Origin of the sequence: Nocardia sp. NPDC046473 (assembly GCF_040645995.1) — a bacterium.
GTDB lineage: Bacteria > Actinomycetota > Actinomycetes > Mycobacteriales > Mycobacteriaceae > Nocardia.
The window spans coordinates 1-57,160 of record NZ_JBEYZJ010000014.1 but is presented as its reverse complement, the minus strand read 5'-3'; the positions used below and the strand labels follow the sequence as shown (position 1 = coordinate 57,160).

Here is a 57,160-nt window from a genome sequence, read left to right as displayed (position 1 = left end):
GCAGCCCGACGATCGCCCACAGCGCGTCGGCACCGAACACCACCGCGAGCGCACCGTCGACGACCGCGGTGATCTGCATGTTCGCCCCGAACCAGAGCGTGAACTGACTGAACGGCGTGCCATGCCGTTCCGCGTCGGGAATCACCTCGATGGTGCGGCGCTCGATGGAACCGCCCGCATCGATCAGCTCATCCGTCATGGGCCCGCCTTCCGTCATCCGAGTACAGCTATGGAAGTGCGAGTTGTGCCCGTCGAGCTGTCACTGTGTCCGATCAGCAGTATGGCGCACGAAACACGCGGCGGCGCGTCACATTCGGTGCGGGGCGGACAATTCTCTGGTCGGTTCCGTCGAGGGTTCGGACCGGAGGCGGCGGGCGAGGCGGTAGGCCGGTTCCGCGAGGAAGCTCGCGAGCCGGGTGTAGGGCCAGATCGCGATGAACAGCATCAGGACCAGGCCACGGACTTGGTAGATGATCGGGGCGCGCTGCATCGCGTCGGGGTTCGGATGCAGCGTGAACAGGGAGCGGAACCAGGTGAACAGCGTTTCGGCGGTCCGATATCCGTTCTCTGAGGAGTTCGGGTCGAACTTGATCGCCACCCAGGTCAGCAAGCCGGCGACCAGGACCGGGAAGGTGACGCGGTCCAACGGGCTGACCGTGGACCGGGCCGGGCTGTCGATCATGTCCGGCACGAACAGCAGCACCGCGCCGATCGTCGCGATTGCCAAGGCGGACATCTCGACAACGGTGAGGGTGAGGTAGAGCGCGCCATCGGGGCGCGAGTGTGGCCCGGATACGAAGAAGTCGATGATCCGAGCGAGGATCACGCCGCTCAACCCGATGCGAAACGCGGTCGCCCCGATCCGCTGCGCCCGGTCCAGCTCCAGACCGGAGCCATACCACCCGAACCGGTCGTGCCGGTAGCGCCACAGGTGGCCGACGATAAAGGACAGAAACGCGCTGTAAGGCAGGATGATCCACAGCACCGACATCATCTGTCGACCCGCCTTCTCCATCAAATTGATAGAAATCGAAACTATCTGAGGTATCCACCTTTGCAGACACCAGGCCTGCAAACAAGGACCCAAACAAACCGGAAGATTTCGACCTCCCGCAACGGCCAGTCATAGAACGATAACGCATACAACGGCAGAACCCATTACGCAGAATTGTCAATCAATGCCATAAATAAATAGGTACGCCTGTACCACGGCATCGATGCACCCCACTACTGGTCCGGACCAGGACGGACAGCGGAAATCGCAAGCGCCCGGGCTGAACTGGGGGCTTGCCTCGGGCGAGGCCGACGGGTTTGATCGCTCGGATGGTCAACGAGCGGATAGCGACGCAGCCTGCGGTCACCGGTCTCGGCCGGGACTTCGAGCGACTCTGGCGTGGGTTCGCGGTCAGCACGTTGGGCACATACCTTGCGCTGGACGCGTTTTCGCTGGTCGCCATCCTGGCGTTGGATGTCGGGCCGCTGCAGGTGTCGTTGATCGCGGCCGCCGGTGGCGCGGTGGGCGCGGTGCTCGCAGTTCCGCTGGGCGGCTGGATCGAGTTCCGGCCCAAGCGCAGGCTGATGGTCCGAGCCGATCTGCTTAGGTTCCTGGTGCTGCTCACCGTGCCCGTCGCGTACTTCGCCGGCGCGCTGAGCTATCCGCAGTTGCTCATTGTCGCCGTGCTGGTCGCGGCGGCCGACATCGTCTTCCTCGGTGCCAGCAGCGCACATCTGAAAGGTCTTGTCGCCCAGGATGATTTGCTGGCGGCCAACGGCCGCTTCGAGTCCGCGACCTGGGTCTCGGCGGCGGCGGGTCCACCGCTGGGTGGTGTCCTGATCGGCGCGCTCGGCCCCGTCGTCACCGTGCTGCTCAACGCGGCCAGTTTCGTGTTGTCCGCCTTGTGCATTCGCTCGATCGAGGTCCCCGAGCCTGCCCCGCCACCCCGGCCCGTCGCGACGTCGCGCCTGGTCGAGATCACCGAGGGCTGGCGCACGATCGCCGCGAATCCCCTGCCATGACTGCTGGGGCTACCCTTCGTGCACGCCGGCGCGCCGGGACTGCTGCTGATGCTCTGGCCACGCCCGCACTGCTGCCCTGGCGCCGGACCGGCGAATAACGCTCAGGCGGAGGCGATGGCGGTGATCAGGGTCTGCGACGCGAGGGTGCGGGTGGTGATGAGCTGGGTGAACGTCTTGGGTTGTTCGCCGGGGTACTGCTGGGTGAGCATGACTTGCCAGTGCGCGAGGCCGTCGTCGCCGTCGCGAGACGGCGTGATCTGCACGCAGTAGCGGGTGCCGACGGGGATCTGGTTGATGCCGCGCTGGATTTGCTCGGCGGGCGAGACGATGGCGTTGTCGGCGACCACCGCGCGGGCCCGATAGCCGGAACGTTCCACGTAGTAGGCGTATTCGAAGGCGAGGATGGCGTCCGGGCCGTTGGCGGTGCCGCCGGGATCGGTGCCGGAAACGGCATCCGGGGTGCGCTTCTGTTCGCAGCCCTGGGTCGCGATGGCCCCGGGCGACGCGGGCACCGGAGTCGTTGTCGCGGCGGCGGTTCCGGTGGGATGCTGCGCGGGCGCGGTGGCGGGCACGACGCCGGTCGCGGTGGCGGCGGTCGATGGACTGCGCTTACCGAACCCGTGCACGGCGGCGAGCAGGATCGAGACGACCGCGATCCCGATGCCGAGCACGATCAGGACCGCGAGCACCTTGTTGCCGCGCTGCGGATCGCGCCGCTTGGTGGGATGGCGCAGCGGAACACCGGGGTGGATGCCGGACCGATTGATGATCGCGGGCGCCGGGTTCACGTCCTCGTCGTAGCCGTCATTGGCGTACTCCTCGGCACGAATCCGCCGCCGGTCCTGCTCGATCGGCGGTTCCGCTTGCGGCTCGGCCGCTGGCGGCGGGTCGAGCCATTGTGCCCAGTCCCCGGTCGGCCGCGGCCGAGCCGCGCGGTCCGGGGTTGGTTGCTCGGACACGGCGACCTCCGGATCTCGGCGACGCACCGGCGCGCGGCGACCGGATGCGCGCCGCCGCTTCTTGGCCTTGCCGGTGGGTGTGCGGAGCATGGGCAGACCCATATCGAATGGATTGTCCTGCCCCTCTTGCCGACCCGGAGAGTTCGGGTCAGAGGGTGTCATCGTCGTAGTCGCCGAGGACCGGGGTCACCGCGACCGCCGCGGTCGGCACGGTGACGCCGAGCTGACCATCCTTGGGCTTGTGCTCCGGATCGTCGGCCCGCGGCGGCGGTGGCATCGCCACGCCGCCACCGGTTCCGGGATGGCTCTGCTGGTCCGGGCTGGCGGACTTCGACGGGGTATCCGACGGCTGTTCCGGCACGTCCGGGGCGGGCGCGGGCACGGACACTGGTGGTGCCGGTGTGTCCACCGGCGCCGTCGGCGCGGATCCGTGCTGCGACGGCGGAATCACCGTGCCGGGACCGGTCGAGGTGGACGGCGTGGACGGGCGGGTGCCCGCACCACCACCGAAGTCGAACAGCTTGGGCGAGGTACTCGAGTTCGAGGTGCCGGTCGACTGATCGCCGGTAGTGCTGCCGGGCCGGATCGCCTCGGTCACCGCCTTGTCCGCGCCCGCAGCGACCGTGTCGATGGCGTGCGTGCCGACGTCGGCCACCTTGTCGATGATGTGCGTGCCGACTTCGGCGATCTTGTCGATGATGTTGGTGCCGATATCGACGCCCGCGTTGATGGCGGCGGTGCCGACCTGCACGCCCGCGGAGATGAGCTGCTGCTGGAGCTGGAGTTGGGCGGCCAGCGCCGGGTCCACCGGCTGCCCGGTGCCGCCGATGCCGGGGGCCGTGCTGCCGGGATAGTACTGGCCGGGGTTGTACTGGCCGGTGCCGTCCGTGCTGTATTGGCTTGTGCCGCTTGGCATGAACTGCGCCGTCGTGCCGGGCTGCGCGGTGGTGACGCCGGAGGGCTGGGTGACCGTCAGCGGTCCCATCTCGTCCAGTCGCCTGCTGTGGCTGTTCATCTCGGTTTGCGCGGTATCGACCGTGGTGAGCGCGTCGCGCAGGGCCTGGCTGGCCCGTGCGATCACCGCGTCGGTATCCGGGGCCGCGGTGGCGTTGCCGAGGATCTCGCGCGCGTCGCGCCGGAAGTCGGCGATGATCCGGTCCACCGTCTGCGCGGCGCGGGCGCTGGTGGCGTGCGCGTCGCCGAGCACGCTGAGGTATGCCGGTCCCCGGTCGGAGATTTCGCCGATCTCGGTTTGCGTGGTGCGCAGCGCGGGCACCGCGGCGTCGGCGCCGCGGGAGGTCCAGGTCGATTCCAGCGCGTGCAGGCCGTCGCGATGCGGGGCTTCCACATCGGCGGCCTGGGTGGACGCGGACGACAGCGCGCTGGTCGCGGTCTGGTTCGGCACGCCGACGCCGGTGCCGAGGGTGGATCGCAACTGCAGCAGCGGGCGGACCAGCGCGGCGACGATCGGCGGATCCACGTTCGGATCGAGATGAGTGGTGGTCGGCGCGGCGGTGTCGGTACGCGCCGGGGCGGTCCGCCTGCGCAGTCCGGTAAGGCTTCTCATGTCAGCGTCTCCCCGGTCCGGGTGATGGCGCCGGCGGTATCGACGTCGACACCCTGCATGTTCGCGCTGTAGTCGCGCAGCACCTGGCCGTAGGTGCCGACGAGTTGCCCTGCCGTGGATAACGCTTGGGCGTGTTCGGCAACCGCCGTGGTGAATCGGGCCGCGAAATCCGCGCCGATCAGGCCGAGGTCGGTGGTCAGCTGGTCTTGATTCACCGCCCCGGAGGCGACCGCGGCCGCCGAGGCCAACTGTTGGGATACCGCGTCCGCGATCGCGGTGTAAGCGGCCACCGCCGCCGGATCCAGCTTCAGCGTGTCCACCGTTCCCCTCCCGGGTTCCCAGTCTTTCGCTACCGCGACATGATTCGATGACAAGACTACTGCGCGACCTGGACACATCGTGTCCGATCCTCGCGACTCCCTGCCGCCCGAGTATGACAACCATCGCGCGCTATGTCATGCGCTGGCCATCGCGAAACGTCCGCGGGCGCGGGGGCAGCAGCAGACGGCGGGGACCGCGGGACGCAGACGGCGGGGACCGCGGCGGCCAGGCCGGTCAGTTCCCGCTCGAGCCGCGCGCCTTTGGCCAGCGTGGCGCACTCGAGCCGCGCGTCGGACCAGTAGTGCTCCAACGCGACCCGCGCGGTGACGAAGGCCGCGTTGTTGCCGCGGAAGGTGCCGTTGTGCTCGCCGGGCGCCCACTGGTCGAATTCGAGCTTGAAAAGCACCAGCGCCATGGGCAATCCGTAGCCGCCGATGGACTTCGACAGCGTGACGATATCGGGGCGGATCCCCGCGGCCTCGAAGGAGAAGAACGGACCGGCGATCCTTCTCAGCGCTGTGTAGCACTTTTCCAAAAACCGTCCGCAGGGGTTTCGCACCTCATTCCATTGGTATTAGGCTTGACTGTTTGTGCGCGACAGAGGAGGCGGGGACGGGCAGCTCGTCGCGACCAGGCAGCCGTGGCGCGTCTTCGCGGTCTATGCACAGCTCGCGCGCGCGGGTTTTCGACGACAGTCCCAGTACAAGCTGGCCATGTTCGCGGGCCTGTTCACCAATTGTGTTTTCGGGTTCGTGCGCGCGTCGGTGATGCTCGCCGCGGTGCGGGCCACCGGCGACTTCGGCGGCTACAACGAGGGCTCTATCGGCGCGTATGTATGGCTGTCGCAGGGCCTGCTCGGCGCGATGCAGTTCATGGGACCACCGTTGGACCTGGCCGACCGGGTGAAGAACGGCGACATCGCGATCGACTTCCTGCGTCCGGTCGACGTCCAATTCGGTTACCTCGCCGGTGATCTCGGCCGCGCGGCGTGCACCATCCTGCCGCGCGGGGTGCCGAGCGTCTTGATCGGCGTGTTCACCTTCGGGCTCGTCATGCCGAACACCCCACTCCCCTATCTACTCGGCGCCGTGAGTGTGCTTCTCGCCGTTGCTATTTCGTTCCTCTGTCTGTTCGCCGTCGCGCTCATCGGCTTCTGGGTGGTCGAGACCCGCGGCCTCCGGGTGCTGTATCAGGTCAGCGGCACCTTCCTCGCCGGACTGTTTGTGCCAGTGCACATGTTCCCCGGCTGGCTGCGCACCATCGCGCAGGCGACACCGTTCCCCTCGATCCTGCAATCACCGATCGATGTGCTGTCCGGTCGGATCACCGGAACGGCTGCGGTGAGTGTGGTTGCCGTCCAGGTCTGCTGGGTACTCGTGGTCGGCGGCATCGGCCGGGTGCTGCTGGCGGCCGGACGGCGCAAGCTGGAGGTGCAGGGTGGTTGAGCCGGGCGCCGCGCGGGCGGGGACCTGGTTCACCCCGTATGCGGCGGTGTTGCGCTCCCGGATCCGCGCCCAGCAGGCCTACCGATTGTCGTTCGTCAGCGAGGTTTTCAGCGCGTTCCTGATCGGCCTGGTGGAGTTCGCCGAAGTGTGGGTGATCTTCCACAACGTCCGGGTGCTCGGCGGCCTCGATCTCAATGCCGCCCTGCTGCTCTTCGGGTTCGGCCAGTCGACCTTCGCGCTGGCCCAGGTGTTGTTCGGCCACCTCGACACGCTGCCGACGCTGATCCGAATGGGCCAGCTCGACGCGTATCATCTACGCCCACAGCCGCTGCTGCTCCAGCTCATCACCAGCGATATCTCGCTGCGCCGTTTCGCCCGCGCCGCCGTCGCCATCGCCGTGCTCGGTGTCGGCTTCCTGCGCAACGACATCGACTGGAGTCCGGCCGCCGTCACGCTGGTAGCGCTCACGCTGATCAGCGGAATCGCCCTGTTCGGTGGCGTTTTCGTGTGCGCGGCCGGACTGCAGTTCTATCTCATCGACGGCGCCGAGCTCACCAACAGCTTCACCTATGGCGGCTCGTTCGCCGCGGTGCAACCCGCCACAGTCTTCCCGACACCGCTGAAACTGTTGTTCGGCTTAGCGATCCCGGTCTGCTTCACCGCGTATCTGCCGACCATCGCCTTGCTCGGGCTGCCGGGTCCGGCGCTGCTACCGGGGTGGCTGGCCTGGCTGGCTCCGCTGGCGGTGCTGTGGGTGTGGTTTCTCGCGCTGTGTTTCTGGCGATTCGGTACTCGGCACTATCAGGGAGGCGGCGGCTAACGTGGCGAATTCCGGCTCATCGGACGCGATCATCGACATCGAGGATCTGACCAGGCAATTCATCCTGTCCCGCAAGGTCGGCCGCCGCTGGCGCCGGCACCGCCGGACGCTCACCGCGGTGGATCGGATGTCGTTCCGGATCGAACGCGGTACGGCGGTCGGCTACATCGGCGCCAACGGCGCGGGCAAGTCCACCACCATCAAGATGCTCACCGGCATTCTGGTGCCGACCTCGGGCAGCGTGCGCACCTGCGGGCTCGAACCGGTCCGGCAGCGGCGCGAACTGGCCGCGCGAATCGGCGTGGTGTTCGGGCAGCGCTCCCAGCTCTGGTGGGACCTGCCGCTGCGTGAATCGTTTTCGATTCTGGCGGCCATCCATCGGCTGGCCCCGGACGCCGCGCGCAAGCGCAAACACGAGCTGATCGAGCAGTTGGAGATGACCGACACGCTGGACACCCCGGTGCGCCAGCTCTCGCTCGGCCAGCGGATGCGCGCGGAAGTGGCTGCGGCGCTGCTGCATTCCCCCGAGTTGGTGATCCTCGACGAGCCGACCATCGGTCTCGACGTGCTGTCGAAGCAGCGGCTGCGCGAGTTCCTGCGCGCCGAACGCGCCGAGCGCGGCACCACGCTCCTGCTCACCACGCACGACATGGGTGACATCGAAAGATTGTGTGGCCGGGTGCTGGTGGTGGATCACGGGCGGCTGGTCTACGACGGGTCGTTGACGGGGCTGGCGGCCACCGTGGGCGCCAGGCGGGTGCTCGTCGTCGATCTGGCCGAGCCGACGCCGGACATCGACGACCTACCCTGCGCGAAGCTGCTGGCGTCCGAGGCCGGTGGGATGCGGCAGCGGCTGGCCTTCGATCCGGAAAGGACCACGGCGGCACAGCTGCTCGCGCAGGTCTCCGATCGCGCCGAGGTGCGGGATCTGTCCATCGAGGAGCCAGAGATCGAGGACGTGGTCCGCCGGATATACGAATCCGCCCGCTGAGGCAGCGGGCGGATTCGGTGCTGTAGTGCGACTCAACGGTTTTCGGGTTCGCGCGCACCCTGGTCGAGCCGGAACGGCGGGTACTCGTCGCGCATCAGCGTGGCGTAGGCCTGCACGCGAATGGACCACCGGCTGATGCCGAGGACGAAGTCGTACACGCCCTGTGGATACCTGGCGGTGAACAGCAGCCCGATCAGCGCGACGAGCAGCAGGATGCTGATCAGCGGAATGCTGCCCGCGCCGGACCATTCGTCGTTGTCGTACATGTAGAACGTCGTGCCGCCGGTCATCATCGCGCCGAGGATGAGGTAGTGCGGAATGGCGAGCAGCCACCACTTCACCAGCACCAGGCCGCGATGCAGGCGCTCCGGATAGTCGATCTCGAGATCGGCCGGATACTCCGCGCTCGACTGCAGGCTGAACGGCGGATACTTGTCGGTGCCGAGCACCCCCAGCGCGTAGAACTCGACCCGCCAGGTCCACCGCATCACCCCGACATTGAAGTCGAACATCGCCCTCGGGTATTTACCGGTGATCAAAATCGCGAAGAACGCGATCACCGTGAGCACGAAGTACGCGATGTGCAAAAAGAAAAGCACGATGTAATGCGGAATGGCCAGAATCCACTTGACCAGCCACATCCATCGGGACAGTGCGGGATCCAGATCGCCTCGGACACGAATCGGATTGACCGAATCGACCAGCTGCGCGGTGAAGTCAGGGTTTTCGGGTTCCATGATCGACGCTCCTTTCGGGTGCTTTCGATCCACGCCACAAACCAGGTGCGGAATAACGTGATTCTCGCGCATTCGGCGTGCGTCGACGCCACGATCGGGTACCGACACGCCAACAAATAGAGACGTATTCGCTTGGTGTGTCGCAAACTCCGCCGTAATCGCCCGGTAGGCTCGACCCCAGCCTGGAAGGGGATGCCCTATGCAGACCGGGGAACCGAGCCGCACCGCGCTCGGCGCTGCCGTCTACCGCGCACATCACCAAGTGTCCGACGCGGGCCGGATCTTCCACGACCCGCTCGCCGTGCCGATCATCGGCGGCATGCCCGCGCTCACCGACTCCTTCTTCGACCGGGACACCGACGGCCGGATCCGGCTATTGGTCGCCGCCCGATCGCGATTCGCCGAGGACGCACTCGCCGAGGCGGTCGCCGCGGGCACCGAGCAGGCGGTGATCCTCGGCGCCGGGCTGGACACCTTCGCCTACCGGAATCCACACCCGCGACTGCGGGTCTTCGAGATCGACCACCCCGACACCCAGGCGTGGAAGCGGAAAAGGTTGCACGAGGCCGACATTCCGGTGCCACCCTCGATCACCTACGTGCCGATCGACTTCGAACACCAAACCCTCGACGAGGTCGTCGCCGCAACGGATTTCGATCCGGCCCGGCCCGCCTTCGTGACCTGGCTCGGCGTCACCGTCTACCTCACCCGCCCCGCCATCACCTCGACGCTGCGCTACCTCGGTAGCATGACCGCGGGCAGCCAGCTGGTCCTCGACTACGCCGAGCCGGTGATCCCCGCCACGCCCGAGGAACACGCCGCCGCGGAGTTCCGCAAGCAGCGCCTCTCGCAGATCAACGAACGCTGGCGCAGTTTCTTCACCCCGCCGGAGATGGCCGCCGAACTGCAGCACGACGGGTTCGACGTGGTCGAGGATCTCGGCCTCGCCGCCGCCACGATCCGCTACACGGGCGCTCCGGCGAAAACTCCGGAGCGCCCCGGCCCGCACGTGCTCCGGGCCGTCGTGCGCGGTTAACCCAGCGGCCTGCTCAGCGGCACGTTCACGAAGCTGGGCGCCGACGGGTCGAGCACAAGGTGTTGCGGGGCAACCGAATTCAGGATGCCGCCGTCGAAGAGCAGCGGCGGCGGCAGGAAGCCGCGCGGGAAGTTGCTCGCGAAGACGTTCACCCGCAGCCGATGTCCCGGCTGCAGCACCGCGTCGACCGGGTTGACCGCGACGTCGAGCGTGGTCGGCCGGCCGGGCACCAGCGGCTGCCGATCGGCGAGGGTCAGCCTGTACACGGTGTGCGTGTAGTCGCCGTCGGCGTCCTTCGTGCTCTTGTCCTCGTCCACCGCGCGCATCGAGGCGGCGAGCTGACCGCTGGCCAGCACCGTCGACTGCCCGTTGGGCGCAACATCATTCACGGTCACCGCCCAGTAGCCCTCGATGTTGTCGTACTTCGTGTTGAGGTGCACGTTGATCGGGCCGGACAGCACCGTCGGCTCGCCGACCGGCGCACCGGTGAAGGTGAGGCCGCCGAGCTCGTGGATACGGTCGTCCCGGCCGCAGAAATTGGCCAGGCTGATGGCGCCTGCGGATTCGACCGCGGCGTCGCGTGAGCACAGCGAGGTGAGGCCCTGCACCGGCGAGACCGTCAATTGTGCTGCGCCCTCGGGGGTTTGCGCGGTGAGCGAGCCGTCGTAAACGCTGGTCGCGGTGCCGCTGATGGCGGGCGAGAGATACATGCGCTGGTAATCCACGTCCGGGCGCGGGAACGACGACGTGGTGGTCCAGCCGCCGCCCTGCTGCCGGAGCGCGACCGGCCCGTACTGGTCGATGCCGTTGTCGATGCCCTTGAGCCACTTGTCGTACCAGGCCATTTGGAGCACGTCCAGTCGCGGCGGCTTGCCGGGATCACCCAGGCCGGAGCCGGGATTGAAGTGATAGGTGTCGCCCATGATCAGTTTTTTGCGCTCGGGCGGCAGCGGAATGTCGGAGAACGAGCGGGCAGTGGACGAGGCGAAGATGTCCTGCCAGCCGCCATAGGCGAAGGTGGGCACCTGAATCCGCTCCGGATGTCCGTCGGTGAACGCCGACCGCAGCGAGCTGCCGGGCAGCAGCTGGTCCTGCAACGGCTGCGGCACCGAATCCACGTTGAGCGACAACGCCATCAGGATGTAATCGAAGAATTCCAGCGGCGTGGCCACCCGGTCCAGCAGCCATTGGTAGTCCAGGTGGCCCAGCGCGATGCCGACCGGGTCCGGGAAGTTCGAGATGAGGTCGACCCCCGCGATGTACAGCGGGCCGAACAAACCGAGTCCGGCGCCGGGGAAGGCGACATCGGTGAGTGTGTCTGTGCTGCCCTCGATCGGAAAAATCGCCTTCAAAGCGGGCGGATTCTGTTCGGCCGCCTTGAATTGGTTGATACCGGAGTAGGAGATACCGGACATGCCGATATTGCCGTCCGACCACGGCTGCTTGCTCGCCCAGTCGATCATTTCCAGGGTGTCCTGGTTCTCCCTGCTCTGGAAGAATTGCCAGGAGCCCTGCGAATATCCGGTGCCGCGCACGTCGGCCACGATGTAGGTGTAGCCATGCTGCACCAGCGTGCGATCCGCGCCGAACGCGCGCGGCGCGCCGCCCGCCAGCGCCTTGGTCAGATCGGTGATCGAGTCGAACGGTGTGCCGCTGAAGTCGAACCGGTTGACCAGCTGGATCAACGCGTCCGACAGCACGGGAATGTTGAGGGCGATGTCCGCGATCAGCGACACGAATTTCGTGTAGGGCGTCAGGTTGATGATGGTGGGCAGCGGCTCGTCCACGATCCGGCCCGCGGCGTCGACCGGCCGATAGATGTTGGCCTTCAAGACCGTTCCATCGCTCATGGTGATCGGCACGTCGAAGTCGATATGCACCGGGCCGGGGTACTTCGCCGGGCCGTCGTGCGCGGCGGTCCACGCCCGGCCCAGGTCGCCGCCGTCCGGCGGCGACTCGGCGGTGGCCGTGCTCGGCACCACCCATAGCGCGGTCATGGCGGTCGCAATCGCCAGGATCCCGACCCTGCTCAACGCGCGGCGAACTGTCCTCATCGACCTCGACCCCTTGCTACGTACTTAGAAACACTGGCGTACCTATCGTGGATGTGAGAGTAACGGGGACCACATCGAATGGGCAAGTATGACCCCGGTCACTGTCCGCGAGCGACTATTGTCAAAAGATGGGATTGGAAGCCGGCGTCGATCGCGGCCGTCTGCCACGCGGCACACACGGCATGACGCCGGAGGCGGTGGCGCACTCGCAGCGCATGCGGATGTACCTCGGCGTGCTGGAGGCCGTCGCCGAAAGAGGTTACGGCGAAACGACTGTCGGCGATATCGTGGCCCGCGCGAACGTCTCGCGGCGCACCTTCTACCAGTTGTTCCGCGGCCGGGACGACTGTTTCACCGAGGCCTTCGAGGCCGCGGTCGAGCTGGTACTGGGCGAGCTCGACAAGAGCGTGCAGGCGATGCCGCGCTCGGAATGGCGCGCACTCATCCACACCACGCTGGAGACCTATCTGCATGTCCTGGCCGAGAACGGCATCTACGCCCGCGCGCTGCACATCGAATGCCTGGTCGCCGGGCCGATCGTCGCCGAGCAGCGCCGTCAGATGAAAACGCTGCTCGCCCACCGCATGCGCGCGGCCTTCCGGATCGGCCGCGGCGAGGGCGATATCCCGGTGGACATTCCGACGGATATCTTCGACGCCCTCATCGGCGCGGTCGACGATCGCATTCGCGATTGCCTGGAAGGCCCTGGCCCGCAGGCACTACCGGCGCTCGGTGCACACCTGTACCAGATCACCATGGCGCTGTTCGGCGTTCCGGAATGGGACGCTTAGCCGGGACCGGTCCCCTGCGCCGAATACAAACTCACTTCGCCATCCTCACTAAGGAATGCGTTGACGAGCATGATGCCTTGCGCCTGTAGTTCATCGGGTTCCGGCGCCGCGGTGGTGATCGAAATCTGCGGTATGACGGCCCAGTTCACCACATAACGCTCCGGCGGTCCGTCGTCGTCGGAGAGCCGGGCCAGACGGAAGACCGATATGGTCTTGCGAACGATGAGCGTGCGCACGACCTCACCGATTCGCTCGGGGTCTTCCAGCGCGAACATGAACCCGAATGTCAGCTCGGGCGATGACACGTAGGCGGGCACGAACGTCGAGGCTAGTCGATCGAACGACCCCGCGCAGCCGCCGCGCCGAACCGGTAGCTACTCGTGCGCCCACTTGACCTTGTCGGTAATACCGACGGTGCACGCACGTGACCTACCCGTAACGGATCATAACGATTTACCAGCTGCGCACAGATTTGTACACCATACTATTGCGCCGATTCGGCAACCGCGCTTTCCTGAAAGGGTCCCGATTTCTCGGGACGTCTTCCTCATCGCATCGTCGCGGATTTCCCGGTTACTTTGCCGTGCTGGTGGACTGTGGGGGTGGCGTCCGAGCGCGGGGCTGCGCCGGAGCCGAGGGGTGCCCCTCCCCGAAATCCCCCTCGGCCCTGGCGCATCCAGAATGTAATCGTTACCGCAGGGGTGTACGCACATGCCGACCGAATACGTAGCTGTCCGTATCGGAACCGAAGAGTTACCACCGCCTGCCGAACTATTGCGCGCGTTCCGCGAACCCGACGACCCGAACCGCAACCGGCACAGCGTGCTCAGTGCCGCGCGGCAACTCGTCGAATGTCACGAGCGAAGAAACAAGGCGATCGAAGCGGCGCACGCGCCGGACGCCGCCGAGGGGCGGGTCGCGGCGTGCAGCCTGCTGGTCGAGGACATCGACGGGCATCGGGCCGAACTGGTCGGGCGCATCGACACCTGGGTGGCCGACAATGTCGAGCACCGCGGCGGCGCCTCGTTGCATACCGAGACGCTCGGCGCGGTGATCGATCGACTAGCGGCGAAATGGATTGCGGCACAACGAGCTTTGCGGCGAACCCCGCAGCAGCGGGCGCACCCGGTGCAGGTGGACGGGGAAGCCCACCTGCAGTGGTGCAGGCTCGCCGAACTGACCGACGGCTATCGGGATCTGATCACCGACGTCACCGAGCACCGGCGCAGGCTGCCGGTGTGGTGATCAGCGGTTCTCGTCGACTCCCGGCTCGACCACCTCGGCGTCGACGAACGGCGCCTCGGTGCTCACCGTCGGCTTCGGCGCCGGGGGTGCCGGATCATCGTCACGATCGAGATCCAGGTCCTGCTGCGCCGCGGCGTCGCGCCGGGCGGCGTCGGCGGCTTCCTTCATCTCGATCGCGTCGGTGAACCACTCACCGATCTCCTTGGTGACCTCCGCGACGGTGCCCGCGATGATGCCGGCGATATTGCCGACATGCTTCGCACCCGAGGACGTCAATTCTTGAATGAGATCCTTGTTGCTTTCGAATTTCCCGATCATTCACACGCCCACTTCGCTTGCCTTTCGCTGACGCATCACGATAACACCGGGAGACGATTCGCTCTTGACCAAGCTGGGCGGCAACGCGAGCTTGCAAATCTTCCACCAGACCGAGCCGATCTGCTTGCTGAACGAACCCGTGTTGTACGGGAGTCCGTACTTTTCGCACAATGCGCGAACCTCCGGCGCGATCTCCGGATAGCGCGCGGCCGGGATGTCCGGGAACAGGTGGTGTTCGATCTGGTGCGACAAATTGCCGGACATGATGTGGAACAGCTTGCCGCCGGTGATGTTGGCCGAGCCGAGCATCTGCCGGATGTACCACTCGCCGCGGGTCTCCTCGGCGGTCTCCTCTTCGGTGAACGTCTGTACGCCGGTGGGGAAGTGACCGCAGAAGATGATCGAGTAGGCCCACACGTTGCGGACCAGGTTCGCGGTCACGTTGCCCGCGAGCGTACTGACGAACAGCGGGCCGGTCAGCGCCGGGAAGATCAGGTAATCCTTGAGCGCCTGCTTGCTCGCCTTCTTCACCTGGCCGAGCACGGTGCGCTTGATATCGGCCCAAGATCGCTTGCCGCGCACCACATTCTCGACCTCCAGGTCGTGCGCCATCACGCCCCACTCGAACAGCATCATCAGCGCAAACGCGTACAGCGGCTGACCCAGGCGCAGCGGGTTCCACGACTGGCTCTCGTCCATCCGCAGGATGGAGTAGCCGATGTCGCGGTCCTTGTTGTGGATGTTGGTGAAGGTGTGGTGGATGTAGTTGTGCGAGTGCTTCCACTGGTCCGCCGGGCAGACCGTATCCCATTCGAAGACACGGGAATTCAGGCCTGGCTCACGCATCCAGTCGTACTGGCCGTGCATGACGTTGTGGCCGATCTCCATGTTGTCCAGGATCTTCGACACGCTCAGCGCGGCGACCGCGGCCAGCCAGACCGGCGGCAGGAAGCCGAGGTACATCAGGCCGCGCCCGGCGATCTCGAAGCCCCGCTGCGCCTTGATGATCGAGTACAGGTATTCGCGGTCGCGATCGCCGAGGTCGGCGACGACCTTGGCGCGCAGCTCGTCGAGCGCCTTGCCGAGTTCTTCGATCTGGTCCGGGCTCAATACCAGCGGGCCGTCTTCGGTTTCGGTCAGGATTGTCATTGCGATGAATCCTTTGTTAGTCAGATGTCGATGTCGACGTCGCCCACGGGGGCGTTGATGCAGAGCTGGATGGGCTGATCCGGGTCACTGTCGGTTTCGCCGGTGCGCAGGTTGCGGGTGCAACCGGTGCGGCGAACCGCGGTGCAGGAGAAGCAAATTCCCATCCGGCAGCCGTATGCCGGGCTGAGACCGGCGGATTCGGCCTGCTCCAGCAGGGGCGCGCCGTTGTTGTCCGCGGCGATGCCGCTGGCCGAGAAGCTCACGGTGCCGAAGACGTCGTCGGCGTTGATCGGCGTGAGCGAAAGCGTGAATTCCTCGGTGTGCAGCCGATCTTCCAACTGCTCGGCCGCATAGATCTTGCGCACCGCGTCCATCAGCGACTGCGGGCCGCAGACGTAGGTGTGCGCGTCGGCGAACCACGGCGCCACCCGCTCCAGCTCGTCGTAGTCGAAGTACCCGCTGGATTGCACGAGCGCCACATCGACCCACGGCGCCGTCGCGTCAGCCCTGGCGGTATCGGACCGCCACGGATGCCGCAGCTCGATGCGGAAGTTCTGATGCCGCCGCGCGATCGCGTCGAGTTCCGCGCGGTGCGGCACCACCTCGGGCGATTTCGCGTAGTGCAGGAAGACGACCTCACCCGGGTAGCCCTCGTCGGCCAGGGTGCGCAGCATCGACAGCACCGGCGTGATGCCGCTGCCGCCGCTGATCAGCAGCACCCGGTCCGGGCGCAGGTCGGGCAGCCGGAAGGCGCCGGCGGCCGGTGCCAGATCGACCACCATGCCCGGCGCGGCGTTGCGCGCGAGGAACAGCGATACCAGGCCGTCGGGATGCGCCTTGACGGTGAGCTGGATATACCTGCTCCGGCCGCTCGCCGGATCGACCGGCGAATAGCAGCGGGCGTGGCGGACACCGTTGATCACCACGCCGATCTGGACGTACTGCCCGGCGGCGTGGCCTTTCCATTGCCGGGTCGGGCGCAGGGTGAGCGTCACCGAACCGGGGACCGAGCGGTCCACCTGGGTGATCTCGGCGCGCATCTCCCGCGCGGTGAGCGTGGGGCGCACGAGTTCCAGGTACCGGTCCAGCGGATGTGGCGTGGTCAGGGTCTGCACCAGGTTGATGAGATCCACCATCTGTTCTCCGTGCCTCGTGTCGGGGTGCCTCAGGTCGGGGCTGTTCGACTGGCGGAGGACCCGCGACGTTGCGTTCCAATTTCAGTGCACGTCTGTACACTCAACTAGTGTGACCGATGACCAGGGTCCGGTGTCAACCGGCAAAACATGTGACACGAACTACATTTTGGGATCGGCGAAATGGTGAACGGATGTATGCTCACCGTGATGAGCGAGCAGGCAGCAACTCGAGGCGAGCGCAAGGAGCGCACGCGACAGGCCCTACTGGACGGCACCCTGGCGCTGGCCGCCGACCGTGGGTTCGCCGCGCTGAGCCTGCGCGAGATCGCCCGCTCGGCGGGCATCGTGCCGACCGCCTTCTACCGGCACTTCGCGTCACTGGACGACCTGGGCGCACAACTGGTCGACGACGGCATCACCGCGTTGCGGCTCGCGCTGCGCGAGGTGCGTCGCAAACCCGACGCAAGCCTGTCCGACACAGTGCGATTCGTGTTCACGCAGGTCGACCCGAAGCGGGAACTGTTCGGCTTCCTGACCCGCGAACGCCACGGCGGATCCGCCGCACTACGCAAATCCATTGCGCTGGAACTCCAGTTGATCGTCCGCGAACTGGTCGCCGACCTCTCCCGCATCCCCGCCCTCGACTCGTGGGCGCCCGCGGACTTGGAGATCGCCGCCGATCTGCTGGTCGCGACGGTCACCGACGGCATCGTCGCCTACATCTCGGCGCCACCGCGTGAACAAGACAGCATCATCGACCGCACCGTGCAGCAGATGCGATTGATCTCGCTGGGCATGGGCGCATGGTGGCCACCGAAGGAGCGGTAGCGCTCAGCGGGCCTCGGGATCGAGCGCCAGCACCGAGCGACCGCCGTCCACCGGCAGCACCGCACCATTGACGAAACTCGCGTCCGCCGAAAGCAGATACGCCACGGCCGCCGCCACCTCATCGATGGTCGCCACCCGGCCGATCGGATGCAGTTCCGCCATCTGTCGTTCCACCTTGGCCGCCACCGAAGGATCAAGGGCCGCAAGGAATTCAGCATAGCGCTCGGTCGCGACCGAGCCGGGTGCCACGGCGTTAACCCGAATCCCCTTCGAGCCGTACTCGACTGCCAGCGCGCGGGTGAGTCCCTCGATCGCGGCCTTCGCGGTGCTGTACGGCAGCGCGCCCGGCACGGCTCGTTGCGCCTGATGCGAGGTGATATTCACGATCGCACCGGGGGTTTCGGCGTTCAGGAACCGGCGAACGGCGGTGGCGCAGCCGACGACCGCAGGCGCCAGGTTGGCGGTGATCAGATCGACGACACCTTCGGCGGAGTCGGAATGCACTGAGGCATCACGGAATACGGCCGCATTGTTCACCCAGCCGGTCAACGTGCCCGCCTGCTGCGCGATATCGGCGGCCTGCTCGGCGACGGCCTCGGACGAGGCATCACCGAGCACCGGAATCACCCGGCCCCCAGCCCATTCCAGTGCCTCGGCGTCACGTTCGACGGCGACCACGACGTTGTCCCGGCCGAGCAGCCGGGCCACGATTCCCCGTCCGATCCCCCGCCCGCCACCGGTCACCACGTACGAAAGTGCCATACGCCCGATGCTAGCCAGTCGTGCCGGTCGAGGTTCGGGACGCGAGGCGTGATCCGCCGCGCCGTGGTGGTCAGCGCCGATTCGGTTGACCGAAGATCATCTGGTGGCCGCGGGCGGTGTCCAGGTATTCGCGGACGCGATTGATCAGCCCGTCGCGGAGTTCGAAGACGAAGCTCGGCGGGCGACCCGCCATCGCGGGCACTAGGGTTGGGGAGGTGCGGATTCGGCGGTGGCGGCGCGGGTATCTGACCGCGGAGTACGCGGCGCTGTTCTTCGGTGGCGCAACGGTTTACAACCGCTATCTGCGCGGTACCAGTCCCATCCCGGCGCTGGCGGCGGGGGCGGCGCTCGCGACCGGTTATCTGCGACGATCGCCCGACTTCGACCGGGCGGCGTTGTGGCGGCCGCAGGCGTTTCCCGCGCAAACACGATCGATGGCGACGCTGGCGGGTTCGAGCGCGCTCGCGCTCACCGCGGCGGTGGCGCTGCTGCGGCGCAAGAACCTCTTCGATCTGCCGCGCAACAATCCGGTGCTGTGGCTGGCGGTGATGGTGTTGTATCCCGCGCTGAGCGTGTATCCGCAGGAGTTGATCTTCCGGTCGTTCCTGTTCCACCGGTACGCGCCCGCCTTCGGGGACGGCACCGGGATAGTGGTCGCGAGTGCGGCCGCCTTCGCCTACGTGCACATCGTGTTCGGCAGTTGGATCTCGGTGCTGTTGAGCGGGCTCGGTGGCGCGATCTTCGCGGTCCGGTATCAGCAGACGCAGTCGCTGTTCACCGCGTCCGTCGAGCATTCGGTCTACGGAATCCTGGTCTTCACCGTGGGTTTGGGCACGTACTTCTATCACGGCGCGGCCGCTGAGATGCGAGCGAAGGACAACTGAACCCGAAACGAGCATGGCGGCGCTGCCAAGCCCGAATCGGTATCGGTCTCAGTTCACCGGCTGCCGATCGACTGCGCCAGGAACGGCCAGGACGTGCGCAGATCGTCCTCCCAGTAACCCCACGAATGAGTACCGACCGGCCGATCGTCGAAGGTCACCGGGATATTCAACTCGTGCAACCGGTTCGTCAGGTTCACCGTGCAGAAATGGATGGCCGCCTCGATCGGCCCGCCGAACGCGATCTGCACCGGCAGCGGAATCCGGCCCTCCTGCACGCGCCGATCGAAGGGCGTGTCGTGCGGTGCGGCCGCAATGCCGCTGCCCGCACTCAAATAGACAGAGGTTCCGCGCAGGCGTTCGGCGTTGACCAACGGATCGTTGTCGCGCCAGAGGGGGCCGTTGGCCGGGCCCCACATGTTCTCGACGCTTTGCCCGCCGCCCCAATTCTCGACAGTCAGCCGGACGAATTCGTGCCCGATGGGATCCGAGGTCTGCGCGCAACCGCTGTAGGACGCCACGCTGTTCCAGAAGCCGGGCTTCGCGATGGCCAGGTTCAGCACCGAGGTGCCGCTCATGGATACACCCGCCAGCGCGCGATTGCCGTTGGCACCGAGAAACCCCTCGATGACCGGCGGCAACTCGTCGTTGAGGAACGTCTGCCACTTGTTGTAGCCGAGCACGGCATCCGGGCGAATCCAGTCGGTGTAATACGAATTGGCGCCACCGAACGGAGTCACCACGTTGATGTCTTTGCCGCTCAAGAAGTTCACGGCGTCGGTCTGCACGTCCCAGCCGCTCTCATTCGGACCGCCGCCCGAGCCGTTGAGCAGATAGAGCGTCGGACGGGATGTTGCCCGGTCCGCGGCGCGGATGATCTGCACCGGGATCGGCCGGTTCATCGCGGGTGAAAAGACCGTGACAACCTGTTGCCGGTCGTTCACGTCCTGCACCGAAACCACGCTGGGTTCCGCGGTGGCGGCGCCTGCCGCGCCGACCAGCCCCGCGGCGGCCAGCGCACCGGCGAGCACCCAGTGCAGCGTTCTCCTTCGTGTCGATCGCCGTGTTCTCAAGTCGCAGCCCCTCTCGCTTGCTTACGGTCGGCCACGGTGGCCGATGACACACCGGGACGTCGCTGTCCTAGCGCGGCATGGCGATGACGTGCCGGGACGCCGATGTCCCGGAACGGCATTGCAAGGGGGATTCGCGTGGCCATCGTCGGCGGTTTGGTCCCGCCGCCGATTGTTTTCGGCGGATCAGCGCGGCGGTTGGCTCATGTCCCGGTTCAGCTGCGGGATCTCGATGCTGATCGGCAGCCGCAGTTCGGCCAGGTAGATCAGCGCCGCCTGGCGGAGGAACTCGTCGAACAGCCAGTAGGCGTCCGGCGCCAGCGGGACCACCGGCAGCAGGCCCTCGCGCACCGCGATGAACGGCCCCCAGCTCACCCGGAGCAGCGGATCCCAGACCGGTTCCCTGGGGATGGCCAGCCCGTCGGCGATCTTGTCGCCGAGCAGGAATCGGGTGAACGCGCCGAGGACCGGCTTGCTGAGCACGGCGAGGTCGAGATTCACGCCGAGTCGCAGCAGCCGGTCGGCCAGCGCGACGCCCTCGGGAGTCGGCTGCAGAATCGGGTCGAGCACCTGCGCGGCCTGGGCATCGGCGGCGGCCCACGTGTCGGGGATGTACTCGTCGCGGACGCCGAGCAGGTGCGCGCAGACCTGCCACGAGTGCAGGAAGGCCGCGGACTCGTTGCCGGGGATGGGCACCTGCCACGCCGTCAGCTGCTTCATCACGGTCGTCGGCAGGCTGTGCCAGGTGACCATGATGTCGTTCTGGCTGATCGGCACGTCCTCCTCGGCGGAGTGCACCCAGTACGGCGACTGCGGCAGCAGGTGCCGCACCGCGGCGTGCACCAGCCGGGTCTTGACACACGTCACGACCATTTCGCCGTCGGGCGCATAGGCATTCGCGGTCCCGATGTCGTAGCCGAGTTTCGCGGTCTTGGAGATGCGGTCCTTCAGATCCTGACCGCCCTTGGAGTAGTAGACCGCCCGCGCCTCCTTGGGAATGACCGTGCTCATCATGCCGCTGGCCAAGCCGTACAGCACGCCGAGATACAGGCCGCGCTTCTTGTTGAACTCGACCGCGGTGGCCAGTTTGCCCTGATCGGTCCACTGCGGGAGTTGGCGGGCGTACTCCATGAAATCCCTTAGCTCCGTGGGCAATCCGGGAGGCAACGGCTGACCGTTCCTGGTCCACGTACGCAAGAGGTCGTTCACTCTCGGCACATCGCCACGGTCGATCAGTGCGGCGACCAAGGGGTCCGCCTCGGCGTCCCATACCGTCATCGGATCGGCTCCGGATCCGTTGCCTGCCACCGAGCCGCTCGGTGACCAGGTCCACGGCTCCGCCCTGGCCGGGGATACCGCTGCCAGTGCGCCGAACGCGCCCAACGCGCCGCCTGCCTTCAATGCGTTGCGTCTGCTGAATCCATCCATGTCGCTGCTCCTCGCTGAGTCCAGACGCCATCGTGGTGACGCAGGGGCGGCGATTCGCGCCGAGTCGCGCCGTTCGATGGAAGAATAGTCATTAACTTAGCAAGTTGAGCGGAGTGATGGACCGACTTTGAGAAACTGACACAGAATCTCTCTCACTGCGCGAGTACGAGTAGGTGGCAAGATGCCAAAGATGCCGCTCAGCTGACGGGTTCACTAAAATTCCGAGTTGTGCCACAACAGAACCATGGCGGATCGGGTCGATGCGCCGGCTGGGATGCAGCACGATCTCGCCAAGTCATGAGGATCGATAACCATTGGTTACTTATTCGACGCGATCAGCACACCCCCGCGATGTGCTGATCGCGCGCCCTCGGACGTCAGGGCGTGGCGAGCTGGTCCCATTGCATCCGCGGGTCCTCGTTCGGGAAGTCGTTGCGGATCGTGACGTAGGAGGTGCCCGCCGCGTAGGGAGCACTGAGGCGGCGGGTGTCCAGCGCGGCCTTGTAGACGGTGCTGGCCGTGCCGTCCGGGAAGAAGACGTACTCCAGAGTGAAGTTCTGCCGGTAGTTTCCGCTGTCACAGTCGGCAAGGAAGGCCAAACCCCAACCGCCCGTAGTATTTTCGACGCATTGATGTTTGCCCCGCGATGTCAGTTCGCGCGTGCTGAACGCGATCGTGTCCGGTCCGGTCGTCGCGCGCAGCCACCACTGGCGTCGATCGCCGGCGTTGCACGGGGCGAATCGGGCGGTGCCGCCGATCCCGTTGTGCGGGTCGTTCTCGGTGGTCATGCACTGACCGGTACCCCGGTTGTACATGAGCCAGTAGGCGAACTCGGCGTGCGCGGGACCGGCCGCGCCGATGGTGGTCGTGGCGACGGCTGCGGCGATCAAGGCCAGCGTGGCCGACTGCGCCGCAGCGACAGTGTTGATCAAGGATTTCATTGATGCCCCCGGTATTTGGCCGATGGATGAATACCATCGAAGTCTCTGCGGCGGCAGTCTCACGCGAGTTTCACCGCGCTCTCACGGGCCATGCGGCACCGCGACGGCCCGACCGATAGCCGAGGCGCGACCGGGTCCCCAGCAGCCCACCATGATTCAACTGGACCGTCGGTCAATATTCACTTGCGGCCGGATCGGCTCGCGAGCAAGGTGAGGCCATGACTGCTTACGAACCCATTCGCCGTGTCGTCACCGGTCACGACAGCGCCGGCAAAGCCATCGTGGTCGACGACGAACAGGTACCCTCCGTGTCGCCGCCGGAATTTGGTGGGCGCTGGGCGATCTGGGCCGCCGACGCCCCCGTGGCACTCCCGAACGACGGCACCGCTCCGAAGGTCGGCGACGCACAGTTCCCGCCGTCCACCGGCGTCAAGATCATCAAGATGGCCCTCCCCCCGAAGTACAACCCAGATGCGTTGTCGGACAACAGCGAGCTGTTCGACCCGGACCTCCTGGCCGAACTCGGCTTCCTGGTCGACCCGAACCCGCCGGGCACCTACGGCTCACGCCCCGGCGTCACCGGCATGCACGCCAGCGCGACCGTCGACTGTGTGCTGCAATTGTCCGGCGAATCGGCATTCATCTTGGAAGACAACGAGATTCACCTGAAGCCCGGCGACTGGCTGGTGATCAACGGCGTGGTGCATGCCTGGCGCAACGACGGCGACGAACCAGCGGTGCTCATGGGTGTAATGGTCGGCGCCGAGCACAGCGGCATCCCGAAGCGCTAGCGTCGCCCCCTCAGTCGAGACAGAACTCGTTGCCCTCGATATCCTGCATCAACTGACACGACTCGTTGACGCCATCGGCTCGCAGCAATTGCCCACCGTACCGCGCCGAGTGCGACCAGTCGTACGCACTCGGCCTCGAGTGCCGCCAGACGCTGTTCACCCACGAGTCCGGTGCCCACCCGCACATCGAGATGCACCCGGTTCTTGACGACCTTGTCTTCGGGAACGCGCTGAAAGTACAGGCGCGGGCCAACTCCGGAGGGATCGATGGCTGCTGAACCCTGATACTCGTACCCCAACACCTCACTCCAGAAACGAGCGACGCGCTCGGGTTCTGCGCAGTCGAAAGTGACTTGGAACTGCTTGACCGATCCCATCGGGCCACCATAGCGGCGCGCGGTCGCTGTCGAGAAATGCTTTACCAGGTGACCCGAAGTCGTCGCACACCACGAACGCCGATACCGTCCGGACGCATCCGAACCTCGTCCGCGGGCACGGCGAGACGCAGGGTGGGAAACCGCGCCATCAACGCGGGCAGCGCGGTGCGCAGCTCGATCCTCGCCAGCTGCTGGCCGAGGCACTGGTGGATGCCGTGGCCGAAGCCCAGGTGTCCCAGCGCATTACGTCGTAGGTCGAGGCTGTCGGGACGATCGAACACGGCTGGATCGCGATTGGCGGCCTGTAGCGAAAGGGCCACCGTCTCACCGGCTTTGATCAGTTGTCCGGCCAGTTCGACATCCGCAAGGGCAGAGCGGGTCATGGTGTGGACGACAGTCAGGTAGCGCAGCAGCTCCTCGACCGCGCGGTCGGGATCGGTGCGCAGCGCAGCCAGCTGTTCCGGGTGACACAGCAGCGCAAAAGTACTGAGTGTCAGCGTATTCGCCGTGGTCTCGAATCCGCCGATCATCAATAGTGCGGCCACTCCGGCGAGTTCGACGTCCGCGAGATTGGTGGCGGTCAGATCGCTGAGCAGATCATCGGTCGGCTCGGCTCGTTTGGCGGCGATCAGATCCCGCAGGTATTCCTGGGTCTCTTCGAAGGTGATGAGGCCTTGTTCGACATGTCCGTCCGGCATGACGTCCAGATTGTTCAGCTGGCCGACCAGGTCGGCCACCAGGCGTTGGAAACGATCCCGATCGGCTTCGGGCACACCGAGTAGTTCACTGATCATCAGCGCCGGAACCGGATGGGCGAATGCGGCCACCAGATCCACCGGACCACCGGCTCGTGCCATGGCGTCGAGATATGCGGTGCTGATCTGCGCGACTCGCTCGGTGAGCAGGCGCATCCGCCGGACAGTGAACTTGCCCGCCAAGAGCTTTCGATAGCGGGTGTGCTCGGGGGCGTCGAGGTTGAGGAAGGCGCCTGGTGGCGCCGGGGGCAGTTGGCCGAGGTCGGCCAAGGCGGAGTGCATGAGTTCGGGTCGCGCGCTGAAGCGCGGATCGGCCAGGACGGCGCGCACGGTGGCATGCCCGGTGGCCAGCCAGCCTTGGTGACCGTCCGGAAATATCATGCGGGTCAACGGATTCCGCTCACGAATCCGCGCCAGTCCGGTGGGTGGATCGAAGGGGCAGCCCGCGGGGCGAGCGGTAGGCAACGAGACAACGGTGGTCAGCGGCTCGGTCATTGATTCCTCACTGGCGCACGACTTTCAGTATGCGCCGAACGCTAGGTTGCATTCAGTGTTTGCTCAACGGAGACCGCGCTGCAATACTGGATTACTGCAGGTACATTCGGTTTCATCCGTGCAATGACCTTGCCGTCGAACGCAAAGGCCGGGCACCCGACATGCAATGAGATGTCGCTGAACGCATCCCGAAGGAGACCCGATGCCAGGAGGCAGGCTCACGCTGCAGGAGCGGGAATGCATTGCGGCCGGACTGGCCGACGGACTGGGCTACACCCAGATCGCGCGCCAGCTCGAGCGGCCTGCCTCGACGATCAGCCGTGAGGTGACCCGGAACGGCGGACCCGGCCGTTATCGCGCGGACCGAGCGCACCGGGCCACCGCGGCGCGGGCCCGCCGCAGCAGCGCGGCCGCGGTGCAGCCATCAGCATCAGCGGAATTCATGGTCGACAACGATGCGGTGCGCGAGTTCGCGGCGCACTTCACCGAGTTGTTCGTGTTCGACGGCATGCCCCGGATGCAAGCCCGGGTCATGACGTGTCTGCACCTCGCTAATTCGGGCAGTCTCACCGCCGCCGAGTTGGTGCGGCAACTCGACGTGAGCCCGGCCTCGATCTCCACCGCCGTCGGCGCGCTGGAGCAGCGGGATCTCATTCGCCGGGAACGTGATTCACGACGCCGCGACCTGTACTGCATCGATGACGACACCTGGTACCGGACCACGCTGAACCTCGCCCGGGCTGCCGGAGTGCGGGTCGAGGCGGCCCGTCGCGGGGCCGAACTCCTCGGCGTGACGACGCCTGCGGGCGCTCGGCTGGACGAAATCAGCCGATACCTCGACTACCTCGGCACGCAGATGGTTCAGGTGGTCGAACGCTGGCACCGGTCGTGATCGAGGCTGATAGCTGCGAGAAATCGTGCTGAGACGCCGGTGAAAGATGCGGGCGCGACGCTCATCGGCATGAAGTTTTCCAGAGTTGCCGCGCTGGCCGGCGCGATGATCGCCGCAGCGGCGGTCGTCGGCAGTGGCGCCGCGAATGCTGTCCATCCGCCCACGACCATCACGCCGTTCCTGTGCCCCAGCGGCTCGGTGTCGTTGCCCGGCAACGGGTAACGACACCGAGCACTGCTTCAGAGGCGAGCGGCCAGGCGGGTGCCCTGATCGATGGCGCGCTTGGCATCCAACTCGGAGGCGAGTTCGGCGCCGCCGATGAGGTAGAGGTTCACGCCCGCGGCACGCAGGTCGTCCTCCAGATCGCGGACGGATTCCTGGCCCGCGCAGATGATCACGTTGTCGACCGGGATCAGTTGCGGGCGTTGGCGTTTCTCGCCGAAGCTGATGTGCAGGCCGCTGTCATCGATGCGCTCGTAGTTCACGCCGCCGATGTGATCGACACCCTTGGCCTTCAGCGCCGCGCGATGCACCCAGCCGGTGGTCTTACCGAGGTCCTTACCGAACGGGGTCGACTTGCGTTGCAGGAGCACGACTTCGCGGGCGGCGGGCGAGGGCTTCGGCTTGGCGAGCTGACCGGGCACCTGCTCGTCGTCGGCGGTGACGCCCCACTCCTCTTTCCACTCGTCGAGCTTCAGCGTGGGATGTCCCTCGACGGTGAGGAATTCGCTGACGTCATAGCCGATGCCACCCGCGCCGATCACCGCCACGCGCTTGCCGACCGGGCGCTCCTCGCGGACCAGTTCGGCGTAGGACAGCACCATCGGGTGGTCGATGCCGGGGATGTTCGGGATGCGCGGCTTCACGCCGGTGGCGAGCACCACCTCGTCGTACCGGGCGGCGATGAGTTCGGCGGCGGTCACCCGCTTGTTCAAATGCACCGTCACGCCGGTGATTTCGAGCTTGCGGCGGTAGTATCGGATCGACTCGTTGAACTCTTCCTTGCCCGGAATGCGGCGAGCGATGTCGAACTGGCCGCCGATCTTGTCGTCGGCCTCGAACAGGTCGACGTGATGGCCGCGCTCGGCCAGGTTGACCGCCGCGGACAGCCCGGCCGGGCCCGCGCCGACGACCGCGACCCGCTTGGTGCGCCGGGTGGGCAGCAGCTTCAGCTCGGTCTCGTGTCCGGCGCGCGGGTTCAGCAGGCAGGACACCGTCTTGTGCACGAAGGCGTGGTCCAGGCAGGCCTGGTTGCAGGCGATGCAGGTGTTGATCTCGTCGACCCGGTCCTGCTTGGCCTTGTTGACCCACTCGGGGTCGGTGAGGAACGGGCGGGCCAGCGAAACCAGTTGCGCGTCACCGCGAGTCAGGATCTCCTCGGCGATCTCCGGCATGTTGATCCGGTTGGACGCGCACACCGGAATGTTCACCTGCTCGGTGATTTTCGCGGTGAACTCGACGAAAGCCGCACGCGGCACCGAGGTCACGATGGTGGGCACCCGCGCCTCGTGCCAGCCGATGTCGGTGTTCAGGATGTTCGCGCCCGCGGCTTCGAGTTCCTTTGCCAGCGCGACGATCTCGTCGAACGTCTGGCCCTTCTCGACCAGCTCGGCCATGGAGAGCCGGAACACGATGATGAAGTCGGGCCCGACCGCGGCGCGGGTGCGGCGCACGATCTCCACCGCGATCCGGCGCCGGTTCTCCGGCGAGCCGCCCCACTTGTCGGTGCGCTTGTTGGTGCGCGGCGCGAGGAACTGGTTGATGAAATAGCCTTCACCACCCATGATTTCGCAGCCGTCGTATCCGGCGAACTGGGCCAGCTTTGCGCAGCGCGCGTAATCGTCGATGGTCTGCTCGACACCCTTGGCCGAGAGCTTGCGCGGCCGGAACGGGTTGATCGGCGCCTTGATCGACGACGCCGAAACGCTGCCGGGCATATAGGAGTAGCGACCGGCGTGCAGGATCTGGATGGCGATCTTGCCGCCCTCCTTGTGCACCGCCTTGGTGATCGCGCGGTGCCGGTAGGCCTCGGACTTGTTGGTCAGCTTGGCGCCGAACGGCAGCAGCCAGCCGGTGCGGTTGGGTGCGTATCCGCCGGTGATGATGAGACCGACACCGCCGCGGGCACGTTCGGCGAAGTAGGCGGCCAGCTTGTTGGTGTCCCACGCGCGGTCCTCGAGACCGGTGTGCATCGACCCCATCACCACGCGATTACGCAGGGTGGTGAAGCCGAGTTCAAGAGGCTCGAATAAATGAGGGTAGGAACTCATCGGCGAGTCTCACCTTTCTCCGTTGGTCGATCCGCGCGCGGGGCTGTCGCGGGCGGATGCAGGGCGTGCAGAACTTCGTCGCACCATTCGACGAACCCCGCCTCCACGCGGACGCCCGCGCGCAGGACGAGGTACTGGTGCAGAGCCGTACCGGAGAGCTGATCCGGTGCCGGAAAGTCGCGTTTCTCGATGAGGCGATACACCTCGAGGCGCTGGGCGTGTTCGTCGCGATGCCGGGCGACCTCGGTGCGCAGCGCGCCGATATCGCCGTACGCGGCGGCGCGGATCTTGACCGCGAGCTCGTTGCGCGGGGTGCTGGTGTCGGACGGTTCGGCGATCCAGCGGGCCAGCTCGGCGCGGCCCGCCGCGCTCACCGCGTACACCTTCTTGTCCGGCCTGCCCTCCTGGGTCACCGACTCGCTGTTCAGCCAGCCGGATTCCTCCATGCGCTTGAGCACGCGATAGATCTGCTGATGCGTCGCGCTCCAGAAGTATCCGATGGACTTGTCGAAGCGGCGCGCCAGCTCATACCCCGAGCCGGCCCGCTCGGTCAGCGAAACCAGCAACGCGTGCTCGAGGGCCATGCGGCCAGAGTAGCCGTGACACTCGGTACTATGCAACTGAGTGCATACCTTGGGTTTGGTGTCGGGCGTTGACCCCGTTGGGTGGGCGAAATCGCACTAGGCTGCGCGGCAATGAGTGAGCGAAGTGTGGTGCAGCGCGCATCGCCGAGCCGACCGCCTGCGAGGAGCAGTCATGAGTGAGGTGGACGCGCGGGCGACGGTGGGGCAGGCCGCCGGGCGCGGGCACGTGGTGGCGTGGGGGTTCTGGGACTGGGGATCGTCGGCGTTCAACGCGGTGATCCTGACGTTCGTGTTCTCGGTATATCTGACCGACAAGGTCGGTGACGATCTGCCCGGCGGGATTTCGCCGAGCGCATGGTTGGGGTGGGCACTCGGGATCGCGGGGCTGGTGGTCGCGGTGACGGCGCCGGTGAGCGGGCAGTGGTTCGACGCGTCCGCGAAACGTAAACGCTCCCTTGCCGTTTTGACGGGGCTCTGCATCGGGTCGATGACGCTGATGTTCTTCGTGCACGACGACTACCACTATCTGTGGCTCGGACTGGTGCTGCTCGGGCTCGGCTCGGCGTTCTTCGAACTGGCCGGCGTGCCCTACAACGCCATGCTGCGTCAGGTGTCGACACCGGCGACGGTCGGCCGGGTGTCCGGATTCGGCTGGTCCATGGGCTATTTCGGCGGCATCTTCCTGCTGCTGATCTGCTACTTCGGCTTCATCTCCGGCAGCGGTGACAGTCGCGGCGTGCTCGGCATACCCACCGACGACGGGCTCAATATCCGACTGGTCGCCATCGTGGCGGCGGTATGGTTCGCCGCGTTCGCGCTGCCGGTGCTGTTCGCGGTGCCCGAATTGCCGCGCACCGACGCCGATCCCGGCGCCGCCAACGCCGGGTTCTTCGCGTCCTATCGAGTATTGGTACGCGACCTGCGCGAACTGTGGGCGGCCGACCGGCGCACCGCGGGCTTCCTGATCGCCAGCGCGATCTTCCGCGACGGACTCGCCGGCGTGTTCACTTTCGGTGCGGTGCTTGCGGTTCGGGTATACGACATCGCCGACTCCGACGTCCTCCTGTTCGGCATCGCCGCCAATGTCGTTGCCGCCCTTGGCGCCATCGTCGCCGGCCGATTCGACGACCGCGGCGGCCCGAAGATCGTCATCGTCGTCTCCCTCGTCTCCATGATCATCTGCGGCCTCGCCCTACTCGCCGTCTCCGGCCCCATGATGTTCTGGATCTTCGGCCTCCTCCTCACCGTCTTCGTCGGCCCCGCCCAATCCTCCGCCCGCTCCTTCCTCGCCCGCCTCGCCCCACCCGGCCGCGAAGGCCAACTCTTCGGCCTCTACACCACCACCGGCCGAGCCGTCTCCTTCCTGGCCCCCACCTTCTTCGGCCTCTTCGTCTGGTTCTTCGACAACGACCGAGCAGGAATAATCGGCCTAACCCTCGTCCTGGCCCTAGGCCTGATCGCCCTACTCCCCGTCCGCTCCCCCACCCCCACCGCAATCGCCACAACCCCCTCGCCCGACGAGCAGCCCGCCTAACGGTTCCAACGCCCGGTCGAGGGGGAACTGGTGCAGGGCGGCTCTCGGGCGATGCCAGCACCAATTCCCCCTCGTTCACTACGAAGGATTCGTGTGAGCGTGCCAGCATCGGTGTCGTGAGCGAATCCGCTGATCTGCTGGCGCTGGAGCTGCCGTGGCGGCTAGCTCTGGAGGAGGGGTGGGCGGCGTTCTGTGCGGGGAATCCGCCGGTGGGTGCAGCGATCACAGATAGTGACGGCGTGGTGGTAGCGCTGGGGCGCAGTAGGTTTCACGACCATTCGGGGCCGGTTGGCCAGTTGGCAGGCACCGCGTTGGCGCATGCGGAAGTGAATGCTTTGGCCCAGATCGCACCGGGTGACCATCGTGGTTGGACGCTGTGGAGTTCGCTGCAACCGTGCCCGCTGTGTGCTGCTGCCGCGATGACCGCCCAGTGTGGTGAGGTGCGTTTTCTGGCGGCGGATCCGATGTGGGCGGGTGCCGAGCGGCTCCCCGAACTCAACGCCGCGGTGAGCCTGCGTTGGCCCCATTTCGACGGGCCGCAGCCAGGATGGCCAGCGTGCTGGCAGACGGCGTTGTCAGTGGCCTATCAGACCGCGCGGGGACGCGGTGACAGCGATGCCGTCACTGCGCGCGAGCAGATGGCGCCCGGCGCTGCCCGGCTCGGGCGGGCGCTCGGCGGCGATGCGGACCGCCTCACCAACCTGGTGAAGCTGACGTTGTCCGCGGCCATCGGTGAACTGCTCGGCTAGAGCCACCTCGACTAGGGGTCGGCGGGGGTGGATCGCATAGGCTCCTGGCGTGAGCTTGCCCTCCCCTACTTCTGAGAATCGTGCGGTTGTTACCGGTGCCTCGTCTGGTATCGGGACTGCGCTGGCTGCTGAACTGGCCGCTCGTGGCTATTCGTTGATCCTGGTGGCGCGGCGGGGTGAGGTGCTCACCGAGTTGGCGCAGCGGTTGACGTTGGCGCATGGGATCGCGGCCGAGGTGCGGGCGGTGGATCTGGCGGACCGGGCGCAGCGTGGGGCGCTGGTGGAGGAGTTGTCGGCGCGCGATATCGCGATTTTGTGCAACAACGCGGGGATTGCCACGTTCGGGGCGGTCGCCGAGTTGGATCCGGGTTACGAGCGCTCCCAGATGGAGCTGAATGCTGTTGCGGTGCACGATCTTACGCTTGCGGTGCTGCCGGGGATGATTGCTCGCGGCGGTGGCGGCATCTTGATCAGCGGGTCGGCGGCGGGGAACATGCCGATTCCGAACAATGCCACGTATGCGGCCAGTAAGGCGTTCGCCAATACCTTCTCCGAATCGCTGCGCGGTGAGCTCAAGGGATCCGGCGTGCATGTCACGCTGCTCGCACCGGGCCCGGTACGCACGGATGTGCCGGATCCGGCCGACGCATCGATCGTGGACCGGCTGGTTCCCGACTTCATGTGGGTGTCCTCGGAGTACACCGCGAAGGTGTCCATCGACGCGCTGGCCCGCAACAAGATGCGGATCGTTCCCGGCCTGATCAGCAAGGGGATGAGCGTGGCGGGCCAGTACGGTCCGCGCGCGGTCACCGCGCCGATCGCGGGCGCCTTCTACAAGAAGCTCGGCGGGTAGGGAGACCCCCGTCACGACCAGGTCAGGGATCCGTCAAGATCGGGCTCTCGGTCGTCAAGCAGTCGTAAGCTGGACGTTTGCCCAAGAGGAAAGCGGCGTAGTCCTGACAGCGGCCCCGCATACGGAATAGCGGGGGCGCACACAGGAGACACCGTGACGCTGCTGGAAATCTTCCCGTCGCTGAAGTCGGGGATGCCCTCACGCCTCGACTCGGCCGTATGGCCGCGCGACACGCATTACGACGACGCGGGCCGGATCACGATCGGCGGGGTGGCACTGGCCGACATCGCAGATCAGTACGGCACTCCGACCTATGTCCTGGACGAGCGCGAAGTAAGGGAGCGCTGCCGGGCCTACCGCAAAGCTTTCCCCGAGGCCGAAATCATCTACGCGGGTAAGGCGTTGATGATCCGCGCGGTCGCCAACTGGGTTTCCCAGGAGGGACTGTCGGTGGACGTGTGCTCGTCCGGCGAACTGGCCATCGCGCTGGCCGCCGGCGTCTCCCCCCGCCGAATCATCATGCACGGCAACGGAAAATCGTTCGACGAACTGACCGCCGCGATCAAGGCCGGGGTCGGCCGGATCGTGGTCGACTCGCTGGCCGAGATCACACTGCTCTCCGCGTTGGTCACCGACTCGCAGAACGTCCTGCTGCGCCTGTCCCCCGGCATCGACGTGCACGGACATCCCGCGGTCCGCACCGGCGTCACCGATCAGAAGTTCGGCTTCCCGATCGGCGGTGACACCGCCGCGGAGGCGGTCGCGCGGATTCTGCGGCAACCGAAGCTGAACCTGATCGGCTTCCACTGCCACCTCGGCTCGCAGATCAGCGACCCGGACTACTACGGCGAGGCCGTGCGCCGGGTGATCGCCGAGATGGCGCGGGTCCGCCAGGACCACGGCCACCTGCTCACCGAGCTCGACCTCGGCGGCGGGCACGCGGTCGCCTACCGCACCGGCGACGCCGAGATGAACCTCGGCGAGCTCGCCGCCATCATCGAGGACGCCCTCGACGCGGCCTGCGCGCGCCAGCACTTCCCGCGCCCGAACATCTCGCTGGAGCCCGGGCGGGCCATCGTCGCGCACGCGGGCGTGACGCTGTACCGGGTGCTGTCGGTCAAGCACATCGAGGGTGGGCACACCTATGTCACCGTCGACGGCGGCATGAGCGACAACCCGCGCGTCGCGCTGTACGGCGCGCGCTACAGCGTTGTCGTGGCGAACCGGCACCCGACCTGCGCGAGCATGACCGCGACCGTGGCGGGCCGCTTCTGCGAGTCCGGCGACATCCTGGCCACCGACGTGCAGCTGCCGGTCGACCTGCGGCCCGGCGAGGTGCTCGCGATGCCGTGCACCGGCGCGTATCACCACAGCCTGGCCTCGTCCTACAACAGCGTCGGCCGCCCGCCGATCGTCGCGGTGTACCACGGGCAGTGCCGGGAGCTGGTGCGCCGGGAGACCGTCGCGGATCTGATGTGCCGCGACGTCGGCTGCTGAGCTGACCGACCCACCCCGGACCGCGCGGCATTCCCGGCCGCGCGGCCGGTGTGTCAGCGATTCGTCAAGATCAGGTCGGGGGTGGTCAATGTTGCGCTAAGCGCCCTTCCCGCGCCCGGTTCCGGGGCGTAGTTCTTGGTAGGCCCCGCAGATGGAGAAAACGGGGAGCGGATCAGGAGAGCACCCGTGACGCTTGTGGACTTCTTCGCGCCGATGCGGTCGGGCACGGCCGCGCACCTGGATTCCGCGGTATGGCCCTCCGATGCGCGATATGACGCCGAGGGCCGGATCGTCGTCGGCGGCGTCGCGCTGACCGACATCGCCGACACCTATGGCACCGCCGCGCGGGTGCTCGACGAGCGGGAGGTGCGACAGCGCTGCCGCGCGTATCGCAAGACCTTCCCCGAGGCCGAGATCGCCTACGCCGCAACGGCCTTGCTGGTCGGCGCGGTCGCCGACTGGATTACCAACGAGGGGCTCTCGGTGGTTGTCTGCTCGCCCGGCGAGCTGATCGCCGCGTTCGACGCGGGCGTCGACCCGAGGCGAATCATCCTGCACGCCAACGGTGTATCCCGCGAAACGCTGGCGATCGCGGTCGCCCGCAGGGTCGGCCGGATCGTGCTCGGCTCGCTCGCCGAGGTCGACCTGCTCGCCGCCGTCGCCGACCGGCCGCAGCGGGTGCTGTTGCGGGTTTCGCCCGGTATCGAACGGGACTCGGGGCAGGACAACCCCGTGGGCTTCCCGCTCGGCGACGCCACCGCCGCGGCCGTGGCGCAGGTACTCGGCACGCCGCTGCTCGATCTGATCGGCTTCCACTGCCACCTCGGCTCGCAGATCTACAACCCCGATCACTACGGTGAAGCGATCCGCCGAATGATCGCCGAGATGGCGCTGGTCCGGCACGACCACGACCGCATCCTGACCGATCTCGACCTCGGCGGCGGGCACGCGATCGCCTACCGCAACGGCGACGCCGAAATGAATCTCACCGAGCTGTCCGCCATCATCGAGGACGCCCTCGACGCGGCGTGCGCGCGGCAGCACTTCCCTCGACCGAACGTCGCGCTCGAACCGGGACGCGGGATCGTCGCGCGGGCCGGGGTCACCCTGTATCGGGTGCTGTCGGTCAAGTACAGCGACGGCGGACACGTCTCCGTCGTCATCGACAGCGAGACCCGCACCAGGACAGGCGATTTCGCGGGCATGGTGGTGGCGAACCGGCGGGCGAGCGGTCCGCTGGTGACCGCGACCGTCGCGGGGCGCGCGGGCGATGTCATCCTCGCCACCGACGCCCGGCTGCCCGCCGACCTGCGCACGGGCGAACTACTCGCCGTACCGTGCACCGGCGCCTACCAGCACGGATCCCCGCGCACCCGCGTCATCGCCGTCCGCGAGGGTCACTACGCGCAACTCGTGCGTCGCGAGCCCGACCTGCTCGACCGCGACGCGAGCTGACCACCGCCGCACGCCTTCTGATTTCCCGCACCTGGAATCGCGTGCGATTCCAGGTGCGGGAAATCGAGAAACGTGCGCCTGTCAGCGCTTCCGAGTGCCGAAGATGCTGCGGCTGATCTCACGCCCGGCGGCGGTCGCCGCGGAACGCAGGAAGCTCTTGACGGCGGGGTTCTTCATGATTCGCTCGGCGGTGGAGTCCTCTTCCTTCGGCGAGCGACCCGGAGCCGGGGCGGACTGCGGGCTCTGGTCTGCCGCAGCGACTTTCGCAGCCAGGATCTCGTAGGCCGATTCGCGATCGACGGTCTGGCCGTACTTGCTGTGCAGTGAGCTGGACAGTGCGCGCGACTTGATCGCGTCGTCGCCAATGGTGTCCATCAACGAGCGAGGCGGCTGAATCCTGGTCCACGCCACCGGAGTCGGCGCGCCCTTCTCCGAAAGTACCGTCACGACAGCCTCACCGGTGCCGAGCGAGGTGAGTGCCTTCTCCAGGTCGTAGGTACTGGTCTTGGGATAGGTGCGCACCGTCTTGGACAACGCCTTCTGATCGTCCGGGGTGAAGGCGCGCAGCGCGTGCTGAATGCGCGCACCCAGTTGAGACAGCACCTGATTCGGGATGTCGGTGGGCAGCTGGGTGCAGAAGAACACGCCGACCCCCTTGGAGCGGATCAGCTTGACGGTCTGCTCCACCTGATCCAGGAACGCCTTCGACGCGTCCGCGAACAGCAGGTGCGCCTCGTCGAAGATGAAGACCAGCTTGGGCTTGTCCACGTCGCCCACCTCGGGCAGCGTCTGGAACAGGTCGGCGAGCACCCACATCAGGAAGGTGGAGAACATCACCGGCCGGGCCGCCTGCGCGCCGAGCTCGAACAGCGTGATGACGCCCTGGCCGCCCGCGACGCGCACCAGATCGCTCGGATCCAGTTCCGGCTCACCGAAGAACGTGTCGCCGCCGTCGGCCTCCAGGTTCACCAGCGAGCGCAGGATGACGCCCGCGGTGGCCGCGGAGACGCCGCCGATGCCCTTCAGGTCCTCCTTACCCTCGGCGCTGGTGAGGTGCGTGATCACCGCGCGCAGGTCCTTGAGGTCGAGCAGCGCGAGGCCGTTCTTGTCTGCCCAGTGGAAGATCAGGCCGAGCGTGGATTCCTGAGTCTCGTTGAGCCCCAGCACCTTACTGAGCAGCACCGGGCCGAACGAGGTGATGGTGGCGCGGATCGGGACGCCGATGCCGTTGGTGCCGAGCGAGACGAATTCGGTCGGGAAGCCGGTCGGCTTCCAGTTCTCCGCGCCGGTCTCGGCGGCCCGCGCACTCAGCTTGTCGTTCTCCGCGCCCGGCTGCGACAGACCGGACAGGTCGCCCTTGATATCGGCGAGCACCACGGGAACGCCTGCGGCCGAAAGCTGTTCGGCGATGCCCTGCAGCGTCTTCGTCTTACCGGTGCCGGTCGCGCCGGCCACCAGGCCGTGCCGGTTCATGGTTCGCATCGGAATGCGCACGCGCGCAGCGGAATCCACCTCGCCGTCGACCACCACGGTGCCCAGCTCCAACGCCACCCCGTCGAACGCGTACCCGGCGGCGATCTCCTGCGCGGCGGCCGACCCCGCGCTCGGCTTGTCCGCCGCGTCGGCATCGGCCTTCTTCTGGTCGGCCTTACTCGCGGCTTCGGCGGCGGCAGCGGCGGTCTGGTCGGCCTTGGCCGCCGCGCTCTCGGCCTTCGCCTTCGCCTTCGTCCCGCTCGCACCCGCATCCTGTTCGGCGAGCTCGCGCTCCGCAGCTTCCGCGGCGGCCGCCGCCGCTGCCGCGACCTTCGCCGCCTCCTCGGCGGCCTTACGCGCCGCAGCCGCTTTCTCCTGGGGGCTAGTCATCGCACGTCCTCCGTCTGGGTCTGACTCGAACTGCTAACGCAGTGTTTGCTGTCGTACCGAAAACGCCTGTGCCGATCTGCAGAAACTGTATCCCCGCCCGCGCCGCTGGTGGGCTTGCGACCCAGCAAGAGGGCCGCAAACACGCCGTGCTGAAGGCGTGACCAAATAGACACAGCTAATGTTGCTGCCGTGTCGGATAAATACGTGGTGTGGATGGATTGTGAAATGACGGGCCTGCGCCTGGACAGCGACAAGCTGATCGAGGTGGCTGTGCTCGTCACCGACAGCGATCTCAACATCATGGGTGAGGGCGTCGACGTGGTCATCCACGCCGACGACGCGGCGCTGGCCGCGATGCCGCAGGTGGTCGTCGACATGCACGCGCGCTCCGGGCTGACCGAAGAGGTGCGCCGCTCCACCGTCACCATGGCCGAGGCCGAGCAGCAGGTGCTCGACTACATCAAGCAGTACGTACCGACTCCGGGCACGGTGCCGCTGGCCGGTAACTCGATCGCCACCGACCGCGGCTTCATCGCCCGCGACATGCCTGCGGTGGACACCCACCTGCACTACCGGATGATCGACGTGAGCTCGATCAAGGAGCTGTGCCGCCGCTGGTACCCGCGCATCTACTTCGGTCAGCCGGAGAAGGGCCTGGCCCACCGCGCGCTGGCCGACATCAAAGAATCCATCCGCGAGCTGGAGTACTACCGCCGCACCGCGTTCGTCGCGCCGCCCGGACCGTCCACCACCGAGATCGCCGCGGTCGCCGCCGAGATCGGCAACGCCGCGACACCCGCCGAATCGGCCCAGGTCAACGCCGCGTCGGAAACCGATTAGGGACTCGGCGGGGTAACACGCTAATATCGACGGCGCCGGTGTTCAGCCGGTGATGGTGACCGTAGTTCAGTTGGTAGAGCACCAGGTTGTGATCCTGGCTGTCGCGGGTTCGAGTCCCGTCGGTCACCCTGAGAGGCCCGGGTGGTGGAGAAATCCACCACCCGGGCTTTTTCATGTGCGCCGGGCGATACCTCCATGGCCGCATGAGACTCGCCATTCGAGGCAGGATCGTCCGCTGCGCAGCCCGAACCAGGTTTGATCCCATCTAGAACGTTCACGAGATCGAATACGCAATGGGCTGACCGAACCCGGTTGGCCGGGCTACTCGAGAATGGGGTTGCTATGCGGTGTGATCGCGCATGGATCGCTGCCGTTGCTTCGGCATTGGCGGCGATGAGCTGGGCCGCGACGGCTCCAACGGCATGGGCCGCCGACGGCGGGACCATCACAGTGGACCCGAAGATCACATGGGTCGTCGAGGAAGATGAGGTGGCGGGGTGGCAAATAACTGGCACAGCTTCATGTTCCGGCGACGGCGACGGGTACGTCTTGGCTGGGAACTACTACGAACACGATGGTGAGATAGAGGGCGTGCGAGGTGAGGTCAGCAACAAGTTCGCCTGCGACGATAAGCCACACGCGTGGAAGTCCAGGATGACGCAGGGGCCCTACAGTAAGGACAAGAAATTCAGCAAGGGCAAGACGAAGGTCGCCGCAAGGGTGTTCGACGCGGATAAGACGCCAGGTGCCACCTCAGGGATGGTGACCGTGGAGGTCCCCCCGGAGCCCGAGCCCGGATAGCCGAAGCCGGGCAACGACGGGGTCACAATGTGAAACACGCTACTTCCGATTGTCGGACGGATCGCCCGACCCGTCCGTGGACTCCGGCGCGTGGGCGGCGGCGCTGGGACACCGCCTCGGTTCGACCAGAGAGACAACAGGTCGTGATGCGTTCCGCGGTTATCCCAGTTTTCGTCGGCGCCACCCTCTTCACCGCAGCTACCGGGACCGCGACCGCGGGTATCGGGCTGCCGGACTCCGGTTCGGCCTCGAGCGGGTCGGCGGGCGGGCTCGGCGGCACCGGATCGGCGGGCAGTGGGTCCAGCGGCGAGCTGGCGTGTGTCGCGACCGGTAGCGCGACGGCCATCATCGGCGACGCGCATCTGGGCTGCAACATGCTCCCCTGAGCCAAGACGACGAACGGGCCACCAGTGCACACTGGTGGCCCGTTTCCGTTGTCGCTCAACGCGGGTCGGCGTTACCCGCCTTCCACTCCGGCCACGGGATGTTCCAGTCGCCCAAACCGTCTACGCCGGAAAGGGTTCCGCCGACGGTGTTCTTGACGATGGTGATGTCGCCGCGCTTGGCGTTCTGATAGACCCACAGCGCGTTGGCCGGGCTCAGATTCAGGCAACCGTGACTGGTGTTGCTGTACCCCTGCTGCCCGACCGACCACGGCGCGGAGTGAAAGAAGATGCCGCTGTAGGAGATTCGGGTGGCGTAGTCGACGGGCGTCTTGTATCCGGACGGTGAGTTCACCGGCACGCCATAGGTCGAGGAATCCATGATGATCTTGTCGAACCGGTCGCTCACGATGTAGACGCCGTTGTCGGTGGGCGTGCTGTCCTTGCCCATCGAGGTCGGCATGGTCCGCACCACCTGACCGTTCTGCTCGACGACCACCTCTTTGGTGTTGTCGTCGGCGGTGAAGACCATGGCGTCGCCGACGGTGAAAAACGACTGCAGATTGTCCTGGCCGAACAGTCCGTTGCCGAGATCACGGCCATACACGTTCACATCGATGGTGACCTTGGTCCCAGGCGCCCAGAAGTGCTCGGGGCGCCATCGCACCTCACGGTTGTTCACCCAGTAGAACGCGCCCTCCACCGGCGGCTCCGTAGTGATCTTGATCGCATCCTGGGCGGCTTGACGGTCGGGAATGGTCTCGTCGAACGAGATCGCGACCGGCTGGCCGATACCGACCACCTCACCCTCACCGGGCAACAGGTAGGGATGGGTCTGGCCGTTCGGCGAGCTGGTGGTGAAGTTCACCGTCGCCGAGCTCGCACCGCCGAGGCCGATCGCCTCCGCCTGTAGCCGATAGGCCTTGCCGTACCCGAGCACCTCGGTGTTCTCCCACGACTGCCCGTCGGCGGCCAGCCTGCCGCCCACCGGCTGGTTCTGCGCGTTCACCAGCGTGACGATGGTGAACTTGCCGTCCTCGACCCGGAACGTCAGCGGCAGGCCCGGCGAGACCCCCATCGCGCCATCCTTGATCGGGGACAACAACTTCGGCTTGATCAACTCCAACAGCGGGTTACGGTCGATGACGACCGACGACGTATCCGGCGTTTTCGACGACGAGCACCCCGACAAGGCCAGCGCGGCCACCGCGAACACGACAACAGGTCCGGTGATATGTCGGACCCACCGACACCGACCTCGACCAACGCTCATACCAACCCCGTTTCAAGTCCCGGCGCACCAGAAGCACACCGATGGCTTCGGATCCCGACCGCTTACCGCTCAACTCGCCGTACCTGCGGCGTGATCGAAACCACGTTCGGTCATTCTGCCAGCGCGAGGTGCTCGCACCAACGCGAATGCCGCGTCGACACAGACGTGTTACACGGGATAGATCCCAACTGCCGGGTTCGGCGTTAACACCCCGTCCGACACGCTCATCAGCGCCGGTCAGCAGGCGATTTCACAACTGCCGCCTCGGCCTGTTAAGGTTTGTCCCGCACCGGAACACGGAGCAAGCGCCATTAGCTCAATTGGCAGAGCAGCTGACTCTTAATCAGCGGGTTCGGGGTTCGAGTCCCTGATGGCGCACCTTTCCAAAGCCCTGGCAGTTCGATTGCCAGGGCTTTCATCATTTCAGCTGACCGACGCCGGTTCCGGTTCGGCGCGAAACACCGATCGCCTCACGCTCTCGTCGTAATCGTGAATCGTTGTGGTGGACAACTCAGTTCGTTCGGCGGCCGGACCGATCCGGATCAGCGTGACGGCGACCCCATTGCCAGCTATCTTGTTTGCCCTGACCGCGTTTTTACGGCATCTTTACAGGAGGTGCGCCGGGAAGTCTGGTCGGCAAACCCGGCTCGTGATCGCGGGTCGGGCGGCTGGTTGTGGGAGTTTCTGTTGCTTGGTTATGTGTGTTCGTGGTGGCGTGGTCGTTGATCGGTACCGAGCGCATCCACGAGACCGGGGCCGCACCCGACACTGACAAGGCTCAGCCTTCAGCGAGCGCGATCGACCGAGCCGGCAGCCTGTCGGTGCCGGAGTATCGGCATGATCTGGACGGGCTGCGTGGCATCGCCATCGCGTTGGTGGTGTTGTTCCACGTGTGGATGGGCCGGGTCTCCGGCGGCGTCGACGTGTTCCTGGTGTTGTCCGGGTTCTTCTTCACCGGCACGCTGCTGCGCCGCGGCGATGCGCTCGGCGCGATCGATGTCGCGCGGGTGGCGCGTCGAACCGCACGCAGGCTGCTGCCCGCGTTGACGGTGGTGCTCGCGGCGGTCGTCGTCGCGACGGTGGTGCTGCGGCCATATACCCAGTGGGGCGATATCGCCGATCAGACCGTGGCCTCGGCGCTGTACTACCAGAACTGGCAGCTCGCGTATGCCGGGCTGGACTATGCCGCGCCCGACCCGTCGGTGAGCCCGCTGCAGCACCTGTGGTCGATGGCGGTGCAGGGCCAGTTCTATCTCGCGATGACGGTCGTGCTGGCGATCTGGCTGTGGATGTATCGACGGACGTCGCGCACACGCCTTCCCCGCTTGGGTTTACTCGCGCTGCTGTGCGTCGTCGCAGCGATGTCGTTCTGGTATGCGATGAACGGCACGGCGGAGCACCAGGCGTGGACCTACTACGACAGCGGTGCTCGTGCTTGGGAACTGCTCGCCGGGGCGGCGCTCGCGGTGGCCGCGCCATGGATCTCGCTGCCCGGACGCCTGCGGGCCGCGCTGGCGATCCTCGGCCTCGCCGGTGTCCTCTCCTGCGGGCTGCTGATCGATGGCGGTACCCGATTCCCCGGAGCCGCGGCGCTGTTCCCGGTCGGCGCGGCGGCGGCGCTGATCGTCTCCGGCATGAACACCCCGTCCGCACGGCTACCGGTGGTGAACACGCTGCTCGCCACCCGGCCGCTCACCGAGCTCGGCAACCTGGGATACGCCCTGTATCTGTGGCATTGGCCGGTCCTGATCTTCTATCTCGCCGAATACGGCGAGCCGTCCCCCGGCCTCGAGGGCGGGCTGCTGGTGATCGTTGCCTCGCTCGTGCTGGCCTACGCGACGTGCCTGCTGATCGAAACACCACTGCGCGCCCGCACTGCGCCGACGCCCGTCGCGGGATGGCGACGCCGCGGCACCGGATCCGTCGTGGTGCTGCTCGGCGTCGGCGTGCTGATCGCGGCGTTCGGCTGGCAAGCCGTGCTGAAAGCCAACCCGGCCCGGCCGCCTGCGGCGCTGGATGCCGCCGAATATCCCGGCGCGGCGGTGCTCGCCGCCGCTGCGGGCAGCACGCCGGAGCGGATGCGGCCCACGGTTTTCGAGGGCTCGAAAGACGCGCCGCGACCGACCTTCGATGGCTGCATCACACCCGATCGGGAGCTGCGCAGCTGTGTCTACGGCGACGAATCCGCGTCCCGCACCATCGCGGTGGTGGGTGGATCGCATTCCGAGCACTGGTTGCCCGCGCTCGAAGTGCTGGCGAGCGAACGACACTTTCGTATTCTGACCTTCCTGAAGGAAGGCTGCCCACTCACTTTCTCCGACGAGCCGTCCTACGCTCGCGCACCGTTTCCCGAATGCCACGAGTGGTCCGAGGAAGTGCTGGACCGGCTGGCCGACGAGCGACCGGATTGGGTTTTCGTCACCGCCACCCGCCCGCGCACCGACAGCGGGGACAACGTGCCGCCGGAGTATCTCGATGTCTGGTCGGCCCTGTCGGACCGCGGCCTGAATACCCTCGCCATCCGCGACACACCGTGGCTGCGTCGCGACGGGGTCGCCTACCGCGCCGTCGATTGTCTTGCGCACCGCGGGTCGGCCGACAGCTGCGGCATGGACCGTACCGACGCGCTCGAACCCGACAACCCGGCCGAACCGCTCGCGGCCGCTTATCCGCAGGTCTATCCGCTAGATCTGAGCGACGCCGTCTGCCGCGCGGATCGGTGCCGCGTCGTCGAGGGCAACGTCCTGGTCTACCGCGACGAGCACCATCTCACCGCCAGCTATGCCCGCACGCTCGCGCCGGAACTCGGCCAGCAGATCGGCGCGGTGACGCAGTGGTGGTGACGAGCACGGCTCAGCGAGGCGGCAGCGAGGCCGCCGTCGTCCGGAAAGAGGGGGTACCCCATGTTCATCACGTTGCACGACGAGGGCGGCATCGCACTCGACTACGTCACCATGGCGCTGGGCTGGGATCCGGTCCGTGCCCGACGCTGGTTCGGCGCGCCCGGCAAGGACATTGACCTCAATGCCGCCGCGCTGCTGTTCGCCGACGATCAGATCGTCGACGTGGTCTACCACGAGCAGCTGATCTCCCGCGACGGCGCGGTGCGCCATCTCGGCGACAGCACCACCGGGGAAGGCAAGGGCGACAACGAGATCATCACCGTCGACTTGACCAGGTTGACGCCGCGGATCGACGCGGTGGTGTTCATCGTGACGTGCTACACGGGGCAAACCTTCGAACACATCGAGAACGCGTTCTGTCGCTTGATCGATAGCGTGACCGGAGTCGAGATCGCCCGCTACGACCTGAGCGGCGGCGGAGCACACACCGGCCTGGTGATGGGCAAGGTCTTCCAGACCGACGGGGTGTGGCAGTTCGCGTCGATCGGCGATGCTATCCGCGCGCAACATCCCGCCGAAGCGGTACCGCAGGTCCGAGCCTTGCTGGTCTGACCGCGTCTGCATCGACGGCCTCGAATTCACCGTGCGTCCAAGCGATCTCGCGCCGATCCCCACTGTTGATGTGCACTTGGCCGGCGTCGATCCGGGTACCGGGAGGATGGACGGTCTTGGTCGGCCGGATGTCAAACCTCGAGTGGTACTTTCGAAGGATCCGGCCCATGATCGGCTCCGGAATAGTCGGGCACATGACCGATTCGATCGCCACGGCAGGCTCTAGCACGGCCGACAGCCCACCGATTCACCCGACCAAGTCGCGGTTGGCGGCGCTGGATGTCCTGCGCGGTATCGCGATTCTTGGCACCCTCGGCACCAACATCTGGATCCTCACCAACCGCGAGGGGATGGTGGGCTACATCCACGAATTGCAACAGTCCCCGCACGGCTGGATATGGCTCGAGCGGGTGCTGCAGCAATTCGTCCAGGGCAAATACCTGGGGCTGCTCACCGTGATGTTCGGCATCGGACTGGCCATTCAGCAAGGTTCCGCACAGCGCGCCGGACGCCGCTGGCCAGGCAGCTACCCATGGCGCGCCGGTCTGCTGCTGCTCGATGGTCTGGTCAACTTCCTGTTCGTCGCGGAATACGATGTGCTGATGGGGTACGCGGTGACCGGCCTGGTTGTCGCCTTCATACTCGCGACAAGTGAACGGGCGCAACGGCGCTGGCTGATCGCTGCGGCAAGCATCCACTTCGCGCTGCTGACAGTGATGGCGCTCGGATCGATCTCCGGACAACATTCGGGTTCCTCGCCACACAAAGCTTTGGATCCGAATCCCTATGCGGACGGATCGTTCTGGGATCTCGTCGTCTTCCGGGTGCACAATCTCGGGACGTTCCGGTTCGAACCGCTGTTCGTGTTCCCGATGTCGATCGCGCTGTTTCTGACGGGCGCGCAGCTGTACCGGGCCGGCATATTCCGGCCCGAGGGCGCGCGTATCCGCAAGTGGCTCATGATCGTCGGCTTCGGTATCGCCGCACCGATCGACATGATCCTCGGGGTGCCCGGCAGCGGAAATATGTTCGTCTTCACCCGCTACGGCACCGCGTCGTTCGTCTCGTTCGGCATCCTCGCACTGGTGGCGCACTTCTATCTGCACCGTCCCGAGGTCGGGTTCGTCGGTCGCAGGCTCACCGAGGTCGGACGAACCGCGCTGAGCTGCTACATCCTGCAGAACCTGATCGCCTCGATCCTGTGCTACGGCTGGGGATTCGGGCTCGCCACGCGGGTATCGGGTGATGCCGTCATCCCGTTCACGGTCGGCATCTACCTGCTGACCGCGCTGATCATCGTCACCATCGCCCACCTGTGGCTGCGCCGGTTCGAGCGCGGTCCGGTCGAATGGCTGTGGAACCTCAGCTATCGCGCACTGGCTCGCGAGCGCTGACAGGTGACCGTAAACTGTTCGCGGACATAGCGTTCCGCCCTTCATTCGCTGGGGCCGGTAGGGGTTGAGGGCACCGGCCCCGTTGGCAAAGAATCAACATCGACTCATCCGCAGCTCGCGAATGATCGGAGGGCACAAGCATGGCATCCGTCACCAAGACCCAGGCACGCGCCGAACTCGAAGAGTTCATTCAGAGCAAACCGTTCAGCTGTCTGGGGGCGCGAGCGGCGCTCAAGCGCGACACGATCACGCACGGGCACTATCAACTGCTCGGCGACGAAGAATCGGCCAAGGAGCACCACCAAGACCTGGCCGAATACGCGCGCAGTCTCCCAGGTACGTTGTCCGACAAGAGCTTCAGGACGTTCGTTGCCACGTTCGACGCGCCGGGCCTACTCGCGGAACTGGAGTTCGAGCAGCTGCTCTGGCAGCATCTGCAGCTCGTCCACGATATCGACAGCAAGGAAAACGCACCGGACACCCGGTTCGCCAGTGACCCCGGGCAGTCCACCTTCGGGTTCCAGACGGCAGGCCACGCGTTCTTCGTCGTCGGTCTGCATCCGGGCGCATCCAGGGCGAGCAGGCGATTCACCAGAATCGCGGCCGCGTTCAACTCGAACGTCCAGTTCGTACTGATGGGCGACTCGTTCACCCGGATGCAGGAGAAGATCCGAGGCCGCGAGGTCACCAACAACGGTTCGGTCAACCCGAGCTTCACGACCTACGAGTACACGCAACCCGCACGGCATTTCTCGGGACGGTTCACCGAAGACGACTGGAAGTGCCCGTTCCAATCCCGCAGCTGAGCGTGCTCCCCCCGCAGATCGGTACACTACCGGCATTCGGGCTCGGCGGGCCCCACCTCATCCCATGAATGAAGCTGGCGCAGTGGCGGATTCGGCTTGTGCTGACGAGCAGCCGTCCGGGTGAGGATGTCGTCGAGGAAGACAGCCCGCAGCTCTACCCATTCTGCGCCCGCTCGTCCTCCCCGGCGAGCACTGCCCGCTCTTCCGCCTCGGCGAGCAGCTGCGACACGCTCTGGTCCCGCAGCGGCACCTCCTTCATGCGCAGCGCCAGCAAACAGGTCAGCACCATGATGCCAGCGCCGAGCAGGAACACAAGGTTGATAGACGAGGCGAAACCTTCCCGGAACGGCTTGGCCAGTGTCTGGTCCATGGTGTCCAAGAAAGAAGAGTCCGCGGGGATCTGCTGATTGCCACTCAGAAAGTCGAAAAGCGGTGCGTTGCGCGGCATCTCGGCCGCCGCCGGATCGTGTGTCGCAGCGACGAACGCCTGGTCGGTGCCCGCATGCTGCAGCGCGTCGGAGACGTTGGCGCGTAGCGTCCCGAACATAATGGACAGGAACAACGCCATACCGAGGGCGCCGGCCATCTGCCTGATGAAGGTCAGCGAGGCGGTGGCCGCACCGGTGTCTCGCGCGGGCACCGAATTCTGCGCGGCTATGGTGACCGCCTGAGTACAGCTGCCGACGCCGATGCCGAACAACATGACCAGCAACACCGGCACCCATATCGGCGTCTGCACGCCGACGAAACCGAAGCTGATCATGCCTACCGCGGCAACGGCGGCGCCGGTCACCGGCAGTATCTTGTAGCGCCCGCGGCGAGAGATGATCAGCCCGGAGACGACCGTGGCGATGATGACGCCCAGCATCATCGGCAGCATGATCAGACCGGACACTATCGGCCTGACCCCGTGCACCAGCTGCAGATACAGCGGCACAAGGGAAATCGCGCCGAACATGCCCGCGCCGACCGTGCCTGCGATCAGCATGGACGTTCGATAGGTCGGCACCCTGAACAACGCCAACGGGATGAGTGCCGCCTCGCCGGCTCGCCGCTCCACGACCAGAAACGCGGCCAGCCCGAGCACACCGATAACCAGGCAGGCCAGGAAAAGCGGGGAATTCCAGCCCCATTCCCGCCCCTTTTCGAACAGCATGATGATCGGCGCTACGGCCACCAAAATGGTTGTGGCGCCCCAGTAATCGACCTTGGTCCCCCGGCGGTAATGCTTCACATTCAGCGCCTTGGCGGTCACCACCAGGGCGATGAGTCCGATCGGCAGGTTGATCAGGAAGATCCAACGCCAGCCCGCCACACCCAGGATGCTCGACGCGTCGGAGAACAGGCCCCCCACGGCGGGCCCGAGCACGCTGGCCGACACCCACACCGCCATGAAGTAACCCTGGTACCGCGCGCGGTCCCGTGGCGCCATGAGGTCCGCGCTGATCGTGTACGGCAGCGTGATCAATCCGCCGGCGCCGAGTCCCTGGATCGCACGGAAGGCCGCGAGTTGGTACATCGACTGGGCGAAGGCGCACATCAGGGAGCCGAGCAGGAACAACAGGATCGCGGTCAGGTACAGCGGTTTACGGCCGTAGATGTCGGCGAGTCTGCCGTAGATCGGGCCGGACACGGTCTCGGTTACCAGGAAGGCGGTGGTCACCCAGGCCAGTAGGTCGAGCCCGCCCAGCCCGTCGCCGATCGTCCTGAGCGAGGTGCTCATCACGGTCACGTCCAGCGCTGACAGGAATATTCCTGCCATGAGCCCCGGAAGAACCGCGAGTACGAGCCGGTGATTACTGGCCGCTTGCCCATCAGCCGCCTGCGGCACCGAGCTGCTCATAACGTCGTCGACCGCCTTTTTTCGAGATGATCAGCTGGTTCGCACGGTGCCCGAGACCGTGCTCAGCGCGTCTACCACCAGGTCGATCACCTGGGCGGCTTGCGCGTTCAGATAGAAGTGGCCGCCAGGAAAGGCGTGCAGGTCGAACCCGCCCGTCGTGTGTTCCTGCCATGCGCGGGCCTCCGCGAGGTCGACCCTGGGGTCGCTGGTGCCGAGCAGCGCACGGATCGGGATATGCAACGGCGGCCGAGGCTGGTAGCGGTACCGCTCGATGGCACGGTAGTCGCCGCGAATGGCGGGGAGCATGGCACGGAACAGTTCGTCGTCGTCCGGCAACTGTTGCTCGGTGCCGCTGAGCGCCCTGATCTCGACCAGTAGGCCATCATCGTCGCGCAGGTGGACGGTCTCTTCTCGATGCCGAGACGGCGCCCTGCGCCCGGAGGCGAACAGCATCAGCGGCGGCACGCCGGCGTCCTGCAATCGCTGCGCGACCTCGAAGCCGAGCGTCGCGCCCATGCTGTGCCCGAAAATCGCGAGCGGCCGGTCCGCCGCCCACGGCCGTAGCCGCTCGGCGACGAGATCGGCCAGCTCGGCAAGGTCGGCGATGCATGGCTCTTTCCGCCGGTCCTGGCGACCGGGGTATTGCACAGCAAGCACCTCGGCCACCGGACTCAATACCTTGGACATCGGGAAATAGAAACTTGCCGAACCACCAGCATGCGGCAGACAGGCGAGGCGTACCTCGGCCGCCGATGCCGGGTGATATCGGCGCACCCAGGTATCAGTATTCAATTCATCCACCATATTTCGTTGCCGCAGTACCGGCTACTCGGCAAGTTTGGTCCGACCGCACCATTTGAATACGGGCAATGAACCGTCCTCACGCGCCACAGAATCTCCCGTATACGCAAAATGCTCATAACCACCGGCGAACTGCACCTTGATCTTCTCGGTCACGTCCGCAGTCTTCCTGATGCGTTCCCGCTCGGGAAGTCTCTCGGGGCCACCGACCAGCACAACTGTGACAGCATCCATTTCACCCACCCCTCTCCTTTATCGCGATTTGTTTTAACTGCACACCATTTTTCCACAACGCCGCCGAATACGACGACCAAACACCGAAGATACCGGGAAGAATTGCGTCGAATAGGGGCCACTCGGGGTTACCCCAGGCGGGCAGGGCGGGCGAAACGACTGACGAGTTCACGCTTGAGCACCTTTCCGCTCGGCCCGACCGGGAAAGCGTCGACGAACTCGACGACGCGCGGATATTTGTGACCGGCCAGCCGGTCCCTGCCCCACGACACGAGCTGGTCGGCGAGTTCATCATGTGCCCGATGGCCGGGTGCGCAGCACACCACGGCGCAGACCTCCTCGCCGAGCCGCGCGTCGGGCACACCGATCACGGCGACCTGACCCACCGCGGGATGGCAGATCAGCACCTCTTCCACTTCGCGCGGGTAGACGTTGTACCCACCGCGCACCAGCATGTCTTTCTTGCGATCGACAATCGACAGGTAGCCGTCCGCATCCTTGGCACCGAGGTCACCCGAACGGAACCAGCCGTCGACGAGCACCTCGGCGGTGGCCTGCGGGCGGTTCAGGTATCCGGCCATGACGTTGTGGCCGCGGATCACGATCTCGCCGATCTCGCCGGTGGGCATCAGTTCGATCCGACCCTCGACTTCGGCATCCGCGACTTCCACCTGCACACCCCAGATCGGCAGGCCGACGGTGCCCGGTTTCACCGGCCAGTGCCGCTGGTTGTATGCCACCACCGGCGACGTCTCGGTGAGCCCATAGCCTTCGTAAATCGGGCAGCCGAAGGTGTCCTGGAATGCGTGCAGTGTGGTCACCGGAAGTGCGGCGCCGCCGGAGAAGGCGCGGCTGAGCGTGGGCACCGGCACACCGGATGCCACCGCGTCGAGCAGCGCGTGGTACATCGTCGGCACACCCATGAATGCCGTGCACCGCTCAGCGGTGAGCAGCCCCAGCGCCGCCGCGGCGTCGAATCTCGACATCAGCACCATGGTCGCGCCGGCCAGGAAGCACGTATTCATGCCGCAGATCTGGCCGAACGTGTGGAACAGCGGGAGGCAACCGAGTAGGACGTCGTCCTCGTCGAAGTCGAACGGAGCGAGCATGGTGGTGCTCACGTTCATGACCACGTTGAGTTGGGTGATCATCGCACCCTTCGGCTGCCCGGTGGTGCCCGACGTATAGAGAACGAGCGCAAGGTCTTCCGGCCTGCGCGGCAGATAATTCGCCACCGGCTGCACGCTGTCGGCAAGCACGTCCAACCGCGTATGGCCGGCGTCGGAGACTTCGCCGACGGTCAGCAGTTCCACCCCGGCGAGGTCGGCTCCCTCAGCTCCGGCGTCGAGCAGCGCCGCGTCGCAGATCAAGGCCCGCGCGTCCGCGTCGCGTAGCACGTATTCGATGTCGTTGCCGCGAGAGAGACCATGTACCGGCACCACCACGGCTCCGATGGCCAACGCGCCGAAGTAGACCATCGGAAACCGTGGTGAGTTCGCCAGCAACAGTGCGACCCTGTCCCCCGGTTGCACACCATGCTCCCGCAACGCCGCCGCGTATCGGCGCGCCGCGGCCCAGAGCTCGCCGTAGCCGATCCTGCGCCCCTCGAAGACCAGTGCGGGATGATTCGGCCGCCTGGCGGCCGAATCGGCAAGGATCGCAGCAACCGAAATGGACATGGCGGCACCTAGTTTCGGGCGACCAGTCGCGCCAGGTTCTGGTCGCACCACACCTGGTCGAGCGCCTCGGCTGTCTTGCGCACATCGCTGAGCGTGTGCACCGCCGACGGCGCCATCCGCAAGATTTCCTCGCCGACCCGCACGCTCGGCGCGTTGATCGATTGAATGTAGATGCCGTGCTGCTCGAGCAGCAGCTCCGACACCTTACGGCATTTCGCGTCGTCACCGACCAGCACGGAAACGATGTGTGACTGGTCGGAAAGGAACGGGATACCACGTTCGGTGAGCAGGCTGTGCAGCAGCTGCGCGTTGGCGGCCAGGGTGGTGCGCTCGGCATCCGACGATCGCAGATGCCGCACGGCGGCCAGCCCTGCCGCGGCGACGGCCGGTGGCAGCGCGGTGGTGAAGATGAACGGCCGCGAGAGCCGCCGCACCGACCCGACCAGCGCGGCCGGTCCTGCGACATACCCGCCCACTGTGCCGAAACCCTTTGCCAGGGTTCCCATTACCATGGTGAACCGGTCCGCGATACCTTCCCGCGCCGCGATCCCGGCACCCTCCGGGCCGTACATCCCGACCGCGTGCACCTCGTCGACGTAGGTGATGGCGCTGTACTGATCGGCGAGGTCGGCGATCTCGGCCATCGGGGCGACATCACCATTCATCGAGTAGACCGACTCGAAGACGATCAGCTTGGCACGGCCGGCCGGCGCCTCGGCGAGCAGCTCGGCCAGGTGCCGCACGTCGTTGTGCCGGAACACCTTTTTCTCCGCGCCGCTGTGCCGGAGTCCGTCGATGATGGACGCATGGTTCTTCTCGTCCGAGAAGACGAGGCAGTCGTCGAGAATACTGGGCAGTACGGTGAGCGCACCGTCGTTCGCGGTGTACCCAGACGTGAACAACAACGCATCTTCCTGGCTGTGCAACTCGGCGAGTTCTTTTTCCAGGAGCACATGGTGACGGTTGGTTCCTGCGATATTGCGAGATCCGCCCGCGCCGGCGCCGAACTCGTCGATCGCCCGCTTCATTGCCTCCAACACGGCGGGATGCTGTCCCATTGCCAGATAGTCATTACTGCACCAGACGCTGACTTCACCAAGATGGTCATATCGGCCATAGGTATTGGCCTTCGGGAAACGGCCGGCGACCCGGCCGATCTCCAAGAACTCACGCTCGCGGATGTCGGAATCCGTTATACTACGCGACAACAATTCCGTGCGCTCGGGCATATGTGCAACTCGTTTCTCGTGATTTCGACGACCACCGTGGCCGACGCCGCGCCAAAACCTCAACCCCAAAGTAAAGACTCGGCCGAGACACGAACAACCCCTAACTACCCTTAATGAGAACACATATGTCACACCGACACGACCGGTTCAGGCCGACCGATAATAGTCATCAACCCCTGGTTGTAATTCAGTATGATATTTCATATCAACCCGCGGTCGTAGTCGGTAGGAAGAATATTCCATGAATTCCGATGTGATAATCATCTAGGCATGAGTCCATGGACTGATGATCCCCCTGACGACTACGCATACGGTTGATACAACGTTCGATCACCGACGATGTGTTCGATTCCGAGGAGCAGAGAACGCCATGCGTATCCTCACGTTGTCCCGGGACTGCACTCTCGACGATGCGGGGAACGGCACGTCCGTTCACGCGCTGTCATCCGAGCTATGCAGGTTGGGACATGAGGTTGCGGTGCTGCCGTGCGATACAGAGCCCGGTGCTGCCGCCCCCGATTGCCAGTGGCTGGATCATTCGCCCGCTCCGTACGCGCAGGCGGCGCGCGCGTACTTCGCCGGGGAATGGTTGCCGGATCTGATCCATGCGCACGATATGCGAAGCGGACCGGCGGCGCTGCGACTCACCGACGCGGCCGATGTCCCGCTGGTCCTGAGCGTGCCGACAACCGAACCCGATGAACACCTCTGGCCCCGTTCATCATCGGAGCCGACCATCGACCCGAGGCAGCGCATGGCCATGCGTCGTGCCGACCTGCTTGTTGTCTGCTCGGTGGCCATGCGCCGGAAAATCGCGGCGGCCTACCGGCTGGATCCGGCGTCGATCGAAGTGCTCCGGCACGGCGTCGACCTGAAGACCTGGCACAAGATGCCGATCGCTTCCACCTGGGCCGGGCAACTGTACAACCCGGACCGGTCACCGCTGCTATTGACCTTCGGCAGGCTGGACGAAGCGGCCGGAGTCCAGGACCTGGTGTCGGCGATGCCGCTGATCCGCCGCGCGCATCCAGGCACCCGGCTGGTGGTGGCCGGCGACGGAAGCTACCGGAAGACGCTGTGCGAGCAGGCGACTCGGTACGGCCTCGCCGCCGTGACAACCTTCCCGGGTGAGCTCAATCTGGCCGACCTTCGGGCGGCTATCGGCGCCGCCGACGTTGTCGTGCTGCCTGGACAGCCCACCTGCGACTCGGCCGTGCTGTGGACGGCCGCGGTCGGTACGCCGCTTGTCGCGTCGCGCGCCGGTGCGCCGGCGGAGGTGATCCTCGACGGCAGCACCGGGCGGCTGTGCCAACCCGGCAGTGTCGCCGATCTGGCCGACGCGGTATCTGCCGAACTCAACGATCCGGCGCTGGCGCAAGCGCACGCCGAGGCGGCTAAGGCCAAGGTGCGTGCCGAGTTCGGCCTGCGCGCGATCGCCGAGCGATCCGCCGAGCTGTACCGAGCCACGGTGCACCGTTACCGCACCGCAGCCGGACTGCTGCCTAGGGGAACGTAGGGGTGTCCTCGAAACGGGCCGATACATAAGGTCGGAAGCACCGCATATGTCATCCGTTCGGCGGGTAGGCCACGATAGTGATGGGCAGATAATAATGACGGCCAAGACCGCAGTCATCTTTCCCGGTAAGGGAGTTGTCGACCACCGGAAGCTCACGAAATTCCTGATGCTCAATCCGGCGGCTCGGCGCAGGCTCGCTACCGCGGACGACGTCCTCGGCTACCGCGTACTCGATCGGTACCGCCCGGACGACGACCACTCCGAGGCAGCGCAGGTGGCATTTCTAGTTGCCTGCCTTGCCCTTGCCGACTGGGCCGAAGAGACTGCCGGCATCGATCCGGCGGTGTGTGCCGGACCAAGTTTCGGGCAAAAGGCACTGACCACATACGCCGGCATGCTGCCGTTCTCGGAGACAGTACGGCTGACGGCCGAGCTGGCTCGGGTCGAGCAGGACTACTTCACTGAGTGGCATACCGACACGGTCACCCACTGCTTCGTCCGCGTTCCCGAGGACGACTTCCAGCAGGCGCTCGCCGACATGGCGGTGGACGGGATGTGGTATGAGCTCTCCGGCGTAGTGGACGACGGTTTCTATTTCGTGTCGCTACGTGAGCCGGACCTGCCCTGGCTGATAGACCGAGTGCGCGCCGCGGGCGGCTACTCGATGGGCACGATGCGTCCGCCCGTGCACGCCAGATCATTTGGCGAGCTGCGGCAGCGCGCGAGCACCGTGCTGGACGGTTTTCAGCTGTCCGCGCCGCGGCTGCCGGTCCTCAGTGACCAAGACGGCTCCGTCGTCGAGACACCGGCGGCCGCGCGGGCGATGCTGCTGGACACCTTCGACCAACCGATCAACTGGCCGAAGGTGGTCCGCGCGCTGGCCGAGCACGGTGTGCGCAGTCTGCACTTTCTCGGGCCGGACACGCTGTTCCACCGGGTGGACTGTGTCCGTGGTTCGTTCGAAGTCACCCACATCGACACCGGTACGCCGCTGCGTCCGCGCCCGCGATAGTCCGCGGTTCCGCACCGGCACTGCCGGTTTCGCACCCTGATCACTCTTCGGCGGCGCCGGGCGACAGTGCCCGGCGCCGCCGTTGTGCTCAATCCCTTTCGACCCAGTCCCGGACCAGTTCCGCGGTACTACCCGCATGTTCATCCAGCATGCTGAAGTGATCGCCGCGCGTATCGAGCACGCTGTGCGGCAGCGGCCAGCCGGCCCGCTCGTCCATACCCGGTAACCGTTCGAGCGCGCGAACCAGCAGTGTCGGTGTGTGTATCGCGGTCGGCCGCCAACCATCGAAGAGCTGAAAATAGGTAGTCATCGCCATCAGCCGCTCGTCGGTGACCGGGCCGAATGGGCTATCCGCCGCGGACACCGCGCCGGCCAGCCTGTTCTCGACCCCGGCGAACGAGGTGGTGTCCAGTGGATAGGTGTCGAGCAGGATGAGTGCCCGCGCCGGGTTGCCCTCCCGTTCCATCCGCGCCGCGAGTTCGTGCGCCACCAGCCCGCCGGAAGAGTGTGCCACCAACACCACCGGGGCCCCGGCGACCGACTCGGCCAGCGCGTCCACCTGAGCCACCGCCAATGCGGCCACGTTCTCCGGCAACGCCTCTCCCGGCCCGAACCCGGGCAGCGGCACCGCGGACACGGTCCGCCGGTCGCGAAACGCCGCAGCGAAGCGGGCATACTCGTGCGGGCCCGACATCGCCAGCATGGACGGCACACAGACCAGCCCGGGCTCCTCGTCGCCGCGCACCAGCCGGATCACCGAAGGCCGGTGCCGCGCCGCGGTATCGGTATCGAACGACGGCCGGAATCGAGCGGCCGCGGTGACCAGTGTGAGCAGCTCGGGCACCGCGCCCAGTTCAGCGGCTTTGGCAAACATCGGCGCGAAGGTACCGGCGGAGTGGGTCGCAACCGGCGCACCTGCCGGGTTCCCGATGGTGCGGTCCAGCTCCGCGTGCAGATGTTCGGCCAGTGCGGCGGCCGTCGGATTGTCGAATACCGCCGTCGCGCCCAGTCGGATGCCGGTGGCCCGATGCAGCCGGTTGCGCAGGTCGAGCGCGGCCAGCGAATCGACGCCGAGCTCGACGAGCACCGTGCTCCGACCGATCGAGTCGGTGTCCGCGTGCCCGAGCACCTTGGCCAGCTGGGTGCTGACCAGGTCGAGCAATGCGTCGCCCCGATCAGCTGCGGACATCGTGCGGAGCCGGGTGCGCAGGCCTGCCGAACCGTCGTCGGTCGCGGACGCTTGGCGCCGGATCAATCCGCGCAGCAGCGGCGGCACCGGCGCGTCCGGGTCGGCACCAAAGGCCTTGCGCAACAAGGACAGGTCAAGTCGCATCGCCACCGGTACGGGCACCCCGGCGTCCAGCGCGGCGTCCAACAGCGCCATGGCCTCCTTGCCGGATAGCGCGGCCATGCCCGACATCGCGAACGCACCGACGTCGGCGTGCCGCGTCATCTCACTGGTCTGTGCCCACAACCCCCATGCCACCGATACGCTCGGCCCACCGCGGGCACGGATCAATCCGTCCACGAATCCGTTCGCGGCGCTGTATGCGGCCTGTCCAGCGTTGCCGAATATCCCGGCCGCCGAGGAGTACGCGATCAGCGGCACTGTGCGTGGCAGCAGCTCGACCAGATTCAAAAGGCCGTCCGCCTTGGCGCCGAGGGTGATGTCGAGGTGTTCCGCGGTGATTGTTTCCACCGTGCCGTCCCGCAACGCACCCGCCGCGTGCACCACCGCCGAGACCGGGTATTCGGCGAGCACCGCAGCCAGTGCCGCACGGTCGGCGACGTCACAGGCGATGGCGACCACCGTCACGTCGAGCTCGGTGAGCTCGGCAACGAGGGCGCCCGCGCCCTCCGCATTCGCACCTCGGCGCGAAACGAGCAGGACCCTGCGGGCACCGTACGCGGTGACCAGATGCCGCACGGTAGTCGAGCCGACCACACCGAACGCGCCGGTCACCAGCACCCAGCCGGACTCGGCGGCAGCGCGTAGCGCGACAGGCTCGGCCGCCCGCTCGGACATCCTGGCCAATCGCGCAGCGTGTGCGGTGCCATCGCGGAACCAGAGCTGGTCCTCGTCGCTGGCGAGCGCTCCGGACACATCGTCGGGAACGTTCTGGTCGAGCGTCAGCACCAGGAACCGGCCGGGGTGCTCGGCCTGCACCGAGCGCAGCATCGCGCACGCGGCGGCCACCACCGGGTCATCGATGTCGCGGAAAAGCAGCACAAGGCGGGACACGGCGAATCGATCATCGGCCAACCAGGCGCGGACCCGATCGAGCAGCCGGCCGAGCAGCTCGCGCAGGGTGCCGTCGGCACCGCAGCACACCAGCACATTTGCCGGAATTCCTTGCGCGGCAAGCTCGTCCGAATTGCCGAAGGACCTGCCACCGATATCGAAGAGGTCCGCACCGAGCACCGCGAAGTCAGTGGTCGGCGGGCCGAGGCGGATGGGCGCCCAGTCGATCCGGAACAGTCCGTCGTGTTGGCCGCCGACGATCGAATCGGCATCTACCGCGCGTAGGGTCAGCGAATCCACGGTGAGCACTGGGTTGTTGTGTTCGTCTGTCGCGGTGATAGCGACCGCGTCCGGACCCGCCGGACTGAGTTGGCAACGCAGACTAGTTGATTCAGTCCCACGGAGCCGGACACCTTGCCACCCGAACGGCAGATAGGTGCGGGCCGGATCGCGAGTGAAATCACCGAAAGCGATACCGTGCAAGAGCGCGTCCAACAACGCCGGATGGACAGTGAAACCGCCCGGTTCCCCGGCGCCGGGCAACTCGACCTCTACCCAAACCCGCTCACCAGCACGCCACGCCGCCCGCGCACCCTGAAACAAGGGACCGTATTCCAAACCCGCGGTAGCCAATTCGTCGTATAACCCAGCAATATCCACCACCTCAGCACCGACCGGCGGCCACTGATCCCACCCGGCATCCACAGCGTCACTGGTCACCGTGTCGCTGGTCAGAGTGCCGGAAGCGTGGGTGGTCCACACACCGTCCTCGCCGGCAGCCCGGGTATGCACCACCACAGCGAATACCGTGGCACCAGCACGATCATCAGCCGATTCCGCGGTGATCATCACTCGCACATCCAACGGTGTCTCACCCGTCACTACCACCGGTGCCTGCAACATCAGCTCCGAAACCACGCCGCACCCCAACTGCCGTCCTGCGCTGGCCACCCACTCCAGCAACGCGGCACCAGGAATCACCACCGTGCCGGCCACCGCGTGATCAGCCCACCACGACTGCCCCACCAACGACACCTGCCCC

The 57,160-nt window shown here is 66.2% G+C and carries 53 protein-coding genes, 2 tRNA genes and 2 pseudogenes (1 of these 57 cut by a window edge); 28 read left to right on the top strand and 29 right to left on the bottom strand.

Translation table 11 applies throughout. From position 1 onward, the window contains the following. Positions 1–199 carry the 5' portion of a cytosine permease gene (locus ABZ942_RS40560; protein ID WP_357391580.1) on the bottom strand. It extends 1,256 nt beyond the left edge of the window, so only the first 199 of its 1,455 coding nucleotides appear in the window; the start codon lies at positions 197–199; its stop codon lies beyond the left edge, outside the window. Positions 200–307: 108 nt separating this feature from the next. After that, positions 308–1,015: a respiratory nitrate reductase subunit gamma gene (locus ABZ942_RS40555; RefSeq protein WP_357391579.1), complete on the bottom strand. Its 708-nt coding sequence runs from the start codon at positions 1,013–1,015 to the stop codon at positions 308–310. A gap of 308 nt (positions 1,016–1,323) precedes the next feature. On the opposite strand from ABZ942_RS40555, the gene ABZ942_RS40550 reads away from it, so the two are divergent. Then, positions 1,324–2,016: an MFS transporter gene (locus tag ABZ942_RS40550; RefSeq protein ID WP_357391578.1), complete on the top strand. Its 693-nt coding sequence runs from the start codon at positions 1,324–1,326 to the stop codon at positions 2,014–2,016. Positions 2,017–2,117: 101 nt separating this feature from the next. Here ABZ942_RS40550 and ABZ942_RS40545 read toward each other — a convergent pair whose 3' ends face one another. The 4 genes and pseudogenes from ABZ942_RS40545 to ABZ942_RS40530 all read right to left on the bottom strand — a co-directional run. After that, positions 2,118–3,065 (bottom strand): hypothetical protein, encoded by a 948-nt coding sequence (locus tag ABZ942_RS40545; protein WP_357391577.1) that lies wholly within the window; start codon positions 3,063–3,065, stop codon positions 2,118–2,120. A 58-nt stretch (positions 3,066–3,123) separates the two neighbouring features. Next, entirely contained in the window at positions 3,124–4,542 is a 1,419-nt protein-coding gene (locus tag ABZ942_RS40540) for a hypothetical protein (protein WP_357391576.1), read from the bottom strand. Next, on the bottom strand, positions 4,539–4,862 hold the full coding sequence (locus ABZ942_RS40535; protein ID WP_357391575.1) for a type VII secretion target: 324 nt from the start codon (positions 4,860–4,862) through the stop codon (positions 4,539–4,541). Before ABZ942_RS40535 ends, ABZ942_RS40540 begins: the two co-directional genes overlap by 4 nt. 221 nt (positions 4,863–5,083) lie before the next feature. Beyond that, positions 5,084–5,362 (bottom strand): annotated as a pseudogene (locus ABZ942_RS40530) (aminotransferase class III-fold pyridoxal phosphate-dependent enzyme); the annotation flags it as partial. A 91-nt stretch (positions 5,363–5,453) separates the two neighbouring features. Here ABZ942_RS40530 and ABZ942_RS40525 point away from each other — a divergent pair. Genes ABZ942_RS40525 through ABZ942_RS40515 form a run of 3 tightly spaced genes read left to right on the top strand, consistent with a single transcriptional unit; the run spans position 5,454 to position 8,119 of the window. Next, the gene (locus ABZ942_RS40525) at positions 5,454–6,308 is read left to right on the top strand and encodes an ABC-2 family transporter protein (protein ID WP_357391574.1); all 855 of its coding nucleotides are present in this window, start codon (positions 5,454–5,456) and stop codon (positions 6,306–6,308) included. Continuing rightward, entirely contained in the window at positions 6,301–7,128 is an 828-nt protein-coding gene (locus tag ABZ942_RS40520) for an ABC-2 family transporter protein (RefSeq protein ID WP_357391573.1), read from the top strand. The genes ABZ942_RS40525 and ABZ942_RS40520 overlap by 8 nt, the downstream gene beginning before the upstream one ends. 1 nt (position 7,129) lies before the next feature. Beyond that, positions 7,130–8,119: an ATP-binding cassette domain-containing protein gene (locus ABZ942_RS40515; protein ID WP_357391572.1), complete on the top strand. Its 990-nt coding sequence runs from the start codon at positions 7,130–7,132 to the stop codon at positions 8,117–8,119. 32 nt (positions 8,120–8,151) lie between these two features. Here ABZ942_RS40515 and ABZ942_RS40510 read toward each other — a convergent pair whose 3' ends face one another. Beyond that, on the bottom strand, positions 8,152–8,856 hold the full coding sequence (locus tag ABZ942_RS40510) for a DUF4389 domain-containing protein (protein ID WP_357391571.1): 705 nt from the start codon (positions 8,854–8,856) through the stop codon (positions 8,152–8,154). Positions 8,857–9,055: 199 nt separating this feature from the next. Between ABZ942_RS40510 and ABZ942_RS40505 the strand changes: the two genes are divergently transcribed. Further along, on the top strand, positions 9,056–9,892 hold the full coding sequence (locus tag ABZ942_RS40505) for a class I SAM-dependent methyltransferase (protein ID WP_357391570.1): 837 nt from the start codon (positions 9,056–9,058) through the stop codon (positions 9,890–9,892). Here the strand turns inward: ABZ942_RS40505 and ABZ942_RS40500 are convergent. Next, positions 9,889–11,946: a CocE/NonD family hydrolase gene (locus ABZ942_RS40500; protein WP_357391569.1), complete on the bottom strand. Its 2,058-nt coding sequence runs from the start codon at positions 11,944–11,946 to the stop codon at positions 9,889–9,891. The two genes, ABZ942_RS40505 and ABZ942_RS40500, sit on opposite strands and share 4 nt — an antisense overlap. Positions 11,947–12,074: 128 nt before the next feature. Between ABZ942_RS40500 and ABZ942_RS40495 the strand changes: the two genes are divergently transcribed. Then, positions 12,075–12,737, top strand: a complete 663-nt coding sequence (locus ABZ942_RS40495) for a TetR/AcrR family transcriptional regulator (RefSeq protein WP_357391568.1) — start codon at positions 12,075–12,077, stop codon at positions 12,735–12,737. On the opposite strand, the gene ABZ942_RS40490 is transcribed toward ABZ942_RS40495, so the two are convergent. Continuing rightward, on the bottom strand, positions 12,734–13,054 hold the full coding sequence (locus ABZ942_RS40490) for a hypothetical protein (protein ID WP_357391567.1): 321 nt from the start codon (positions 13,052–13,054) through the stop codon (positions 12,734–12,736). The genes ABZ942_RS40495 and ABZ942_RS40490 overlap by 4 nt on opposite strands. A gap of 394 nt (positions 13,055–13,448) precedes the next feature. Here ABZ942_RS40490 and ABZ942_RS40485 point away from each other — a divergent pair, with 394 nt between their 5' ends. Continuing rightward, the gene (locus ABZ942_RS40485; RefSeq protein WP_357391566.1) at positions 13,449–13,982 is read left to right on the top strand and encodes a DUF4254 domain-containing protein; all 534 of its coding nucleotides are present in this window, start codon (positions 13,449–13,451) and stop codon (positions 13,980–13,982) included. Here the strand turns inward: ABZ942_RS40485 and ABZ942_RS40480 are convergent, their stop codons facing one another. Genes ABZ942_RS40480 through ABZ942_RS40470 form a run of 3 tightly spaced genes read right to left on the bottom strand, consistent with a single transcriptional unit; the run spans position 13,983 to position 16,585 of the window. Then, positions 13,983–14,300, bottom strand: coding sequence for a hypothetical protein (locus ABZ942_RS40480; protein WP_357391565.1), 318 nt, complete (start codon positions 14,298–14,300; stop codon positions 13,983–13,985). Continuing rightward, a complete protein-coding gene (locus tag ABZ942_RS40475) occupies positions 14,301–15,449 on the bottom strand; it encodes an acyl-CoA desaturase (protein WP_357391564.1) in 1,149 nt (382 codons plus the stop codon). Between the two features lie 20 nt (positions 15,450–15,469). Further along, positions 15,470–16,585: an FAD-binding oxidoreductase gene (locus tag ABZ942_RS40470; RefSeq protein ID WP_357391563.1), complete on the bottom strand. Its 1,116-nt coding sequence runs from the start codon at positions 16,583–16,585 to the stop codon at positions 15,470–15,472. 207 nt (positions 16,586–16,792) lie between these two features. Between ABZ942_RS40470 and ABZ942_RS40465 the strand changes: the two genes are divergently transcribed. Continuing rightward, complete coding sequence (locus ABZ942_RS40465) at positions 16,793–17,413, top strand: TetR family transcriptional regulator (RefSeq protein WP_357391562.1); 621 nt, start codon at positions 16,793–16,795, stop codon at positions 17,411–17,413. A 3-nt stretch (positions 17,414–17,416) separates the two neighbouring features. Here ABZ942_RS40465 and ABZ942_RS40460 read toward each other — a convergent pair whose 3' ends face one another. Both ABZ942_RS40460 and ABZ942_RS40455 read right to left on the bottom strand, forming a co-directional pair. Continuing rightward, positions 17,417–18,175 carry an SDR family oxidoreductase gene (locus tag ABZ942_RS40460; RefSeq protein WP_357391561.1) on the bottom strand — a complete coding sequence of 253 codons (759 nt, stop codon included), beginning with the start codon at positions 18,173–18,175 and terminating at the stop codon, positions 17,417–17,419. 70 nt (positions 18,176–18,245) lie between these two features. Further along, entirely contained in the window at positions 18,246–18,368 is a 123-nt protein-coding gene (locus ABZ942_RS40455) for a hypothetical protein (RefSeq protein ID WP_357391560.1), read from the bottom strand. Between the two features lie 22 nt (positions 18,369–18,390). Here ABZ942_RS40455 and ABZ942_RS40450 point away from each other — a divergent pair, with 22 nt between their 5' ends. Next, a complete protein-coding gene (locus tag ABZ942_RS40450) occupies positions 18,391–19,059 on the top strand; it encodes a CPBP family intramembrane glutamic endopeptidase (protein ID WP_357391559.1) in 669 nt (222 codons plus the stop codon). A gap of 53 nt (positions 19,060–19,112) precedes the next feature. On the opposite strand, the gene ABZ942_RS40445 is transcribed toward ABZ942_RS40450, so the two are convergent. The 3 genes from ABZ942_RS40445 to ABZ942_RS40435 all read right to left on the bottom strand — a co-directional run bounded on the left by ABZ942_RS40445 (position 19,113) and on the right by ABZ942_RS40435 (position 22,495). Continuing rightward, positions 19,113–20,129, bottom strand: coding sequence for an alpha/beta hydrolase family protein (locus ABZ942_RS40445; RefSeq protein ID WP_357391558.1), 1,017 nt, complete (start codon positions 20,127–20,129; stop codon positions 19,113–19,115). Positions 20,130–20,312: 183 nt separating this feature from the next. Continuing rightward, a complete protein-coding gene (locus ABZ942_RS40440; RefSeq protein ID WP_357391557.1) occupies positions 20,313–21,554 on the bottom strand; it encodes an oxygenase MpaB family protein in 1,242 nt (413 codons plus the stop codon). A 377-nt stretch (positions 21,555–21,931) separates the two neighbouring features. Further along, positions 21,932–22,495: a hypothetical protein gene (locus ABZ942_RS40435; protein ID WP_357391556.1), complete on the bottom strand. Its 564-nt coding sequence runs from the start codon at positions 22,493–22,495 to the stop codon at positions 21,932–21,934. 218 nt (positions 22,496–22,713) lie between these two features. Between ABZ942_RS40435 and ABZ942_RS40430 the strand changes: the two genes are divergently transcribed. Further along, positions 22,714–23,286 (top strand): cupin domain-containing protein, encoded by a 573-nt coding sequence (locus ABZ942_RS40430; RefSeq protein ID WP_357391555.1) that lies wholly within the window; start codon positions 22,714–22,716, stop codon positions 23,284–23,286. A 10-nt stretch (positions 23,287–23,296) separates the two neighbouring features. On the opposite strand, the pseudogene ABZ942_RS40425 reads toward ABZ942_RS40430, so the two are convergent. Both ABZ942_RS40425 and ABZ942_RS40420 read right to left on the bottom strand, forming a co-directional pair. Next, positions 23,297–23,663: pseudogene (locus tag ABZ942_RS40425) on the bottom strand (VOC family protein). Between the two features lie 41 nt (positions 23,664–23,704). Next, positions 23,705–24,913, bottom strand: coding sequence for a cytochrome P450 (locus ABZ942_RS40420; protein ID WP_357391554.1), 1,209 nt, complete (start codon positions 24,911–24,913; stop codon positions 23,705–23,707). 202 nt (positions 24,914–25,115) lie between these two features. On the opposite strand from ABZ942_RS40420, the gene ABZ942_RS40415 reads away from it, so the two are divergent. Together ABZ942_RS40415 and ABZ942_RS40410 are read left to right on the top strand one after the other, a co-directional pair. Further along, positions 25,116–25,805 (top strand): helix-turn-helix domain-containing protein, encoded by a 690-nt coding sequence (locus ABZ942_RS40415; protein WP_357391553.1) that lies wholly within the window; start codon positions 25,116–25,118, stop codon positions 25,803–25,805. 69 nt (positions 25,806–25,874) lie between these two features. Then, positions 25,875–26,027, top strand: coding sequence for a hypothetical protein (locus tag ABZ942_RS40410; RefSeq protein WP_357391552.1), 153 nt, complete (start codon positions 25,875–25,877; stop codon positions 26,025–26,027). A 17-nt stretch (positions 26,028–26,044) separates the two neighbouring features. On the opposite strand, the gene ABZ942_RS40405 is transcribed toward ABZ942_RS40410, so the two are convergent. Both ABZ942_RS40405 and ABZ942_RS40400 read right to left on the bottom strand, forming a co-directional pair. Continuing rightward, positions 26,045–28,075: an NADPH-dependent 2,4-dienoyl-CoA reductase gene (locus ABZ942_RS40405; RefSeq protein WP_357391551.1), complete on the bottom strand. Its 2,031-nt coding sequence runs from the start codon at positions 28,073–28,075 to the stop codon at positions 26,045–26,047. Further along, the gene (locus ABZ942_RS40400; protein WP_357391550.1) at positions 28,072–28,659 is read right to left on the bottom strand and encodes a PadR family transcriptional regulator; all 588 of its coding nucleotides are present in this window, start codon (positions 28,657–28,659) and stop codon (positions 28,072–28,074) included. Before ABZ942_RS40400 ends, ABZ942_RS40405 begins: the two co-directional genes overlap by 4 nt. A gap of 172 nt (positions 28,660–28,831) precedes the next feature. On the opposite strand from ABZ942_RS40400, the gene ABZ942_RS40395 reads away from it, so the two are divergent. The 5 genes from ABZ942_RS40395 (at position 28,832) to ABZ942_RS40375 (ending at position 34,747) form a co-directional block, all read left to right on the top strand. Continuing rightward, on the top strand, positions 28,832–30,193 hold the full coding sequence (locus ABZ942_RS40395) for an MFS transporter (RefSeq protein WP_357391549.1): 1,362 nt from the start codon (positions 28,832–28,834) through the stop codon (positions 30,191–30,193). Between the two features lie 116 nt (positions 30,194–30,309). Beyond that, positions 30,310–30,942 carry a nucleoside deaminase gene (locus ABZ942_RS40390; RefSeq protein ID WP_357391548.1) on the top strand — a complete coding sequence of 211 codons (633 nt, stop codon included), beginning with the start codon at positions 30,310–30,312 and terminating at the stop codon, positions 30,940–30,942. Positions 30,943–30,991: 49 nt separating this feature from the next. Further along, entirely contained in the window at positions 30,992–31,795 is an 804-nt protein-coding gene (gene cmrA, locus ABZ942_RS40385) for a mycolate reductase (protein ID WP_357391547.1), read from the top strand. A 153-nt stretch (positions 31,796–31,948) separates the two neighbouring features. Next, entirely contained in the window at positions 31,949–33,292 is a 1,344-nt protein-coding gene (gene lysA, locus ABZ942_RS40380) for a diaminopimelate decarboxylase (protein ID WP_357391546.1), read from the top strand. 186 nt (positions 33,293–33,478) lie between these two features. Beyond that, a complete protein-coding gene (locus ABZ942_RS40375) occupies positions 33,479–34,747 on the top strand; it encodes a diaminopimelate decarboxylase (RefSeq protein WP_357391545.1) in 1,269 nt (422 codons plus the stop codon). An 81-nt stretch (positions 34,748–34,828) separates the two neighbouring features. Here the strand turns inward: ABZ942_RS40375 and ABZ942_RS40370 are convergent, their stop codons facing one another. Then, positions 34,829–36,610, bottom strand: a complete 1,782-nt coding sequence (locus tag ABZ942_RS40370) for a helicase HerA-like domain-containing protein (protein WP_357391544.1) — start codon at positions 36,608–36,610, stop codon at positions 34,829–34,831. A 189-nt stretch (positions 36,611–36,799) separates the two neighbouring features. On the opposite strand from ABZ942_RS40370, the gene orn reads away from it, so the two are divergent. From orn to ABZ942_RS40350, 4 genes are all read left to right on the top strand, one after another. Then, a complete protein-coding gene (gene orn, locus ABZ942_RS40365) occupies positions 36,800–37,450 on the top strand; it encodes an oligoribonuclease (RefSeq protein WP_357391543.1) in 651 nt (216 codons plus the stop codon). 55 nt (positions 37,451–37,505) lie between these two features. Continuing rightward, positions 37,506–37,578: transfer RNA gene (locus ABZ942_RS40360), tRNA-His, on the top strand. Between the two features lie 265 nt (positions 37,579–37,843). Then, positions 37,844–38,251, top strand: a complete 408-nt coding sequence (locus ABZ942_RS40355; RefSeq protein WP_357391542.1) for a hypothetical protein — start codon at positions 37,844–37,846, stop codon at positions 38,249–38,251. A 146-nt stretch (positions 38,252–38,397) separates the two neighbouring features. Next, positions 38,398–38,637 carry a hypothetical protein gene (locus tag ABZ942_RS40350; RefSeq protein WP_357391541.1) on the top strand — a complete coding sequence of 80 codons (240 nt, stop codon included), beginning with the start codon at positions 38,398–38,400 and terminating at the stop codon, positions 38,635–38,637. Between the two features lie 55 nt (positions 38,638–38,692). Here the strand turns inward: ABZ942_RS40350 and ABZ942_RS40345 are convergent, their stop codons facing one another. Further along, on the bottom strand, positions 38,693–39,907 hold the full coding sequence (locus ABZ942_RS40345; protein WP_357391540.1) for an Ig-like domain-containing protein: 1,215 nt from the start codon (positions 39,905–39,907) through the stop codon (positions 38,693–38,695). Between the two features lie 305 nt (positions 39,908–40,212). Between ABZ942_RS40345 and ABZ942_RS40340 the strand changes: the two genes are divergently transcribed. From ABZ942_RS40340 to gntA, 5 genes are all read left to right on the top strand, one after another. After that, positions 40,213–40,285, top strand: a tRNA-Lys gene (locus ABZ942_RS40340). A 332-nt stretch (positions 40,286–40,617) separates the two neighbouring features. Further along, complete coding sequence (locus ABZ942_RS40335; protein ID WP_357391539.1) at positions 40,618–42,750, top strand: acyltransferase family protein; 2,133 nt, start codon at positions 40,618–40,620, stop codon at positions 42,748–42,750. A 60-nt stretch (positions 42,751–42,810) separates the two neighbouring features. Next, positions 42,811–43,362, top strand: a complete 552-nt coding sequence (locus ABZ942_RS40330; RefSeq protein WP_357391538.1) for a TerD family protein — start codon at positions 42,811–42,813, stop codon at positions 43,360–43,362. 194 nt (positions 43,363–43,556) lie between these two features. Further along, positions 43,557–44,756, top strand: a complete 1,200-nt coding sequence (locus ABZ942_RS40325; protein ID WP_357391537.1) for a DUF418 domain-containing protein — start codon at positions 43,557–43,559, stop codon at positions 44,754–44,756. A gap of 140 nt (positions 44,757–44,896) precedes the next feature. Beyond that, the gene (gntA, locus tag ABZ942_RS40320) at positions 44,897–45,562 is read left to right on the top strand and encodes a guanitoxin biosynthesis heme-dependent pre-guanitoxin N-hydroxylase GntA (RefSeq protein WP_357391536.1); all 666 of its coding nucleotides are present in this window, start codon (positions 44,897–44,899) and stop codon (positions 45,560–45,562) included. Between the two features lie 154 nt (positions 45,563–45,716). On the opposite strand, the gene ABZ942_RS40315 is transcribed toward gntA, so the two are convergent. The 5 genes from ABZ942_RS40315 to hemA all read right to left on the bottom strand — a co-directional run bounded on the left by ABZ942_RS40315 (position 45,717) and on the right by hemA (position 51,480). Then, on the bottom strand, positions 45,717–47,324 hold the full coding sequence (locus tag ABZ942_RS40315) for an MDR family MFS transporter (protein ID WP_357391535.1): 1,608 nt from the start codon (positions 47,322–47,324) through the stop codon (positions 45,717–45,719). Between the two features lie 111 nt (positions 47,325–47,435). Continuing rightward, positions 47,436–48,197, bottom strand: a complete 762-nt coding sequence (locus tag ABZ942_RS40310) for an alpha/beta fold hydrolase (protein WP_357391534.1) — start codon at positions 48,195–48,197, stop codon at positions 47,436–47,438. 33 nt (positions 48,198–48,230) lie between these two features. Then, the gene (locus ABZ942_RS40305) at positions 48,231–48,440 is read right to left on the bottom strand and encodes a DUF5988 family protein (RefSeq protein WP_357391747.1); all 210 of its coding nucleotides are present in this window, start codon (positions 48,438–48,440) and stop codon (positions 48,231–48,233) included. Between the two features lie 128 nt (positions 48,441–48,568). Next, on the bottom strand, positions 48,569–50,119 hold the full coding sequence (locus ABZ942_RS40300; protein WP_357391533.1) for a long-chain fatty acid--CoA ligase: 1,551 nt from the start codon (positions 50,117–50,119) through the stop codon (positions 48,569–48,571). 8 nt (positions 50,120–50,127) lie between these two features. Then, positions 50,128–51,480 carry a 5-aminolevulinate synthase gene (hemA, locus tag ABZ942_RS40295; protein WP_357391532.1) on the bottom strand — a complete coding sequence of 451 codons (1,353 nt, stop codon included), beginning with the start codon at positions 51,478–51,480 and terminating at the stop codon, positions 50,128–50,130. Positions 51,481–51,634: 154 nt separating this feature from the next. Between hemA and ABZ942_RS40290 the strand changes: the two genes are divergently transcribed. Both ABZ942_RS40290 and ABZ942_RS40285 read left to right on the top strand, forming a co-directional pair. Continuing rightward, positions 51,635–52,864: a glycosyltransferase family 4 protein gene (locus ABZ942_RS40290; protein WP_357391531.1), complete on the top strand. Its 1,230-nt coding sequence runs from the start codon at positions 51,635–51,637 to the stop codon at positions 52,862–52,864. Positions 52,865–52,958: 94 nt separating this feature from the next. Next, positions 52,959–53,876 carry an ACP S-malonyltransferase gene (locus tag ABZ942_RS40285; RefSeq protein WP_357391530.1) on the top strand — a complete coding sequence of 306 codons (918 nt, stop codon included), beginning with the start codon at positions 52,959–52,961 and terminating at the stop codon, positions 53,874–53,876. 88 nt (positions 53,877–53,964) lie between these two features. On the opposite strand, the gene ABZ942_RS40280 is transcribed toward ABZ942_RS40285, so the two are convergent. Beyond that, a partial coding sequence (locus tag ABZ942_RS40280; protein ID WP_357391529.1) for an SDR family NAD(P)-dependent oxidoreductase occupies positions 53,965–57,160 on the bottom strand: 3,196 nt, incomplete at its 5' end.

Coding starts and splice junctions, on each gene's coding strand:
- ABZ942_RS40395 (WP_357391549.1), top strand. CDS start 28,832: ATGAGTGAGGTGGACGCGCGGGCGACGGTGGGGCAGGCCGCCGGGCGC.
- ABZ942_RS40460 (WP_357391561.1), bottom strand. CDS start 18,175: ATGGCACTTTCGTACGTGGTGACCGGTGGCGGGCGGGGGATCGGACGG.
- ABZ942_RS40485 (WP_357391566.1), top strand. CDS start 13,449: ATGCCGACCGAATACGTAGCTGTCCGTATCGGAACCGAAGAGTTACCA.
- ABZ942_RS40370 (WP_357391544.1), bottom strand. CDS start 36,610: ATGACTAGCCCCCAGGAGAAAGCGGCTGCGGCGCGTAAGGCCGCCGAG.
- ABZ942_RS40415 (WP_357391553.1), top strand. CDS start 25,116: ATGCCAGGAGGCAGGCTCACGCTGCAGGAGCGGGAATGCATTGCGGCC.
- ABZ942_RS40505 (WP_357391570.1), top strand. CDS start 9,056: ATGCAGACCGGGGAACCGAGCCGCACCGCGCTCGGCGCTGCCGTCTAC.
- ABZ942_RS40430 (WP_357391555.1), top strand. CDS start 22,714: ATGACTGCTTACGAACCCATTCGCCGTGTCGTCACCGGTCACGACAGC.
- ABZ942_RS40330 (WP_357391538.1), top strand. CDS start 42,811: ATGTTCATCACGTTGCACGACGAGGGCGGCATCGCACTCGACTACGTC.
- ABZ942_RS40475 (WP_357391564.1), bottom strand. CDS start 15,449: ATGACAATCCTGACCGAAACCGAAGACGGCCCGCTGGTATTGAGCCCG.
- ABZ942_RS40470 (WP_357391563.1), bottom strand. CDS start 16,585: ATGGTGGATCTCATCAACCTGGTGCAGACCCTGACCACGCCACATCCG.
- gntA (WP_357391536.1), top strand. CDS start 44,897: ATGGCATCCGTCACCAAGACCCAGGCACGCGCCGAACTCGAAGAGTTC.
- ABZ942_RS40465 (WP_357391562.1), top strand. CDS start 16,793: ATGAGCGAGCAGGCAGCAACTCGAGGCGAGCGCAAGGAGCGCACGCGA.
- ABZ942_RS40305 (WP_357391747.1), bottom strand. CDS start 48,440: ATGGATGCTGTCACAGTTGTGCTGGTCGGTGGCCCCGAGAGACTTCCC.
- ABZ942_RS40345 (WP_357391540.1), bottom strand. CDS start 39,907: ATGAGCGTTGGTCGAGGTCGGTGTCGGTGGGTCCGACATATCACCGGA.
- ABZ942_RS40300 (WP_357391533.1), bottom strand. CDS start 50,119: ATGTCCATTTCGGTTGCTGCGATCCTTGCCGATTCGGCCGCCAGGCGG.
- ABZ942_RS40420 (WP_357391554.1), bottom strand. CDS start 24,913: ATGACCGAGCCGCTGACCACCGTTGTCTCGTTGCCTACCGCTCGCCCC.
- ABZ942_RS40350 (WP_357391541.1), top strand. CDS start 38,398: ATGCGTTCCGCGGTTATCCCAGTTTTCGTCGGCGCCACCCTCTTCACC.
- ABZ942_RS40400 (WP_357391550.1), bottom strand. CDS start 28,659: ATGGCCCTCGAGCACGCGTTGCTGGTTTCGCTGACCGAGCGGGCCGGC.
- ABZ942_RS40325 (WP_357391537.1), top strand. CDS start 43,557: ATGACCGATTCGATCGCCACGGCAGGCTCTAGCACGGCCGACAGCCCA.
- ABZ942_RS40555 (WP_357391579.1), bottom strand. CDS start 1,015: ATGGAGAAGGCGGGTCGACAGATGATGTCGGTGCTGTGGATCATCCTG.
- ABZ942_RS40355 (WP_357391542.1), top strand. CDS start 37,844: ATGAGCTGGGCCGCGACGGCTCCAACGGCATGGGCCGCCGACGGCGGG.
- ABZ942_RS40455 (WP_357391560.1), bottom strand. CDS start 18,368: ATGGCGGGTCGCCCGCCGAGCTTCGTCTTCGAACTCCGCGACGGGCTG.
- ABZ942_RS40440 (WP_357391557.1), bottom strand. CDS start 21,554: ATGGATGGATTCAGCAGACGCAACGCATTGAAGGCAGGCGGCGCGTTG.
- ABZ942_RS40545 (WP_357391577.1), bottom strand. CDS start 3,065: ATGCTCCGCACACCCACCGGCAAGGCCAAGAAGCGGCGGCGCGCATCC.
- ABZ942_RS40550 (WP_357391578.1), top strand. CDS start 1,324: ATGGTCAACGAGCGGATAGCGACGCAGCCTGCGGTCACCGGTCTCGGC.
- ABZ942_RS40315 (WP_357391535.1), bottom strand. CDS start 47,324: ATGGCAGGAATATTCCTGTCAGCGCTGGACGTGACCGTGATGAGCACC.
- ABZ942_RS40290 (WP_357391531.1), top strand. CDS start 51,635: ATGATCCCCCTGACGACTACGCATACGGTTGATACAACGTTCGATCAC.
- ABZ942_RS40285 (WP_357391530.1), top strand. CDS start 52,959: ATGACGGCCAAGACCGCAGTCATCTTTCCCGGTAAGGGAGTTGTCGAC.
- ABZ942_RS40510 (WP_357391571.1), bottom strand. CDS start 8,856: ATGGAACCCGAAAACCCTGACTTCACCGCGCAGCTGGTCGATTCGGTC.
- ABZ942_RS40405 (WP_357391551.1), bottom strand. CDS start 28,075: ATGAGTTCCTACCCTCATTTATTCGAGCCTCTTGAACTCGGCTTCACC.
- ABZ942_RS40410 (WP_357391552.1), top strand. CDS start 25,875: ATGAAGTTTTCCAGAGTTGCCGCGCTGGCCGGCGCGATGATCGCCGCA.
- ABZ942_RS40495 (WP_357391568.1), top strand. CDS start 12,075: ATGGGATTGGAAGCCGGCGTCGATCGCGGCCGTCTGCCACGCGGCACA.
- ABZ942_RS40500 (WP_357391569.1), bottom strand. CDS start 11,946: ATGAGGACAGTTCGCCGCGCGTTGAGCAGGGTCGGGATCCTGGCGATT.
- ABZ942_RS40480 (WP_357391565.1), bottom strand. CDS start 14,300: ATGATCGGGAAATTCGAAAGCAACAAGGATCTCATTCAAGAATTGACG.
- ABZ942_RS40540 (WP_357391576.1), bottom strand. CDS start 4,542: ATGAGAAGCCTTACCGGACTGCGCAGGCGGACCGCCCCGGCGCGTACC.
- ABZ942_RS40435 (WP_357391556.1), bottom strand. CDS start 22,495: ATGAAATCCTTGATCAACACTGTCGCTGCGGCGCAGTCGGCCACGCTG.